Annotated in this window: 54 protein-coding genes and 1 other RNA gene (1 of these 55 cut by a window edge); 27 read left to right on the top strand and 28 right to left on the bottom strand. The window is 63.3% G+C overall.

Annotated elements, in window-relative coordinates:
- From Q1M07_RS18700 to Q1M07_RS03860, 3 genes are all read left to right on the top strand, one after another.
- A protein-coding gene (locus Q1M07_RS18700) for a two-component regulator propeller domain-containing protein (RefSeq protein ID WP_366983922.1) crosses the window boundary here: on the top strand, positions 1-173 show its final stretch. It extends 193 nt beyond the left edge of the window; only the last 173 of its 366 coding nucleotides appear in the window; its start codon lies off the left edge, out of view; it ends in the stop codon at positions 171-173.
- Positions 154-720 carry a dCTP deaminase gene (dcd, locus tag Q1M07_RS03865; protein WP_300450979.1) on the top strand — a complete coding sequence of 189 codons (567 nt, stop codon included), beginning with the start codon at positions 154-156 and terminating at the stop codon, positions 718-720. The genes Q1M07_RS18700 and dcd overlap by 20 nt, the downstream gene beginning before the upstream one ends.
- A gap of 124 nt (positions 721-844) precedes the next feature.
- Complete coding sequence (locus Q1M07_RS03860; RefSeq protein ID WP_300450976.1) at positions 845-3,082, top strand: arginine/lysine/ornithine decarboxylase; 2,238 nt, start codon at positions 845-847, stop codon at positions 3,080-3,082.
- A gap of 13 nt (positions 3,083-3,095) precedes the next feature.
- Here the strand turns inward: Q1M07_RS03860 and Q1M07_RS03855 are convergent, their stop codons facing one another.
- Positions 3,096-4,523 (bottom strand): hemolysin family protein, encoded by a 1,428-nt coding sequence (locus tag Q1M07_RS03855; RefSeq protein WP_300450973.1) that lies wholly within the window; start codon positions 4,521-4,523, stop codon positions 3,096-3,098.
- Positions 4,524-4,832: 309 nt separating this feature from the next.
- On the opposite strand from Q1M07_RS03855, the gene hisG reads away from it, so the two are divergent.
- A complete protein-coding gene (hisG, locus tag Q1M07_RS03850) occupies positions 4,833-5,477 on the top strand; it encodes an ATP phosphoribosyltransferase (protein WP_300450970.1) in 645 nt (214 codons plus the stop codon).
- On the top strand, positions 5,474-6,787 hold the full coding sequence (hisD, locus tag Q1M07_RS03845) for a histidinol dehydrogenase (protein WP_300450967.1): 1,314 nt from the start codon (positions 5,474-5,476) through the stop codon (positions 6,785-6,787). Before hisG ends, hisD begins: the two co-directional genes overlap by 4 nt.
- Before the next feature lie 79 nt (positions 6,788-6,866).
- Here hisD and Q1M07_RS03840 read toward each other — a convergent pair whose 3' ends face one another.
- The 16 genes from Q1M07_RS03840 to hisC all read right to left on the bottom strand — a co-directional run bounded on the left by Q1M07_RS03840 (position 6,867) and on the right by hisC (position 20,895).
- A complete protein-coding gene (locus tag Q1M07_RS03840) occupies positions 6,867-8,066 on the bottom strand; it encodes a cation:proton antiporter (protein WP_300450964.1) in 1,200 nt (399 codons plus the stop codon).
- A 23-nt stretch (positions 8,067-8,089) separates the two neighbouring features.
- On the bottom strand, positions 8,090-8,860 hold the full coding sequence (locus Q1M07_RS03835; protein WP_300450961.1) for a glycosyltransferase family 2 protein: 771 nt from the start codon (positions 8,858-8,860) through the stop codon (positions 8,090-8,092).
- A 20-nt stretch (positions 8,861-8,880) separates the two neighbouring features.
- Positions 8,881-9,678: a lysophospholipid acyltransferase family protein gene (locus tag Q1M07_RS03830; RefSeq protein WP_300450958.1), complete on the bottom strand. Its 798-nt coding sequence runs from the start codon at positions 9,676-9,678 to the stop codon at positions 8,881-8,883.
- Positions 9,671-10,522 (bottom strand): MipA/OmpV family protein, encoded by an 852-nt coding sequence (locus Q1M07_RS03825; RefSeq protein WP_300450955.1) that lies wholly within the window; start codon positions 10,520-10,522, stop codon positions 9,671-9,673. The genes Q1M07_RS03830 and Q1M07_RS03825 overlap by 8 nt, the downstream gene beginning before the upstream one ends.
- Positions 10,519-11,550: a hypothetical protein gene (locus Q1M07_RS03820; RefSeq protein WP_300450952.1), complete on the bottom strand. Its 1,032-nt coding sequence runs from the start codon at positions 11,548-11,550 to the stop codon at positions 10,519-10,521. Before Q1M07_RS03820 ends, Q1M07_RS03825 begins: the two co-directional genes overlap by 4 nt.
- Positions 11,547-12,884: an NAD(P)/FAD-dependent oxidoreductase gene (locus Q1M07_RS03815; RefSeq protein ID WP_300450949.1), complete on the bottom strand. Its 1,338-nt coding sequence runs from the start codon at positions 12,882-12,884 to the stop codon at positions 11,547-11,549. The genes Q1M07_RS03820 and Q1M07_RS03815 overlap by 4 nt, the downstream gene beginning before the upstream one ends.
- A gap of 78 nt (positions 12,885-12,962) precedes the next feature.
- The gene (locus tag Q1M07_RS03810; RefSeq protein ID WP_300450946.1) at positions 12,963-13,376 is read right to left on the bottom strand and encodes a ClpXP protease specificity-enhancing factor; all 414 of its coding nucleotides are present in this window, start codon (positions 13,374-13,376) and stop codon (positions 12,963-12,965) included.
- A gap of 81 nt (positions 13,377-13,457) precedes the next feature.
- Entirely contained in the window at positions 13,458-14,054 is a 597-nt protein-coding gene (locus Q1M07_RS03805; RefSeq protein WP_300450943.1) for a glutathione S-transferase N-terminal domain-containing protein, read from the bottom strand.
- A gap of 103 nt (positions 14,055-14,157) precedes the next feature.
- A complete protein-coding gene (locus Q1M07_RS03800) occupies positions 14,158-14,868 on the bottom strand; it encodes a cytochrome c1 (protein ID WP_300450941.1) in 711 nt (236 codons plus the stop codon).
- A 13-nt stretch (positions 14,869-14,881) separates the two neighbouring features.
- Positions 14,882-16,201 (bottom strand): cytochrome b N-terminal domain-containing protein, encoded by a 1,320-nt coding sequence (locus tag Q1M07_RS03795; RefSeq protein ID WP_300450938.1) that lies wholly within the window; start codon positions 16,199-16,201, stop codon positions 14,882-14,884.
- A gap of 3 nt (positions 16,202-16,204) precedes the next feature.
- A complete protein-coding gene (gene petA / locus Q1M07_RS03790) occupies positions 16,205-16,801 on the bottom strand; it encodes a ubiquinol-cytochrome c reductase iron-sulfur subunit (protein WP_300450935.1) in 597 nt (198 codons plus the stop codon).
- A 101-nt stretch (positions 16,802-16,902) separates the two neighbouring features.
- Positions 16,903-17,505: a recombination mediator RecR gene (recR, locus tag Q1M07_RS03785; protein ID WP_300450932.1), complete on the bottom strand. Its 603-nt coding sequence runs from the start codon at positions 17,503-17,505 to the stop codon at positions 16,903-16,905.
- Complete coding sequence (locus Q1M07_RS03780; protein WP_300450929.1) at positions 17,505-17,828, bottom strand: YbaB/EbfC family nucleoid-associated protein; 324 nt, start codon at positions 17,826-17,828, stop codon at positions 17,505-17,507. The genes recR and Q1M07_RS03780 overlap by 1 nt, the downstream gene beginning before the upstream one ends.
- A gap of 35 nt (positions 17,829-17,863) precedes the next feature.
- Positions 17,864-19,540 carry a DNA polymerase III subunit gamma/tau gene (dnaX, locus tag Q1M07_RS03775; protein ID WP_300450926.1) on the bottom strand — a complete coding sequence of 559 codons (1,677 nt, stop codon included), beginning with the start codon at positions 19,538-19,540 and terminating at the stop codon, positions 17,864-17,866.
- Between the two features lie 124 nt (positions 19,541-19,664).
- Positions 19,665-19,763: signal recognition particle sRNA small type (gene ffs, locus Q1M07_RS03770), an RNA gene on the bottom strand.
- Positions 19,764-19,818: 55 nt separating this feature from the next.
- Complete coding sequence (gene hisC / locus Q1M07_RS03765) at positions 19,819-20,895, bottom strand: histidinol-phosphate transaminase (protein WP_300450923.1); 1,077 nt, start codon at positions 20,893-20,895, stop codon at positions 19,819-19,821.
- 145 nt (positions 20,896-21,040) lie between these two features.
- On the opposite strand from hisC, the gene hisB reads away from it, so the two are divergent.
- The 10 genes from hisB (at position 21,041) to tatC (ending at position 26,726) form a co-directional block, all read left to right on the top strand.
- Positions 21,041-21,628: an imidazoleglycerol-phosphate dehydratase HisB gene (hisB, locus tag Q1M07_RS03760; RefSeq protein WP_300451010.1), complete on the top strand. Its 588-nt coding sequence runs from the start codon at positions 21,041-21,043 to the stop codon at positions 21,626-21,628.
- Positions 21,628-22,287: an imidazole glycerol phosphate synthase subunit HisH gene (gene hisH, locus Q1M07_RS03755; RefSeq protein ID WP_300450920.1), complete on the top strand. Its 660-nt coding sequence runs from the start codon at positions 21,628-21,630 to the stop codon at positions 22,285-22,287. Before hisB ends, hisH begins: the two co-directional genes overlap by 1 nt.
- Positions 22,288-22,336: 49 nt before the next feature.
- On the top strand, positions 22,337-23,080 hold the full coding sequence (gene hisA / locus Q1M07_RS03750; RefSeq protein ID WP_300450917.1) for a 1-(5-phosphoribosyl)-5-[(5-phosphoribosylamino)methylideneamino]imidazole-4-carboxamide isomerase: 744 nt from the start codon (positions 22,337-22,339) through the stop codon (positions 23,078-23,080).
- Positions 23,081-23,117: 37 nt separating this feature from the next.
- Positions 23,118-23,879 (top strand): imidazole glycerol phosphate synthase subunit HisF, encoded by a 762-nt coding sequence (hisF, locus tag Q1M07_RS03745; protein WP_300450914.1) that lies wholly within the window; start codon positions 23,118-23,120, stop codon positions 23,877-23,879.
- A complete protein-coding gene (hisI, locus tag Q1M07_RS03740; RefSeq protein WP_300450912.1) occupies positions 23,876-24,280 on the top strand; it encodes a phosphoribosyl-AMP cyclohydrolase in 405 nt (134 codons plus the stop codon). The genes hisF and hisI overlap by 4 nt, the downstream gene beginning before the upstream one ends.
- The gene (locus tag Q1M07_RS03735) at positions 24,277-24,633 is read left to right on the top strand and encodes a phosphoribosyl-ATP diphosphatase (RefSeq protein WP_300450910.1); all 357 of its coding nucleotides are present in this window, start codon (positions 24,277-24,279) and stop codon (positions 24,631-24,633) included. The genes hisI and Q1M07_RS03735 overlap by 4 nt, the downstream gene beginning before the upstream one ends.
- A gap of 2 nt (positions 24,634-24,635) precedes the next feature.
- Positions 24,636-24,986: a histidine triad nucleotide-binding protein gene (locus Q1M07_RS03730; RefSeq protein WP_300450908.1), complete on the top strand. Its 351-nt coding sequence runs from the start codon at positions 24,636-24,638 to the stop codon at positions 24,984-24,986.
- Positions 24,987-25,068: 82 nt separating this feature from the next.
- Positions 25,069-25,314, top strand: a complete 246-nt coding sequence (gene tatA, locus Q1M07_RS03725; RefSeq protein WP_300450905.1) for a Sec-independent protein translocase subunit TatA — start codon at positions 25,069-25,071, stop codon at positions 25,312-25,314.
- A 121-nt stretch (positions 25,315-25,435) separates the two neighbouring features.
- On the top strand, positions 25,436-25,852 hold the full coding sequence (gene tatB / locus Q1M07_RS03720) for a Sec-independent protein translocase protein TatB (RefSeq protein WP_300450902.1): 417 nt from the start codon (positions 25,436-25,438) through the stop codon (positions 25,850-25,852).
- A 7-nt stretch (positions 25,853-25,859) separates the two neighbouring features.
- Positions 25,860-26,726: a twin-arginine translocase subunit TatC gene (tatC, locus tag Q1M07_RS03715; RefSeq protein WP_300450899.1), complete on the top strand. Its 867-nt coding sequence runs from the start codon at positions 25,860-25,862 to the stop codon at positions 26,724-26,726.
- Positions 26,727-26,744: 18 nt separating this feature from the next.
- Here the strand turns inward: tatC and Q1M07_RS03710 are convergent, their stop codons facing one another.
- Positions 26,745-27,575: a class II glutamine amidotransferase gene (locus tag Q1M07_RS03710; RefSeq protein WP_300450896.1), complete on the bottom strand. Its 831-nt coding sequence runs from the start codon at positions 27,573-27,575 to the stop codon at positions 26,745-26,747.
- Positions 27,576-27,585: 10 nt separating this feature from the next.
- Positions 27,586-28,785: a trypsin-like peptidase domain-containing protein gene (locus Q1M07_RS03705; protein WP_300450893.1), complete on the bottom strand. Its 1,200-nt coding sequence runs from the start codon at positions 28,783-28,785 to the stop codon at positions 27,586-27,588.
- A gap of 21 nt (positions 28,786-28,806) precedes the next feature.
- On the opposite strand from Q1M07_RS03705, the gene Q1M07_RS03700 reads away from it, so the two are divergent.
- The 7 genes from Q1M07_RS03700 (at position 28,807) to Q1M07_RS03670 (ending at position 37,639) form a co-directional block, all read left to right on the top strand.
- A complete protein-coding gene (locus tag Q1M07_RS03700) occupies positions 28,807-29,553 on the top strand; it encodes a Nif3-like dinuclear metal center hexameric protein (protein WP_300450890.1) in 747 nt (248 codons plus the stop codon).
- Positions 29,554-29,572: 19 nt separating this feature from the next.
- Complete coding sequence (locus Q1M07_RS03695) at positions 29,573-30,256, top strand: fumarylacetoacetate hydrolase family protein (RefSeq protein WP_300450887.1); 684 nt, start codon at positions 29,573-29,575, stop codon at positions 30,254-30,256.
- Between the two features lie 108 nt (positions 30,257-30,364).
- Positions 30,365-30,892 carry a DUF3124 domain-containing protein gene (locus Q1M07_RS03690; RefSeq protein ID WP_300450885.1) on the top strand — a complete coding sequence of 176 codons (528 nt, stop codon included), beginning with the start codon at positions 30,365-30,367 and terminating at the stop codon, positions 30,890-30,892.
- A gap of 66 nt (positions 30,893-30,958) precedes the next feature.
- Entirely contained in the window at positions 30,959-31,519 is a 561-nt protein-coding gene (locus Q1M07_RS03685) for a Gx transporter family protein (RefSeq protein WP_300450883.1), read from the top strand.
- Positions 31,512-32,141, top strand: a complete 630-nt coding sequence (locus Q1M07_RS03680) for a flavin prenyltransferase UbiX (RefSeq protein ID WP_300450879.1) — start codon at positions 31,512-31,514, stop codon at positions 32,139-32,141. Before Q1M07_RS03685 ends, Q1M07_RS03680 begins: the two co-directional genes overlap by 8 nt.
- Positions 32,138-33,343 (top strand): nitrate/nitrite transporter, encoded by a 1,206-nt coding sequence (locus Q1M07_RS03675; RefSeq protein ID WP_300450877.1) that lies wholly within the window; start codon positions 32,138-32,140, stop codon positions 33,341-33,343. The genes Q1M07_RS03680 and Q1M07_RS03675 overlap by 4 nt, the downstream gene beginning before the upstream one ends.
- Positions 33,344-33,439: 96 nt before the next feature.
- On the top strand, positions 33,440-37,639 hold the full coding sequence (locus tag Q1M07_RS03670) for a PAS domain S-box protein (protein WP_300450874.1): 4,200 nt from the start codon (positions 33,440-33,442) through the stop codon (positions 37,637-37,639).
- Positions 37,640-37,666: 27 nt separating this feature from the next.
- Here Q1M07_RS03670 and mutY read toward each other — a convergent pair whose 3' ends face one another.
- Complete coding sequence (gene mutY, locus Q1M07_RS03665; protein WP_300450871.1) at positions 37,667-38,719, bottom strand: A/G-specific adenine glycosylase; 1,053 nt, start codon at positions 38,717-38,719, stop codon at positions 37,667-37,669.
- Between the two features lie 353 nt (positions 38,720-39,072).
- Here mutY and Q1M07_RS03660 point away from each other — a divergent pair, with 353 nt between their 5' ends.
- Entirely contained in the window at positions 39,073-39,663 is a 591-nt protein-coding gene (locus tag Q1M07_RS03660; protein WP_300450869.1) for a flavin reductase family protein, read from the top strand.
- Between the two features lie 101 nt (positions 39,664-39,764).
- On the opposite strand, the gene Q1M07_RS03655 is transcribed toward Q1M07_RS03660, so the two are convergent.
- Positions 39,765-39,968 carry a cold-shock protein gene (locus tag Q1M07_RS03655; protein WP_015768464.1) on the bottom strand — a complete coding sequence of 68 codons (204 nt, stop codon included), beginning with the start codon at positions 39,966-39,968 and terminating at the stop codon, positions 39,765-39,767.
- Positions 39,969-40,226: 258 nt separating this feature from the next.
- Here Q1M07_RS03655 and clpS point away from each other — a divergent pair, with 258 nt between their 5' ends.
- From clpS to Q1M07_RS03635, 4 genes are all read left to right on the top strand, one after another.
- Positions 40,227-40,535, top strand: coding sequence for an ATP-dependent Clp protease adapter ClpS (gene clpS, locus Q1M07_RS03650; protein WP_300450866.1), 309 nt, complete (start codon positions 40,227-40,229; stop codon positions 40,533-40,535).
- Positions 40,536-42,794 (top strand): ATP-dependent Clp protease ATP-binding subunit ClpA, encoded by a 2,259-nt coding sequence (clpA, locus tag Q1M07_RS03645; protein WP_300450862.1) that lies wholly within the window; start codon positions 40,536-40,538, stop codon positions 42,792-42,794.
- Between the two features lie 79 nt (positions 42,795-42,873).
- Entirely contained in the window at positions 42,874-43,368 is a 495-nt protein-coding gene (gene rraA, locus Q1M07_RS03640) for a ribonuclease E activity regulator RraA (RefSeq protein ID WP_300450859.1), read from the top strand.
- Positions 43,369-43,446: 78 nt separating this feature from the next.
- Positions 43,447-43,953: an ankyrin repeat domain-containing protein gene (locus Q1M07_RS03635; RefSeq protein ID WP_300450856.1), complete on the top strand. Its 507-nt coding sequence runs from the start codon at positions 43,447-43,449 to the stop codon at positions 43,951-43,953.
- Positions 43,954-43,970: 17 nt separating this feature from the next.
- Here Q1M07_RS03635 and Q1M07_RS03630 read toward each other — a convergent pair whose 3' ends face one another.
- The 7 genes from Q1M07_RS03630 to Q1M07_RS03600 form a co-directional block, all read right to left on the bottom strand.
- Positions 43,971-45,182, bottom strand: a complete 1,212-nt coding sequence (locus Q1M07_RS03630; protein WP_300450854.1) for a glycosyl hydrolase 108 family protein — start codon at positions 45,180-45,182, stop codon at positions 43,971-43,973.
- A 115-nt stretch (positions 45,183-45,297) separates the two neighbouring features.
- Positions 45,298-47,331 carry a fused MFS/spermidine synthase gene (locus Q1M07_RS03625; RefSeq protein WP_300450851.1) on the bottom strand — a complete coding sequence of 678 codons (2,034 nt, stop codon included), beginning with the start codon at positions 47,329-47,331 and terminating at the stop codon, positions 45,298-45,300.
- Positions 47,328-49,340, bottom strand: coding sequence for a fused MFS/spermidine synthase (locus Q1M07_RS03620; RefSeq protein ID WP_300450848.1), 2,013 nt, complete (start codon positions 49,338-49,340; stop codon positions 47,328-47,330). The genes Q1M07_RS03625 and Q1M07_RS03620 overlap by 4 nt, the downstream gene beginning before the upstream one ends.
- A 74-nt stretch (positions 49,341-49,414) precedes the next feature.
- On the bottom strand, positions 49,415-51,046 hold the full coding sequence (locus tag Q1M07_RS03615; protein ID WP_300450845.1) for a mechanosensitive ion channel domain-containing protein: 1,632 nt from the start codon (positions 51,044-51,046) through the stop codon (positions 49,415-49,417).
- A gap of 138 nt (positions 51,047-51,184) precedes the next feature.
- On the bottom strand, positions 51,185-53,395 hold the full coding sequence (locus Q1M07_RS03610) for a peptidase domain-containing ABC transporter (RefSeq protein WP_300450842.1): 2,211 nt from the start codon (positions 53,393-53,395) through the stop codon (positions 51,185-51,187).
- A gap of 120 nt (positions 53,396-53,515) precedes the next feature.
- A complete protein-coding gene (locus Q1M07_RS03605; protein ID WP_300450839.1) occupies positions 53,516-54,901 on the bottom strand; it encodes an HlyD family type I secretion periplasmic adaptor subunit in 1,386 nt (461 codons plus the stop codon).
- A gap of 311 nt (positions 54,902-55,212) precedes the next feature.
- Positions 55,213-56,815: putative Ig domain-containing protein (locus tag Q1M07_RS03600; protein WP_300450836.1), on the bottom strand; the 1,603-nt coding region annotated here is incomplete at its 5' end.

The raw sequence follows: 56,815 nt of genomic DNA, 5'->3' as shown, positions 1-56,815 counted from the left end.
TCGCGCAGCCGACAGCGATAGCGATTCTTGACTACTCGGACGGCAGTGTCTGGCGAAGACCGCCGGCGACCTGCTACGAGAGCAGTTTCTTCCCTTGCCCGGACACCGTAGAATGGGCATTTTTCCTGTCGATCTTGGCTCGAGTGACTAGAAATGTCTATCAAATCAGATAAGTGGATTCGACGCATGGCGGAACAGCACGGCATGATCGATCCTTTCGAAGCGCAGCAGGTGCGCGAGATCGACGGTCGACGGATCGTCTCCTACGGCACTTCGAGCTATGGCTACGACATCCGCTGCTCGAATGAATTCAAGTTGTTCACCAACCTCAACTCGACGATCGTCGATCCGAAGAACTTCGATCCCAACTCCTTCGTCGAGGTGAATAACGATTTTTGCATCATTCCGCCCAACTCGTTTGCCTTGGCGCGCACCGTCGAGTACTTCCGTATTCCGCGCAGCGTACTGACTGTCTGTCTCGGCAAGAGTACCTATGCGCGTTGCGGAATCATAGTCAATGTCACGCCTTTCGAGCCCGAGTGGGAAGGTCATGTCACTCTCGAGTTTTCGAACACTACACCGCTGCCGGCAAAAATCTACGCCAACGAAGGTATCGCCCAGGTCCTGTTCTTCGAATCGGACGAGGAGTGCGAAATCTCGTACAAGGACCGTGGCGGCAAGTACCAGGGCCAGCAGGGCGTCACTCTGCCGAAGATGTGATCCATGAGCGACGACGGGAGCCGCCGTTGCCGGCCGGCCGGGCATTCGCCACCGGGACTCAAGCCGGTGCTCCTTGCCGCCATCGTGTGTGACCTCTCACTCTTCACCTGATACTGGATTCCTCATGCATTTCGACTTCCCGGTAATCATCATCGACAAGGACTATCGTTCGGAAAACAGCGGCGGACTGGGTATCCGCGCGCTGGCCAAAGCCATCGAAAAGAAAGGTTTCGATGTCTTCGGCGTCACCAGCTACGGCGACCTGACGTCGTTTGCCCAGCAACAAAGCCGCGCTTCGACTTTCATCCTGTCGATCGATGACGAAGACTTCCGGCACGGCCGGTCCGAGCAGACGATTGCCGGCCTGCGCGCTTTCGTCAAGGAAATCCGCTGTCGCAACGAAGACATTCCGATCTTCCTTTACGGCGAGACGAGAACCTCGCGCCACATTCCGAACGACGTGCTGCGCGAGTTGCACGGGTTCATCCACATGTTCGAGGACACCGCCGAGTTCATCGGCCGCTATGTGATCCGCGAAGCCAAAGCCTATCTGGAAAGCCTGTCGCCGCCCTTTTTCCGCGCCCTGACGCACTACGCCGAAGACGGTTCGTATTCCTGGCATTGCCCCGGCCACTCGGGCGGCGTGGCTTTCCTGAAGAGCCCGGTCGGTCGCATGTTCCACCAGTTCTTCGGCGAGAACATGCTGCGCGCCGATGTCTGTAATGCGGTCGAGGAACTCGGCCAGTTGCTGGACCACACCGGTCCCGTCGCCGCGTCAGAGCGTAACGCGGCGCGCATCTTCAATGCCGACCACCTTTTTTTCGTCACCAACGGCACGTCCACCTCGAACAAGATCGTCTGGCACTCGACCGTGGCACCGGGAGACGTGGTAGTCGTCGATCGCAACTGCCACAAATCGGTTCTCCACTCGATCATCATGACCGGCGCCATCCCCGTGTTCTTGATGCCGACCCGCAACCACTACGGGATCATCGGGCCGATTCCGAAGGAGGAGTTCCGCTGGGAGAACATTCGCCAGAAGATCGAGTCGCATCCCTTCGCGCGCGCCGTGAAGGCCAAGCCGCGCGTTCTGACGATCACCCAAAGCACTTACGACGGGATTTTGTACAACGTCGAGGAAATCAAGGAGATGCTCGACGGGGCGATCGACACCCTGCACTTCGACGAAGCCTGGTTGCCGCACGCGGCCTTCCATGACTTTTATGGCGATTACCATGCCATCGGCGCCGATCGTCCGCGCTGTCGGGACACGATGATCTTCTCGACGCAATCGACGCACAAACTGCTGGCCGGACTCTCCCAGGCATCGCAGATTCTGGTGCAGGATTCGCAAGGACGGAAGCTCGATCGCCATGTCTTCAACGAGGCTTACCTGATGCATACCTCGACCTCACCGCAGTACGCGATCATCGCCTCTTGCGATGTCGCGGCGGCGATGATGGAAGCGCCGGGTGGCACGGCGCTGGTCGAGGAATCGATCGCCGAAGCGCTCAATTTCCGCCGCACGATGCACAAGGTCGACAAGGAGTGGGGCAGCGACTGGTGGTTCAAGGTCTGGGGACCGGACGATCTGTCAGGTGAGGGAATCGAGGATCGCGCGGCGTGGATTCTCAAACCGGGCGAGCGCTGGCACGGCTTCGGCATGCTCGCTGAAGGCTTCAACATGCTCGACCCGATCAAGGCGACGATCATCACGCCCGGGTTGGACGTCGACGGCGAGTTCTCCGATTGGGGAATTCCGGCCGCGGTGGTCACCAAGTACCTCGCCGAACACGGGATCATCGTCGAGAAATGCGGTCTTTATTCGTTTTTCATCATGTTTACCATCGGCATCACCAAGGGCCGCTGGAACACCATGGTTACCGAACTGCAGCAGTTCAAGGATGGCTACGACCAGAACCTGCCGCTGTGGAAGGTGATGCCCGAATTCCTGGCCAAGAACCCGCGTTACGAGGGCCTCGGGCTGAAGGATTTGTGCCAGCAGATTCACGGCGTTTACGCGGCCAATGACGTCGCCCACCTGACGACCCGCATGTACTTGTCCGACATGGAGCCGGCGATGAAACCGACCGACGCGTTCGCGCAGATGGCGCATCGCGAGATCGACCGCGTACCGATCGACGCGCTCGAGGGACGGATTACCAGTACCCTGCTGACACCTTATCCGCCAGGGATCCCGCTGCTCATTCCAGGCGAGCGCTTCAACGCGACGATCATCCGCTACCTGAAGGTGGCGCGCGATTTCAACGAGAGGTTTCCGGGCTTCGAAACCGACGTGCATGGCCTGGTGAAAGACATCGTCGACGGCAAGCCGGTCTATTCGGTGGACTGCGTTCGCTGAAACCGCGGCGACCTCAAGGCGCCTTTTCGACTTCGGCCTCGGCCGCCGAAGAGTTTTCGACCAAACGGATGACGCCATCCTCGCCGACGGCGGTGTCTTCGAACTTCAATAACGTGATGCGGTGGTTGTCCATTTCGAGCACCGTCAGTTGGCCGCCTTCCAGCTTGACGGTGTCGCCGACCTTCGGAACGCTGCCGAGCTTCTTGTAGAACAGTCCGGCCAGCGTGACGTAGTCGTCGTCGGTCGGGAACGGGAAGTCGATCAACGCCTCCAGGTCGGAGACTCGCATCGACGCGTCGATCTCGTACTGGCTGCCGACCAGTTTTCTGACTCGCCGCGCCTGGCGCGTGAACTCGTCTTCGTATTCGCCGACGATTTCCTCGAGAATGTCTTCGAGCGTAATGATTCCTTCGGTGCCGCCGTACTCGTCGATGACGATCGCCATCTGTTGCCGCGTATGCTTGAACTCCTTCAGCAGGTCGCTCAGCGACTTGCTGTTCGGAACGATGAACGGCGCCTGCGCAAACTCGCTGACCGGCCGCCGGCTGACTTCTTCCAGCGTCTGACCGCTGCTCTCGGCCATCACGGTCAGCAACTCCTTGATCGCTACGACGCCGGTGATCCGGTCCAGGCTCTTGTTGCAAACCGGAAAGCGGGCGTGTGGCACGTCGCGGAAAACCCGCAAGGCATCGGCCAGCGTGTCTTCCTGCGTCAGGGCGCGGATCCGGGTACGCGGGACCATCGCTTCGCGCACCGTGTGCTCGTCGAGCTTGAAAACCCCGCGGATCATCTGCGTCTCTTCCGGATCCAGCGTCCCGTCCTTCTCGCTCGCCGAGAGGATCATGCGGATTTCCTCGACCGACATCGTGAAGTGGCTCTCGCCATGGCCTTGCAGGTTGCGTTGCCCAAAGAGCCACAACAGGCCATTCGACGAGAGTTTCATGATGTAGATCAGCGGCCTGAAAGTGAGGTACATGACGTTGATGATCCAGCCGACGGCCATGCTCAGCTGCTCGGCCTTGTGGAACGCAAGGACCTTCGGTGCCAGTTCGCCGGCCACCACGTGCAAGAAGGAAATCACGATGAAGGCGAAGACATAGGACATGGTGTGCGCCGCCTTGGTCAAGGCGGCGCTGTCGCCGAACAGCCCAAAGATCGTGACGAAGGTCGGATCGGTCAGCGTGCTGATCGTTTCCATGCCGACCGCACCGAGACCGAGGGAGACCAGTGTGATGCCGACCTGGGTGACCGAGTAGAAGCGCTCCGGTTCGTTGTGCAGCATCTCGACTCTCGCCGCGCGCCTGTCTCCCTCCTCCGCCAACTGCCTGATCCGGCTTCGCCTGGCCGACGATATGGCGATCTCCGAACCGACGAAAAAAGCGTTCCCGGCCACGAAGACCAGAATCAGGACGAGATTGAGATAAAGCGTTACTTGTTCCATATTTTTGCTCCTCCGGTGTCTTCGGCGGTTACAGGAGGCAAGGAAGTCCTGCCCTACCGCTCAGCGCAATCGCCTGGACGCGAGGCCAAGCCGGCCGTTCGCCCAGCATACTTCTTGCTGTTCTGCGAGTCTTCGCCCCCCTTTACGCTGTTGCGCGCGAATGATACGCCATTTATGCCCAAACTCTAGTTTCTCGATGACGCAGGAGGCAAGCCGAAAACGACGACTGGCCGGTGCCGGGCACGCGCCCGAGGCCCGGTCGCCGGCGTTGCGGTAGAATGCTTCTTTCGCCAGCCAGGAAAGAATCTCGTGAACGGCATCACCATCGCGCTCTCGAAGGGCCGCATTTTTTCGGAAACCATGCCGCTGCTGGCGGCGGCCGGAATCGAACCGCTCGAGGATCCCGAGGCCTCGCGTCGGCTGATCATCCCGACCACGCGGGCCGACGTGCGCCTGGTCATTGTCCGTGCCACCGACGCGCCGACCTATGTGCAGTACGGCGCCGCCGATCTCGGTGTCGCGGGCAAGGACATTCTGCTTGAGCACGGCAGCGCCGGTCTGTATCAGCCGATCGATCTGAAGATCGCCAAATGCCGGATGATGGTCGCGGTGCCCGACGGTTTCGACTACGCCAGCGCGGTGCGCCAGGGAGCCCGCCTGAAAGTGGCCAGCAAGTATGTCAATATCGCCCGCGAGCACTTCGCCGCCAAGGGAGTGCATGTCGACCTGATCAAGCTCTACGGGTCGATGGAACTGGCGCCGCTGGCCGGTCTCGCCGACGCCATCGTCGATCTGGTATCCACTGGCAGCACCCTGAAGGCGAACCATCTGGTCGCCGTCGAGCACGTCATGGACATTTCGTCGCGCCTGATTGTCAATCAGGCCGCCCTCAAGCTGAAACGCAAACTACTGGCGCCGATCCTCGACGCCATTGCCGAACTGGTGCACCAATGATCCGGATCTCGCGACTTTCCACAACCGACGCCGATTTCGAGCCGCGGCTCGACTCGCTGCTGGCTTTCGAGGCGACGCAGGACGAGGCGGTGGAGCGCACGGTTGCCGCCATTCTGGCCGACGTCAAGGCACGCGGCGACGCCGCGCTGATCGAGTACACACGCCGCTTCGACGGTCTCTCTCCCAGTTCGATGGCCGACTTGGAAATTGCGCCACCGGCGCTGCACGCGGCGCTGACGGCTTTGCCCACGGATCAGCGCCGGGCGCTCGAAGCGGCGGCCAGCCGGGTGCGACGCTATCACGAGCGACAGACGCTGCAAAGCTGGCACTATCAGGACGACGGTGACGACGGCTGCGGAACGATGCTCGGCCAGCAAGTGACGGCGCTCGACCGCGTCGGACTCTACGTCCCCGGCGGCAAGGCTTCCTATCCTTCGTCCGTGCTGATGAACGCCATTCCGGCAGGTGTCGCCGGAGTCGGGGAATTGATCATGGTCGTGCCGACGCCGGCCGGCGAGCACAACCCATTGGTTCTTGCCGCGGCGGCCTTGGCCGGCGTCGACCGCGTGTTCACCGTCGGGGGCGCGCAGGCGATCGCCGCCCTGGCTTATGGCACGCAGACGATTCCGCAGGTAGACAAGATCGTCGGTCCCGGCAACGCCTACGTCGCCGCCGCGAAGCGCCGTGTCTTCGGTGTCGTGGGCATCGACATGGTCGCCGGACCGTCCGAGATCCTGGTGATCTGCGACGGACAAACGGACCCCGAGTGGGTGGCAATGGATCTGTTCTCGCAGGCCGAGCACGACGAACTCGCCCAGTCCATTCTGATCTGCCCCGACGCCGCCTATATCGAGCGCGTCGCCGCTTGCCTCGACAGTCTCCTGCCAACGATGCCACGCCGGCAAGTCATCCGTACTGCGCTGGAAAACCGCGGTGCGCTTATTGAAGTCCGCGATCTCGACGAGGCCTGCCGTATCGCCAACCGCATCGCTCCCGAACACCTGGAACTCTCGCTGGTCGATGCCGAAGACTGGGTGACGAAAATCCGCCATGCTGGCGCGATCTTCATCGGACGCCATACTTCGGAGTCGCTCGGTGACTATTGTGCGGGGCCGAACCACGTCCTGCCGACTTCCGGCAGCGCCCGTTTTTCTTCACCGCTCGGGGTCTACGATTTCCAGAAGCGGACCAGCCTGATCCGCGTCTCGCAGGCGGGGGCCAAGACTCTTGGTCGGATCGCGGCGACGCTGGCGCGTGGCGAAGGACTGTCAGCGCACGCCCGCTCGGCAGAGTATCGCGTCGACGGCTGAACCGTACAGGGCGGAGCCACCGCCGGCCCAAGGCTGACATGCCTCAGGTCGTAACCGAGTGGACGCCGACGCGGTGCGATTACCGGTGGCGGCCGACGAGTTCCTGCCAACGTTTAAGCTTGGGGGCGACGACCGGCACGGTGAGCATGGTGCTGACCACGGCCATCAACAGCAGCGCGGTGAAGGTTTCGCTGCTGATGAGATCCTTGTCGAGCAGAATGTTGGCAAAGATGATCATGATCAGCGCCTTGGTCTGCAGTAGCCAGCCGATCAGGCTGGCCTCGCCGGGAGGCCAGCCGAGCAGTTGACCGGCAATCCGCGTGCCGAGCAACTTGCCGCCGACCGCCGCGATGAGCAGCAGGCCGGCGGCGGTGAAGACGGCTTCGCCGCCGAGCGTCCAGGTCGTCCGCAAGCCCGTGCTGAGAAAAAAAACCGGCATCGCGACCAGCAGAACATGATGACGTAGCAAATCCATGCGCCGTTGATCGAACCACTCGGTGTCGATGATCGCTCCGGCCAGGAAGGCGCCGACCATGAAGTGCAGGCCCGCCCAGTCGGCGCCGAACGAACAGACGGCCAGCCAGATCAGCGCCACATGCCAGCGGTCGCGATCCGTCAGGCGCCGCATCAAGGCCCGGAAAGCGTAGCCGAGCAAGGCGAAAACCAGCAGGAAAGCGAGTTGTTTGCCAACCCGGCCCCAGTCCATCAGGATCAGCGCCAGGACACCCCAGATTGCGATGTCGTCGAGGCTGGCGTAGCGCAGGATGCGCTGGCCGATCGGCTGACGCAGGATGGCCAGCTTCTCCATGAGCAGAATCAGGATCGGCAGCGCAGTTACCGAACAGGCCATGCCGACGCCGAGAACGAATTGCCAGGTCAGCGCGCGTCGCCCGATCCACCCGTCGTGAAACAACAGCAGACTGGCAGCCAGGCAGCCGAAAAGAAGCGGCGTGCCGAGTGCCAGCCCGGCGGTGATGCTGCTTTCGCGACGATGCACCCAGGCCTGTCGGAGATCCAGTTCAATGCCGGCAATCATGACGAACAGCATGACCGCCCACCAGGCGATGCCGTTGAGCGACTGAACCACCGCGGGGGTGAACACGAACGCGTAGTAATCGGGGTAGAAACGCCCGAGAACGCCGGGTCCAAGGGCAATCCCGGTAAGGATCTGGACGACCACCAGCGGCGCGTAGTAGTCGGTGCGGCCGGCTCGCCAGATCAGCCAAGGCAGCGAGAAGATGATCGCCATGGCGATCAGGAAGATCTCGGTCGTGTTCATCGTCATCGCGGCTGGCACAGGGACTAGACGGGAGAGCGGGCGGCCAGCCGCTTGGTGAGCAGAACGGGTAAGCGAAGCAGGAAACCGATAAACAGCCGAGCGTGCATCCAGGTCAACAGAGTGTTGTCGCGCAGGTAGCGGAAATGCGAGACGCCACCCTCTTCGGGCCGCAGGTAGCGCACCGGCGCGGCGCGGTTGAGCGGCGGTACGCCCGCCCAGCACAGGCGAACCACCGCTTCGGGATCGAAATCGAAGCGCCGCATCCAGCGGTTGGCGCGCATGACGCGCTGCAGCGGTTCGATCGGGTAGACACGAAAACCGTACAGCGAATCGCCGATCCCCATCCACAGCGTTTCGAGATTCGCCCAGCCGTTCGAAATCCTGCGGCCGTTGACGCGCAGCGCCGGGGCGTCGGCCGCGAAAACCGGCTTGCCGAGGATCATGGCATCGGGGCGCGCCAGCGATTCGGCCATGAAGGCGGGGATCAGGTCGGCCGGATGCTGGCCATCGGAATCCATCGTCAGCGCATGCGTGAAGCCAAGCGCCCGTGCCTGACTGATTCCCTCGAGCACCGCGGCGCCTTTGCCACGGTTTTCGGGCAACTCGATGACGCGCAATCCGTCATTGGTCTGGGCGAGATCCCGCAAGCTGGCGACGCTGTCGTCCGTACTGCCGTCGACGACCACCCATACCGGCGCCCAGCAAGCCAATGCGGCGCGAACCGTGTCGACGACCTGGGCACCCGGGTTGTAGCTCGGGATGATGACCAGGTGGGTGGACGAAGCAGGCGGCATGGCGCGGACTTGGCGGATCGTCAGTGCACGCGGTGGGCGTGCGGCAGGCCCAGGCCGGAAACAGGTAAGGGCTGGCCGAGTTGGGCGCGAAAGTAGCTTTCGAGTTCGGTGCTGAAGGCGATCACGTCGTCTGGTGGAGGAAAGCGGCGCCCCAGGCGAACGCGGCAGTGCAAGGGCAGGACCGGCCGCCTGAACAAGGGCCATTGCTTGCCGAGATAGGGGGTCGAGAACTCGATCAGCAGGGTCTGTACCGCCACCTGGCTGCGGCGGGCGATCAGGCCTGCGGTCGGCAGGCAGGGCGCGATCGGGAAAACGGGTGTCCGGGTGCCCTCGGGAAAAATCAGCAGGTGGGCACCGCGCGCGAGTTCATCGCCGGCGTCGAGGATCATGGCCAGCGCTGTGTCGTTACGGATGAAGCCCGCCAGACGCGCGGCGGCGCCGAACAACAGATTGTCCATCAGGTCCGCCTTCATCACGCAGGCCGTATCGGGGACGCGCGAGAGAACGAGCAGCGCGTCGAGCAGCGAAGGATGGTTGGCGGCCAGCACCAAGGGCTCATCATGGCGCAGCCGATCGAGTTCGGCGAGGTCGAAACGGCAGGCACACAATAGGCTGAGGAAGCCGAGGTAGCCGCGGAAACCAAGACGCGCCACGTAACGCCCGAGTGGCCGGCCAAGGCGCCGTGGCAACAAGGGATTGAGCAGCAGCGCAAACGGCCACCAGGCCAGACAGCACAACGCCAGCGCGCCCAGCCCGAGCGTCATGGCGAAACGTTCGTAGGCTGTCCATAGGAGCTTGCCGACCGGCGAGTCAGTCATCGACCCGCACGCGGGTGGACGATTCCCCGAGAATCCAGCTCACCGACAGCCCGGCGGCAAAATAGTCCTTTTGCCTGAGCAGAGGGCTATCGTCGAACGTGGCGCCACCGAGATTGTCGTAGCGCGCGAAACCGCCGAGCCAGAAATTCGGAAAGCGTTTCGAAATAGCCACCAAATACTGGGTTCCGGCATAGCCGCCACCGGCCTGATAGGCGGGACGTGCCGCCGTCGCGTACTGTGGCGCCACCGTGTAGTAGTAGGCATTCTGTCGCTGGTCGCCGAAAACCACGCCGGCCAACAGGCCGAGCTGCCAGCCTGGCAGCCCCGGCAGGTCGGTGATATCCATATTCAGTTTCGGGTGAAAAACCCAGCCGATATCCCTGGGCGAACTCTCGACCGTGAAGGCGGCACGCAATGGCAAGAGCAGCTTGAGAAAGCGGGAACGGTTTTCGGAGCGCCAGAAGGTGAGGTCCAACTGCGGGCCGATTTCGAAACTCGCGTCGAGGTTGGGCATGCCGGAGCGCGCCCGGATGTCGTCGCTGCTGCCAGGTGGCGACAGCGCCAGGCTGACGCTGAAGTCGATACGGTCGGAATCGAAAAAGCTGCCGCGAATGCCGTGCCGGTCCGCCTTGAAGAAATCCCCGTGATAAGCGAAGTACGGCACAGGCATGACGAAGTTGTTGCTTTGATCGGAGCCGCGATAGTACGGGAAACTCAGCGCGGCCACCCCGGCTCCCAGTTCCCACAGCGGTTTTTCCTCGGCCGCCATGGCGGCCGGCGAGGCACAGGCGATCGCCACGCTTGCCGTCAGGCCGCCGATGCGGCGCCAATGCGCTACAGTCATCGACAATCCTCCAGAGGATGCGAGGCCATCGCCTCGATTTCGACCAGCAGGTCAGGCCGGCAAATGTCCGCTTCGATGAAAACCGCCTCGGCAGTCTCGCCCAAGCGCTCCATCAAAATGCTTCTTACGGCCGGGTAATCGACGGCCCGGCGGACGTAGACCCGATACGACAGTTCCGACAGAGTAAAGGCGGTCGAACGGCAGAGGTGCCCGGACTCGTCGAGCAGCGCCTCGACGTTGGCCAGTGCTTCCCGGCATTGCGCTTCCACATCTCCAGCGTGAACGGTCCGGTAGCCGACGATGCTCGCCGTTCCGGAAATGAACAGACTCTCCTGCTCCGGCAGGGTAACCAGTACGGCGCGCGAAAAAGTCGGGCTGCGCGGCCCGTACTCGACCGGATAGCGGTAAGCACTGACTTGTCGTGGATTCTCGATGGGTCTCGCCGGCGTCCGTCCGGCAATGAAGGCGATGCTTAAGGGGCCATGTTGCAGGCCGATTGCACAGGCAGCCGGAACATCGTCGGCGGCGCCCGGCGCGAAGCTCAGAAAAGCATCGTAACGCCCGACGTTGAACTGCCGATAACGTTCCAGCCCCCCGGTCTCGCGATTGATATCGGCCAGATAGTTCCAGACACGCCAGAGCTGCGGCAGGCCCTGTGTGGCGAGCAGCCGAAAGATGCGGCCGTAGGCTTCCGCGGTTGCTCTCTGCAGCGCAGTCCCGGCGGCGGAATCCGGAAAGGTACGTTCGTCGATTTCGATGACGCCGTACAGAACGTCGCTGCTGCGTCGGTAGAAGATACCCTCGAACTCGCCGGACAGACATTCGCCATCGGTAAGCCAGTGTTCTTCGACGAAATCCGCGTCATGGCCCAGCAGTGGCGCATTGAGTGTCTGTCGCGGCCAGCGGGGCCGCGGTTCGGCAATCGTTGGACAGCCGATCAGGCTGCCCCCGAGGACCGTTTCATCCGCCGGATCGATACCCGCCACGGCTCGCAGCCGACAGACGTCCGAATGGAAACGGAGTCTCACGGCGCGGACTTCAACGCCGCATCTTCGACCTGGCGAATGTTGAAGCGCCGGCGTTGCCAGCCCCGAAAGGCACGCCGAGGCTGGACGGCATTGGCCAGGTAGTAGATCAGTTTGAAGATGCGGATCGAACGCCAGATCGGCGTCGTGCCGAAAATGTCGCCGGCGAGCACCGAAAGCAGCGCTTCCTTGACGCGAAAGACGTTTTTCGGACCCATGAAAAAGTCGCGCATGATCGGATTGGTCACCCGGTAGATAAACCAAGAGAACTGCTTGGGGCCGTGCTTCATCAGTTCGTCGAAGCGTTTCAGTGCGCTGGCTGCTGCCGCCGGTGTGCGCAGGCAACGGTCGATGGTTTCCGCGCCGAGTAGCCCGCTGTTCATGGCCAGCAACACGCCGGAGGAAAAAACCGGGTCGATGAAGGCATAGGCGTCGCCGAGCAGAAGATAGTTCGCTCCGTGGTTGCGTTGCGCGACATACGAGAAGTTTCCGGTTGCCTCGACCCGGTTGATCAATTTGGCGCCTTCGAGCCGCGCGGCAAGCGTCGGGCAACTGGCGATGCCGTCCATCAGGAAGCGTTCGACACTGCGCTGGCCTCGGGTTTTCATGAAGTAGGGCCAGGTCACCATGCCGATGCTGGTTACGTCGTCGAGCAGCGGGATAAACCAGAACCAGCCGTGCTCGAACCAGAAGATCGTGATGTGGCCTTCGGCCTGTCCTTCGTTTCGTCGGGCACCGGCGAAATGGCCATAGACCGCCGAACTGTTGTGTTTCGGATTGCGTTTCTTGATCTGGAAGCGATTGGCGAGAAAGGTGTCACGGCCGGAGGCATCGACGACGAAGCGGGCCACCCATTCGACCGCACGGCCGTCCTCGTAGCGCGCGCCGACCGCGACGCTGCCGTCGGGCCGGAAGTCGATGGTGCTTGCCTTGCATCCCTCATGGACCTCGACGCCCCGGCGCTCGGCATTGCGGATCAGGAGGCTGTCGAACTCCGCACGTTTCACCTGATAGGCGTAGGGCATCGACTTGTCCCAGGCCTCCGCGAAGTGGAAAGTCTGCGGCTGGGGGTGTTGTGGCGAAACAAACTCGGCGCCCCGTTTCTCCATGCCGATCGCCTTGACGTCGGCGGCGATGCCGAGCCGTTCGAAAAGCGGCAGATTGGCCGGCAACAGCGACTCGCCGATATGAAAGCGCGGATGGCGCGCTTTCTCGAGCAGCACAACGCGGTAGGCTTTCTCGGCCAGCAAAGGCGCGACTGTCGAACCGGCAGGCCCGCCGCCGATCACCAGGACATCGCACTCCCGTCGATCAACGACCCCAGCCTTCCCTTCCATTTCTTGAACACCTCGTCGCTTCCATCGCTTCGCCAGGCCTAAACGGTCGATCGCTCCAGCCGGCAGTACACAGCGTCGTCACTTGATGCGCTGCAGTTTCGGTCGGCCCGCTGGCGGCGGCTCCGGCCCGTCGTCGTGATCGGCTTCGGGATCCGCCTCCTCCGGCGTGACGGCGGAATCGTCACCCGCTTCGAAAGCCATTCCCGCACCGTTCTCGCGGGCGTAGATCGCGGCGACGCTGCCGATCGGGATGGATATGTCGCGTGCCACACCACCGAAGCGCGCCTGAAAAGTGATCACGTCGTTGCCGATCGTCAAATGGCCTGTCGCTTCGTAACCGACGTTGAGGATAATTCGACCATCACGGACGTGCTCTTTGGGCACGCGCGTTTTGGCATCGACCACCACGGCCAGATGTGGGGTGAAACCGTTGTCACTGCACCATTGGTGAATGGCGCGTATCAGATAAGGCTTGGTCGACGGCAAATCCACATAATTTCCTCAGGAGGAGGGCACGGTGGCCCGGCTTCCAGCGACAGGGCGGCAGGTCTTGGCCGCCCCGAGAGGCCCTGCTTACTTGCGCATGGCCTTCTCGGACGGGGTCAGCGCGTCGATAAAGCCCTGCCGGCTGAAAATCCGTTCACCGTACTTCATCAACGGCGCGGCCAACCTAGACAGTTCGATACCGTAATGGTCGAGCCGCCAGAGCAGCGGCGCGATGGCCACGTCGAGCATCGAGAAATCCTCGCCAAGCATGTGCTTCTGCTTGACGAATACCGGCGCCATTTCGGTGAGACGGTCGCGAATCTGCTGGCGAGACTTGTCGGCCGCCTTGCTGTTCCTTTCCAGCGGCTCGATGTAGGCAAAAACCTCGCGCTCCATGGTGATCAGGAGTTGCCTGGCACGCGCGCGCATGATTGGATCGGCCGGCATCAACTGCGGATGTGGAAAGCGCTCGTCAATGTATTCGTTGATGATGTTCGGTTCGTAGAGGATCAGATCGCGTTCGACGAGGACCGGGACACGACCGTAGGGGTTGATGATCGCGATATCTTCCGGTTTGGCGAACAGGTCGACGTCGATCACCTGAAAATCCATGCCTTTTTCGTAGAGTACGATGCGGCAACGGTGGCTGAACGGGCAGGTGGTTCCCGAATAGAGATTCATCATGATCAATACCCTCAAAAACGAATCGGCATCGCAACGGGCACGGGCGCCTGTCGCGCCCTTGCCGGCGATGCCGCGGCCCGATGACCGGCGCTTGTAACGCAGCTTACTTGACGTCTTTCCAGTAGGCCTTCTTGAGCGGGTAGGCAACACCGAAGAGGACGACAAGGAAGCCGAGAACGCCGAAACCGAGCTGTTTGCGGAAACCGGCATCCGGTTCCGCCATCCAGACCAGGAAGCCGACCAGATCGGCGACCTGTTTGTCGTACTCGGCCGGCGACAGTTTACCCGGCGCCTGCAACTCGAGGCGGTGATCCTTGTTCATCACTTGCGTCCCCTGCGACTCCCAGAGGACATGCGGCATGCCGACATTCGGGAACAGCGTGTTGTTCCAGCCCGTGGGCCGCTTTTCGTCGACATAGAACGAGCGCAGGTAGGTATAGAGCCAGTCGGCACCGCTACCGTCGGACGAGGCGCGAGCACGCGCCACCAGAGTCAGGTCAGGCGGCGCCGCGCCAAACCACACCTTCTGTTCTTCCGGACGTGCCGCGACGCGCATCGGCTCGCCCGTCTTGACGGCGGTGAACATCAGATTGTCCTTGACCTGCTGTTCGCTCAGGCCGAGTTCCATCAGGCGGTTGTAGCGCAGGAAGCTGGCACCATGGCAGTTCAGGCAGTAGTTGACAAAAGTTCTCGCGCCGCTTTGCAGAGCCGCTTTGTCGCCTTGCACGTCGGGCGCCTTGTCAAGGTGGACAGCCGCGCCGGCGGCCAGCGTAACAGCCGGGGCAAAGAGCAGTGCGGTAAGCAGTTTTTTCATTTTTGGCAGTCCTTTACATCGTCACGCGGTCGGGTTCCGGCTGGTACTTGTCGATCCTCGACCACCAGGGCATGGTCAGAAAATAGAGGAAGTAGTAAGCACTGAGAACCTGCGCCACCGGGGCGCTCGGAATGACGCCGAAGAAAGCGTACGACGGCGGCTGCGTGCCGAGGAAACCAAGCAGGACGAAAGCGATGACGAAAATCGTCAGTAGCGTCTTGAAAATCGGGCCACGGTAACGGATTGACTTCACCGGGCTACGGTCCAGCCACGGCAGGAAGGCAAGAATGACCACGCCGGCACCCATCGCGACGACGCCCCAAAACTTGGCGTCGATTCCGAACAGCGGCCAGACCATGGCGCGCAGCAGCGAGTAGTAGGGCGTGAAGTACCAGACCGGCGCGATGTGCAGCGGCGTCTTCAGCGGATCCGCGGGCAAAAAGTTGTTGTACTCGAGAAAGTAGCCGCCGCCCTCGGGGGCGAAGAAGACGATGATCGAGAAGACCATCAGGAACACGACCACGCCGACGATGTCCTTTACCGTGTAGTAGGGGTGGAAGGGAATGCCGTCCAGCGGGTTGCCGTGCACGTCCTTGCGTTTCTTGATCTCAACGCCGTCCGGATTGTTCGATCCGACTTCGTGCAAGGCCAGGATGTGCGCGGCGACCAGACCGAGCAGTACGAGTGGCACGGCGATGACGTGGAACGAGAAGAAACGGTTGAGTGTCGCATCGCCGACGACGAAGTCGCCGCGGATCCAGATCGACAGCGGCTCGCCGATCAGCGGGATGGCCGAGAACAGATTGACGATCACCTGCGCGCCCCAGAAGGACATCTGCCCCCAGGGCAGGAGATAGCCCATGAATGCCTCGGCCATCAGGCACAGGAAAATCAGCGTGCCGAAGATCCAGATCAGCTCGCGCGGTTGCCGGTAGGAACCGTAGAGCATGCCGCGGAACATGTGCAGATAAACGACGACAAAGAAGGCTGAGGCACCGGTCGAGTGCATGTAGCGGATCAGCCAGCCCCAGTTCACATCGCGCATGATGTACTCGACGCTGGCAAAAGCGACGGGAATGCCGTTCGCGTTGAGCGAGGCGTCCGGCTTGTAGTGCATGACGAGGAAGATGCCGGTCACAATCTGGATGACCAGGACCAGCATCGCCAGCGAGCCGAAGAAGTACCAGAAGTTGAAGTTCTTCGGCGCATAGTACTCGGACAGGTGCCCACGCCACATCGAGGTCGCAGGAAAGCGGGCGTCAAGCCACTCGAGCAGATTGCCTTGCAGCGAACCGTCAGATTTGTACTTTTCGTAATCCGTATGCGACGCCATGGCTTAAGCCCCCTTCTTGTCTTCGCCGATGAGAATGCGCTTGTCCGACAGGTACATGTGCGGCGGCACCTCGAGGTTGTCGGGCGCCGGCTTGTTCTTGAAGACGCGGCCGGCGAAGTCGAAGGTGGAGCCGTGACACGGGCAAAGGAAGCCGCCCAGCCAGGCGCCTTCCATCCCTTCTTCGCTACCCTTCTTGAACTTGGCCGAGGGCGAACAACCCAGATGGGTGCAGATTCCCACGACGACCATGATCTCCGGTTTGATCGAGCGCGCCTCGTTCTTGCAATAAGCCGGCTGCATCGGCTTCTCGGACTTCGGATCCGCCACCGCCTCATCGAGTTTGGACAGACTCTCGAGCATCGACGGGCTGCGGTTGATGATCCACACCGGCTTGCCGCGCCATTCGACGGTCATCATCTGGCCGGGCTCGAGGTTGCCGAGGTCGACTTCGACCGGCGCGCCGGCCGCTTTGGCCCGTTCGGACGGCAACATGCTGGAGATGAAAGGCACCACCGCCGCCAGCGCCCCCACCCCACCGATCGCAGCGGTTGCGACGACCAGCCGCCGCCTGCCGCCGTCCACTTTGCACTCATTGCTCATAGCGCTGTTTCCCAGGACGTAATGAAAGGTTGGTACGAATTTAACCGAAGGATTATACGCCAATCCGGCGCCTGATTGAATTCGCGAAGCGTGCCAAACGCTTAGCCGGCAAGCGGTCGACGTTCGCGCAAGGCCTGCGCCAGGGTTCCCGAATCGACGTACTCGAGTTCGCCGCCCACTGGCACGCCGCGCGCGATACGCGATACGCCGACAGCGCGGCTCTTGAGCATTTCCGACAGGAAATGCGCCGTGGCCTCGCCTTCGTTGGTGTAGTTGGTGGCGATGATCACTTCGCGCACCTGACCATCATCACAACGGGCAAGCAAGCGGTCGAGGTGCAAGTCGGCCGGGCCGATACCGTCGAGCGGCGAAACGCGGCCCATCAGCACGTAGTACAGTCCCGAATAGGCGTGCGTCTGCTCCATCATGTTCATGTCGACCGGAGTCTCGACGATACAGAGCAAGCTGGCGTCGCGTTTCGGCGACAGGCAGCGGGCGCAGATGTCGGCTTCGGTGAAGGTGTTGCAACGCTGGCAATGCCGTAGCGCGGCGAGCGCCAGTTGCAAGGCGTCGGCCAGGCGCCGCGCGCCCGCCCGCTCGTGCTGCAGCAAATGGTAGGCCATGCGCTGTGCCGACTTCGGCCCAACGCCGGGCAGACAGCGTAAAGCCTCGATTAGCGACTCGAGGCTCGACGGCGTGGTCATCAGAACGGCATCTTGAATCCGGGCGGCAGGTTGAGACCGGCAGAGAAACCGGCCATGCGTTCCTGCGAAGCCTGCTCGACGCGCCGCATGGCGTCGTTAAGTGCGGCGGCCACGAGGTCTTCGAGCATTTCCCGGTCGTCCATCACCGACGGATCGATCGTCACCCGGCGCACGTCGTGGCCGCAGGTCATCAACACCTTGACCATGCCGGCTCCCGACTGTCCTTCGACTTCGAGTTGCGCCAACTGCTCCTGCGCCTTCTTCATGTTTTCCTGCATCTGCTGGGCCTGTTTCATCAGGCCGGCGATTCCGCCTTTCATCATCTTGCTTGCCTCGCGGTGGACTACCAGAAAAGTTGCTAAACGGGTTTGATCGACGATTCGATCAGGGTGGCGTCGAACATTTCGATGACCTCGCGTACGAAGCCATCCTGCTCGACCGATGCGATCGCACGATCCATTCGCTCGCGGCGCTCGCGTTGCGCGGTCGCGGCCGGCGTATCGCCCGACACCTGGTCGATTTCGATCGCCAGCCGCAGTGGTTGGCCGAAATGTTCGGCCAGCGCCTGTTGCAGCTTGTCCTGCGCCGCTTTGATCAAGAGATGGCGATGCCTGGGCGCCAAGCGCAAGACCATGCGCGAGCCGTCCAGATCGCGCAACTCGCAGTGCTGACCGAGTTCGCGCGCCATGCCGCTGACCTTGATCTGCGCCAGAATGAGGTGCCAGTCGTCGGCCGGTCGTTCGGCAGCGACCGGCGCCGCCGCGGCGGCCGCCGCCGCGGCCGCCGTGTCTAACCTCGCTTCGGCCAGCGGCGCTACGACAGAAGCGCCTTCCGTGTGACGACCGGACGGCGCGGTTGACGATAAAGGCGCTGCCTGTCGTGCGTGCGTTGCCGCGCCCGGTCCGACCGTTGGTGCGACAGATGGCGGTTGGCCGCCAGACGCCTCGTCGAGGACCGGCCGAAAGGCGTACAAACGCAGTAGCGTCATGATGAAACCGGCCTCTTCGTCAGGTGCGAGAGGCAGTTCCTGTCGGCCGTGAACGGCTATCTGGTAGGCCAGTTGAACGAACTCGGGATCGAGTTCGGCCGCCAAATCGAGAATCCGCTGGCGCTCCGGCATCTCGTCGGCAATCGCCTGTGGTGCGAGCTGGGCGATCTGCAGGCGGGTGAACAGGCTGGCCATTTCCTGTAGCGCGGCGTCGAAGGACAGACTGCGCTCGGCCATTTCGTCGCTCACCCGCAACAGTGCGACGGGGTCGCCGGCCAGCAAGGCGTCGAGTATCGAGAAAATCTGGTCAAGGTCTACCGAGCCCAGCATTTCGCGCACCTGCGCTTCCTCGACCTTGCCCGAGCCATGGGCGATCGCCTGGTCGAGAAGTGACAGCGCATCGCGCATGCTGCCTGCTGCCGAACGGGCCAGCAAGTGCAGTGCTCCGGGTTCGGCGCTGATCGCCTCGACTTCGAGGATGTGCTTGAGGTGGTCGGCAATCAGCGGTTGCGTCATCTGTTTGAGGTTGAACTGCAAACAGCGTGACAGTACGGTAACCGGAATCTTTTGCGGATCGGTGGTCGCCAGGATGAATTTGACGTGCTCCGGGGGCTCTTCGAGGGTCTTCAACATGGCGTTGAAAGCCGAGGTCGACAGCATGTGCACTTCGTCTATCACGTAGACCTTGAAACGGCCGCGCGTCGGGGCATAAACGGCGTTCTCCAGCAACTGCCGCATTTCATCGACCCGGGTGTTGGTCGCCGCATCGACCTCGAGCAGGTCGACGAAACGCCCGGAGTCGATTTCCAGGCACGCCGAACAGCGGCCGCAGGGCGTCGCGGTGACCCCCGCTTCGCAATTGAGTGCCTTGGCGAGAATGCGCGCCAGCGTCGTCTTGCCGACCCCGCGGGTACCGGTAAACAGATAGGCATGATGCAGGCGCTGCACTGTCAGCGCGTGCGTCAGCGCCCGCACGACGTGTTCTTGTCCGACCAGGCTGGCAAACGTTCGCGGGCGCCATTTGCGGGCCAGGACTTGGTAACTCATGTGCCAGATTCTAGCAGATGGCAGCGGCCGCCCAGCCGGAGATTTCGGCCGCCGAACGCGTGCCATCGGCGTCGGGGCCAACCGCAGCGCAGTCGATTGGCGGCCTTGGCTAGGTGGCGGAAAGGGTGGCGAGCCTTACCCCCGGCACTCACGTGAGACGGCTGTGGCTGCTTCCTTCCGGACCTGACCAGGTTCACCGTCCTGCGATGCGGGGAGACCCGCCACGTAGAATCCTACCACATCATCGGCCCGCGCGTTGGCGCACGGCGGCTTTGTGCTCAGTGCATGATCGCGCGCAGCGCGTCAAGCAAAGCGGCGCATTGAACCTCGTTGCCAATCGTGATGCGCAGATACTGATCGATGCGCGGCAGCGGGAAATGGCGAACGATAACGCCGTGTTCACGCAAGGCGGCCGCCAGTTGGCCGGCGTCATGCCGCGAGTGACGGGCAAAAACAAAGTTGGCGGCCGACGGCAAGACATCGAAATCAAGCGCCAGCAGTGCGCTGCGCAGCGCTTCACGGCTCCTGATGACCGCCTGGCGCGTCGTTTCGAAGTGCTCTTCGTCGGTCAGCGCGGCGACCGCTCCGGCGATCGCGAGTCGATCCAGCGGGTATGAGTTGAAGCTGTCCTTGACGCGCTCGAGCGCCTCGATCAGGTCGCGCTGGGCGACCGCGAAACCAATCCGCAGGCCGGCCAGCGAACGCGACTTGGAGAACGTCTGCACGACCAGCAGATTGGGGTGGCGATTGACCAGGGCAATCGCCGACTCGCCACCGAAATCGACGTAGGCTTCGTCGACCACGACGACCGACCGGCTTTGGGTGACGAGCAGGCGCTCGATCGAAGCCAGCGGCAGTAGGCAGCCGGTCGGTGCATTGGGATTCGCGAAGATTATGCCGCCGTTTGGGCGTGCATAATCTTCGATCCGGATCGCGAAACGGTCGTCCAGCGGCACGCTTTCCCAGGCCACATCGTACAAACGACAATACACCGGGTAGAAGCTGTAGGTGATGTCCGGAAAGAGAACCGGCAGATCGTGTTTGAGCAGCGCAGCGAACACATGCGCCAGCACCTCGTCGGAACCGTTGCCGACGAAGACCTGTCGGGCGCCGATGCCGAACCCGGCGTGGCGGGCGGCAATTGCTTCCTTCAGGCGCTCGGCATTGGGGTCCGGGTAAAGCCGCAAGGCCTGGCCGCCATTCGCCAGTTCATCGGCGATCGCCGCGGCGACGCGCGGTGAAGGTGGGTAAGGGTTTTCGTTGGTATTCAGCTTGACGAGATTCACCAGTTTGGGCTGCTCGCCGGGAACGTAGGGCTTCAGTCGGTGAACGAGGGAACTCCAGTACTGGCTCATGAAAGGCGGCTCGCTTCGGCTCCATGGAAAGCACGAAATGGTATCATGCGCCTTTCCTGGTCCGCGCATCGACGATCTTCGCCACTCACCGACGCCGGCTGACGTCTTTTCCGGACTCGACATCTCACCCAGCGATGGACACTCGATGCGGCAAGCAGTAGTTTCCAGAAACACGCTAGAAACCCGGATCACCGTTCGTCTCGACCTCGACGGTAGCGGTTGCAGCCGTCTGGCCACCGGTGTACCCTTCCTCGATCACATGCTGGATCAGGTGTCGCGCCACGGACTGCTCGACCTCGACATCGAAGCCGCTGGCGATCTGCACATCGACGCGCACCATACGGTCGAAGATATCGGCATCACCGTCGGCCAGGCGCTCGCGCAGGCCCTGGGCGATAAACAGGGTCTGCGGCGCTACGGGTACGCCTACGTTCCTCTCGACGAGGCGCTGTCACGCGTCGTCGTCGATCTGTCGGGTCGTCCGGGTCTCGAGTTCCACGTCGATTTCAGACGAGCGACGATCGGCGCCTTCGATGTCGATCTGGTACACGAGTTTTTCCAGGGCTTTGCCAACCATGCGCGGCTGACGTTGCACATCGACAATCTGCGCGGCATGAATGCGCATCACCAGGCGGAAACGATTTTCAAGGCCTTCGGTCGCGCGCTGCGCATGGCAGTCGAGGCGGATCCCCGCACCGCCGGCAGTATTCCCTCGACCAAGGGCGCGCTCTGATGGCCCCCGCCGCGGCCGCGCCGGGGGCCGTCGTCGTCGTCGATTACGGCATGGGCAATCTGCGTTCGGTCTGGCAGGCGCTGGTACGCGTTGCCGCCGACCGGCAGGTACTGGTATCGGCCGACCCGGAGGTGGTCGTCGGTGCGGAACGCGTGGTCTTCCCCGGCCAAGGAGCGATGCCCGACTGCATGCGTGAGATCGAGTTGCGAGGATTGCGCTCCGCTGTGCTCGAGGCCGCGACGACCAAGCCGTTTCTCGGTATCTGTATCGGCCAGCAAATGCTTTTCGAACACAGCGAGGAAGGCGATGTGGCCGGCCTCGGCCTGCTCCGCGGTACGGTCCGGCGCTTTCCGGCAGAGCGCATGTTCGACGCGGCGGGTAAGCGGCTCAAGGTGCCTCACATGGGCTGGAACGAGGTTCGGCACAAGCGCGCCCACCCTTTGTGGAAGGGTATTGCCGACGACGCCCGTTTCTATTTCGTGCATAGCTATTTTGTGGACCCGGTCGACTCGGCCTGTGTCGTCGGCACTACCGACTATGGTCTGCCCTTTACCAGTGCGGTGGCACGGGATAATATCTTCGCCATTCAGTGCCACCCGGAAAAGAGCGCCGTAACGGGGCTCACCCTGCTCGGAAACTTTGTTGCCTGGAAGCCCTGATCGACGGCCAGCGCTTGGCTAGTTTCAACTTTTCACGTCTGCTTTCAACATGCTGATCATTCCCGCGATTGACCTCAAACAGGGGCAGTGTGTCCGCCTCAAACAAGGCCTGATGGATCAGGTGACCGTCTTCTCGACCTCGCCCGGAGATCAGGCTCGCCACTGGTTGGCACAGGGAGCGCGTCGCCTGCATATCGTAGACCTCGACGGGGCTTTTGCCGGCAAACCGAAAAACGAGAAAGCCATCAAGGAGATCGTCGAAGCCGTCGGGGACGACATCCCGGTGCAACTGGGGGGCGGCATTCGCGACCTCGACACCATCGAACGCTGCCTCGACGACGGCGTCAGTTATGTCATCATCGGCACCGCTGCGGTCAAGAACCCCGGCTTTCTGCATGACGCCTGCGGTGCCTTTCCCGGCCACATCATCGTCGGTCTCGACGCCCGGGATGGCAAGGTGGCGGTCGACGGCTGGTCGAAAATGACTGGCCACGACGTCGTCGATCTGGCGCGCAAATACGAAGACTACGGTGTCGAAGCCATCGTCTATACCGACATCGGACGCGACGGCATGCTGTCGGGAATCAACGTCGAGGCCACGGTGAAGCTGGCGCAGGCGCTGTTGATTCCGGTCATCGCCAGTGGCGGCCTGTCGAGCCTGGACGATATCCGGCAACTCTGTGCGGTCGAAGAAGAAGGCATCAGCGCTGCCATCGCTGGCCGGGCGATCTACGATGGCTCGCTCGATTTTGCCCTGGCGCAGGCGGAAGCCGACCGGGCAACGAATCGATGACCCGAGCCAAACGGCGCGAACCGGGCGGTCATTGACCTTGGGTCTGGCGAAGCGGATCATCCCCTGCCTGGACGTGACTGCGGGTCGCGTCGTCAAGGGCACCAATTTCATCGACTTGCGCGATGCCGGTGACCCCGTAGAAATTGCTCGCCGCTACGACGAGCAAGGCGCCGACGAAGTGACTTTCCTCGACATCACGGCGTCATCGGATCAACGGGACATCATCCTGCACATCGTCGAGGCCTGTGCCGCACAGGTCTTTATTCCGCTGACGGTGGGCGGCGGCGTGCGTTCGGTCACCGACGTGCGGCGCCTGCTCAACGCCGGAGCCGACAAGGTGAGCATGAACACGGCGGCGGTCGAGAACCCGGATCTCGTGGCCGAAGCGTCGGCCAAGGTCGGCAACCAGTGCATCGTCGTGGCGATCGATGCGAAGCAGGTGGCGGCCGATCGCTGGCAGGTGTTTACGCACGGCGGGCGCCGCCCGACCGGCCTCGACGCGATCGACTGGGCGCGCCGCGTGCAGCAACTCGGCGCCGGCGAGATTCTGCTCACCAGCATGGATCGCGACGGCACCCGTAACGGCTTCGATCTGCCGTTGACGCGTGCGGTGGCCGACGCGGTTGGTATTCCGGTGATTGCCAGCGGCGGCGTCGGCAATCTGCGGCATCTGGCCGAGGGCGTCTCGGAAGGCCACGCCGACGCGGTTCTGGCGGCGAGCATCTTCCATTTTTCCGAACATACCGTACGCGAAGCCAAGGAATACATGCGTGGATGTGGTATCGAGGTCCGCCTGTGAGCGATCTCGATTCTACGGAGCGGTGGATAGACGCTCTCCGGTGGGACGAGAACGGCATGATTCCCGCCATCGCACAGGACGCCGCCAGCGGCCGGGTGCTGATGTTTGCCTTCATGAACCGGCAAGCGATTCGAGCGACGGTTGACAGCGGGACCGCAGTATACTGGTCGCGTTCGCGCCGTCGGCTGTGGCGCAAGGGCGAGGAATCCGGCCATGTGCAGCGGGTAAGGGCGATCCGTACCGACTGTGACGGTGATGTCCTGCTGCTGTTGGTCGATCAGGCAGGTGGTATCGCCTGCCACACCGGCCGCGAAAGCTGCTTCTTTTATCAACTGGATGGGGACTTCTGGGTTGCCGCCGACCCGGTGCTCAAAGAACCCAAGGATATCTACGGCAAATGAACATGGACATGCTGCACCGGATCTCGGAAACTCTGCTTTCCAGGCGCAAGGCTGACCCGGAAACTTCCTACACGGCACAGCTGATGGCCAAGGGACCGGACGCGATCCTGAAAAAGATCGGCGAGGAGACAGCGGAACTGATCATGGCCGGCAAGGAGGGCAACCGCCTGCATGTCGTCTGGGAATCGGCCGATGTCCTTTACCACACTATGGTCCTGCTCGCTTTCTACGGCCTGTCGATCGAGGATGTGTTGCAGGAAATGCGGCGGCGAGAAGGCATCTCCGGCATCGACGAGAAGAAGTCACGCGAGGACAAGACAGCGCGCGACGAGAAGACATCACGGAAGAACTGAGGATGGACGACTGCCTTTTCTGCAAGATCGCGCGCGGACAGATTCCGTCGCGCAAGGTCTACGAGGACGACGAAGTCCTGGTTTTTCACGACATCAACCCGGCACGGCCGGTACACCTGCTGGTAATTCCCAAGCATCACATCACTTCCCTGGCAACGGTCAGCGAGGCCGACATCCCTGTTCTCGGCCGCATGCTTGCCATCGCCAATCGGCTGGCAAGCGAACAAGGCAGCCCGGATGGCTTCCGGGTGATCATCAACACTGGCCGCATTGGCCATCAGGAGGTACCGCACCTGCACGCCCACATCGTCGGCGGATCGGAGCCGGTAGGGCCGATGCTCAAACGAATCTGACGCCGCGCCGCCAGCCACGGGCGGTGCCCGGCCTTAGCCGGCGCCACGCGCGCCCCGACTTTCACCTTAATGGAGGCCTGATATGGGCTCTTTGAGTATCTGGCATTGGTTGATCGTTCTGATCATCATCCTGTTGATTTTCGGTACCAAGAAGCTGCGCAATCTGGGGTCGGATCTGGGTGGTGCCGTCAAGGGCTTCAAGGACGGCATGCGCGATGCGACGGCCGAGGACAAGCCGGCCGAGGGAGCGCCCGCTGCGGCCCCCACGCCACAGGTCAACGCTGGCCACACCATCGAGGGCGAGATCAGGGAAAAGACCAAGAGCTAGGCCAGGCGCGCGTCGGACATGGGTTCGGCGATTGGTTTCCGGTCGGTTTCGCTATGCCGCCCATCGATTGCCGATCGCGCTCCCTCCAGTTCATCCCCCTTACTTCATCAAGCGGTCGTCCATGTTCGATATCGGCTTTTCCGAGATGATCGTCATTGCCATCGTGGCGCTGGTGGTCATCGGTCCCGAGCGATTGCCCAAAGTGGCCCGCACGGCCGGACACCTGCTCGGCCGCCTGCAGCGCTACGTCAGCGACGTGAAGTCGGACATCAACCGCGAGATCCAGCTCGACGAGTTGAAGAAGTTGCAGGCCGAGATCCAGGATTCTGCGCGCCGCGTCGAACAGAGCCTGACGAGCGAGATCGAGGCGGTGCGTCAGACCGCGCAGGCAGCCGGCGAAGCGTTGACACCACCAGTTGCCTCGGACGCCGTCATCGTTTCGGCGACTTCCCCATCGGCCACGGCAGGCGACCCGGCCCGACCCACCTTGGTGGCGCCGGCGGCCTCGCCAGCCGAGCCTCCGACCCGGCCGGCCTGAGTGCTCGATGACGCTGCCCGAAGACTCTTTTCTCTCGCACCTCGTCGAACTGCGCGATCGCTTGATCCGGTCGCTGGTGGCCATCGGCATCGTCTTCGTCTGCCTTTTCCCGTGGGCCAAGGAGCTCTATGCGCTGCTCGCGCAACCCCTGCTGGCAACGCTGCCGCAAGGTGGGCAAATGATCGCTACGGATGTCGTCGGCGTCTTCCTGGTACCGATGAAAGTGGCTTTGATGGTCGCTTTCCTGATCGCCCTGCCGTACGTTCTTTACCAGGTCTGGGCGTTTGTCGCGCCGGGCCTTTATGCGCACGAAAAGCGGCTGGCGCTGCCGCTCGTTGGGGCGAGCGTTTTGCTCTTCTTCGTCGGTATGTCCTTCGCGTACTTCCTGGTCTTCCCGACCGTCTTCGGCTTCATGGCCAACGTGGCGCCGGCGGGCGTTGCGTGGATGACGGACATCGAGAAGTATCTTTCCTTCGTGATGACGACCTTCATCGCTTTCGGGGTGACCTTCGAAGTGCCGGTACTGGTCGTCGTTCTCGTTCAGGTCGGTATCGTCGACCTCGCCAAGCTCAAGGAATGGCGGCCCTACGTGATCGTCGGCGCATTCGTCGTTGCCGCCATCTTCACGCCACCCGACGTGATTTCCCAACTGATGATGGCCATTCCGCTGTGCCTGCTATTCGAACTAGGGATGTTTCTTGCCCGTTTCGTCCACCGGCGGCCGGGCGCTGTCGCCGGGCCGACCGAGTCCGCCGCCGTGCCGGGCACGGACACCCCGGCGAGCGACTGGAGGCCGATGTCGGCCGAGGAAATGGGAAAGGCGATCGCCGATCTCGGCAAACCGCGGGACGACGACCGCAAGCCGGATGCCTGAGTTCTCCGCCAGCGTGTCTTAGGCCAGAGTCGACGCACAGTCTGCCGGAGAGGGTTGCTGAGGTCCGGCAACGGTTGTCTGGTGTCTGACCGGCGCTCCCTCCTCGAAAAGCCACAGGCTGCCGCTGTCCATCACGGTCCACGTCTCGTTGTCGGTCAGCGGCACGGTGGCGATTACGGCGACACGATCGGCGACCGTCGTCACGGCACTGAAATCGATACTCAGATCCTGATCGCGCAAATGGGCAACGGCAAACGGCGCCTGGCGTACGATATAGGTGAGCTGGGTCGAGCAGTGGGCAAACAGGCAATCGCCATTCGACAGCAAGTAGTTGAACGCACCGCGCTGGCCGACCTCGACCGTCAGTTGATGTAGCAGTTCGAACAGCCTGGGCTGGGTAGGCGGTCGGCTACCGAAGCGCTGCCGCAGCGTCTGCAGCAGCCAGCAGAACGCACGTTCGCTGTCGGTCTGTCCGACTGGGGTGAAGCTGCCGTCAAGTTCGGGTGAGAAGTCGGGTAAATTGCCATTGTGCGCGAAGATCCAGTAGCGACCCCAAAGTTCGCGCATGAAGGGATGGGTGTTCTCGAGCGCCACAACCCCCTGCGTCGCCTTGCGGATGTGCGCCACGACGTTCATCGAATGAATCGGATAGTTGCGTACCAGTTCGGCGACAGGGGAAACGCTGGACGGCTGCGGGTCGAGGAAGACCCGTGTGCCGCGACCCTCGAAAAAGGCGATTCCCCAGCCGTCGGCATGCACGTCGGTGACACCGCCGCGTGCTTGAAAACCGGCGAAGGAAAAGCAAATGTCGGTCGGCACATTGCAGTTCATGCCGAGCAGTTGACACATGGGCCTGGCCCTATTCGCGCTCGCGCTCGCGCTCGCGCTCGCGCTCGCGTCGCTGCGGCGCGCGCTTGCCGATCCTCACCGTCGTCTCGAGAATGTTGTTCTGACGGCGCAATTTGAAACTTACCGTATCGCCCGGCTTCTGGCCGGCGATCAGATCGAGCATGCCTTGCGGATCCTTGACCGGCCGACCGTCGACGGCGAGCAGGATATCGCCCGGCTTGATCCCGCCGGCATCGGCCGGACTGCCGCGCAAGACGCCGGCGATCAGCGCCCCGGCCGTGTCCGGCAGGCCGAAGGACTCGGCCAGATCCACCGAGATCTCCTGCGCCTCGACACCGATCCAGCCGCGCGTCACGCTGCCGGTCTGGATGATCTGCTCCATGACGTTCCTGGCGATCGAGATCGGAATTGCAAAACCGATCCCGAGCGAGCCACCCGAGCGCGAGTAGATCGCGGTATTGATGCCGATCAGGTTGCCTTGGCTGTCGACCAACGCGCCGCCCGAATTGCCCGGGTTGATCGCCGCGTCGGTCTGAATGAAGTTCTCGAAGGCATTGATTCCCAGATGCGAACGACCGAGTGCTGAAATGATACCCATCGTCACCGTCTGCCCGACACCGAAGGGGTTGCCAATGGCCAGCGCCACGTCGCCGACGACGACGCCCTCCATGCGGCCCAGGGTGATCGCCGGCAGGACGAGTTCCTTGCCGTTCTGCTCGCTGATCTGCAGCACGGCAAGATCGGACTCGGGATCGCTACCGACCAGGCGGGCGTTAAGGTTGCGACCGTCGCTGAGGGCGATCTCGATCTGGTCCGCGGCTTCGACAACGTGGAAGTTCGTGAGAATATAGCCGCTGGGGCTGACGATGACTCCCGAGCCGAGGCCGGAAGTGCGTGGGCCGTCGCCGTCGGCGCCGTCGCCAAAAAAGTGGCGAAAAACCGGGTCGTCGAGCAGCGGATGCCGGCGCGTCTTGATTTTCTGCGAGGTAAAGATGTGCACGACCGACGGCAGAGCTTTTTTGGCGGCCTCACGAAACGATGTCGCGACGAGCGCCGGCGCGGCGGGGCTTGCCGATTCCTGCAAGGCCACGACGCTGGCGCCGCTGAGCGGCCGCTTGCCCAGCCATTCCGGCTTCAGCGTGCTGACCACGAAAAGCAGGGCCAGACCTATCGTGACCGTTTGTGCAAAAATCAGCCAGAGCCTACGCATGGGCAAAACCGGAGCCAGTGAATGAAACGCGAGGAATTGACACGCTACCTGGACAATCTGCTGGAGGCAGGGCGTTTTCGGGATTATTGCCCAAACGGCCTGCAAGTGGAAGGACGGCCTGAAGTCGGGCGCCTGGTCGCTGGTGTCACGGCCAGCCAGGCACTGCTCGAAGCCGCCGTCGAGTCGGGCGCCGACGCCATCCTGGTCCATCATGGCTGGTTCTGGCGTGGCGAAGACGGTCGCGTCACCGGCATCCGCAAAGCTCGTCTGCAGACACTGCTCAAACACGACATCAATCTCATCGCCTACCACCTGCCGCTCGATGCGCATCCCGAACTCGGCAACAACGCGCAACTGGCCAAGAAGTTCGGTTGGCTGGCGGAGACACGTTTTGGCGAACAGGACATTGGCTGGCTGGGGCGGCTGACAACCCCGGCCACGCTGTCCAGTGTCGCGCAGCAGGTGGCGAATGAACTGGGACGCGTACCCTTGCTGATCGGCGATGGCGGCCGCCCGGTGAGCCGCGTCGCCTGGTGTTCGGGCGCGGCGCAGAGCCTGTTCGAACAGGCCATCGGGCTCGGCGTGGACCTCTACCTGAGCGGCGAGATCTCCGAGCAGACCGTTCACCTCGCGCGCGAATCCGGCGTCGCCTTCATCGCCGCCGGACACCATGCCAGCGAACGCTACGGTGTGCAGGCGCTGACCGCGCATCTGGCCGAGCGCTGCGGTCTGGAGTGCCGGTTCGTCGACATCGACAACCCGATCTGAACCACCACGAGGAGTCACCATGAGCTACGTTATTCCACCGCCCGCCCGCATCGCTGTTCAGGTTGCCGAGGGCAACGACCTTTTTCCGGTACGTCGCGTCTACTGCGTCGGTCGCAATTACGCGGACCATGCCGCCGAGATGGGCGCCGACACGCGCGAGCCGCCCTTCTTCTTCAGCAAACCGGCCGACGCGCTGGTGCCGGGCGGTGGCGATGTCGCTTATCCGACGCTGACTGGAAAACTTCAGCACGAGGTCGAGCTGGTCGTCGCGCTTGCCGCCGGTGGCGCCGGCATTCCGGCGGCACGCGCCCTCGACTGCGTCTATGGTTACGCCGTCGGAGTGGATTTGACGCGACGTGACCTGCAGCAGGTCGCGAAGGATAAGGGACATCCCTGGGACATGGCCAAAGGTTTCGACCAGAGCGCGCCGATCGGCACCATCCATCCGGTTGCGGCCGTCGGCCATCCGGCACGCGGCGCGATCTGGCTGACGGTCAATGGCCAAGCGCGGCAGACCGGCGATCTCGAACAGATGGCCTGGAAGGTCGGCGAAGTGATCGCCAATCTGTCCACCTATGTCGCTCTCGCGCCGGGAGACCTCATCTTCACCGGTACGCCGGCCGGCGTGTCGACCGTGTTGCGTGGCGACCTGCTCGTCGCGGGCGTCGCTGGCGTCGGCGAACTGACGGTCAGGCTCGTCTGATCTGCGAAAGCTTCCGGCCGGCACCCGGCAAGCCGGCGGCCGATGTCCGCCGCCGGTGTACTGAGCGATAATCGCCGAGTTCAACCATTCCCACGAAAGGAGCAGACCATGCACACCCTCTGCATACCGTTCCGATTCCACTCGGACTTCTCCGCTTTCAGCGGCCGACTGGCCGCCACGTTGGCCTTGCTTGGCGCGCTGCCCACGGCACTTGCCGAGGGTATCGAACCGCCGACCCGTGGCCAGACGGTCTATGTACCCATCTACTCGGCGATTCGGCACGGCAACCTGGGCTCCTCGGGCGCTCCCGAGAGCACGCTGATGTCGGTCCTGGTCAGCGTGCGCAACACCGACCCGAGCAACTCGATCCGCATCGTTGCCGCGCCCTATTACAACACCGATGGTGCACTGATCCGCAACTCCGTGCCGGTACCGAAAATCGTTCCGCCCTTCGGCACCTTTGAGCTGTTTGTCGAACTGCGCGAGAACGCCGGTGGGTCGGGTGCTAACTATGCGATCAAGTGGGACGCCGCCACGCCGGTATCGCCGCCTACCATCGAGGCGCTGCACTCGAGATTCCAGGCCGGTTACTCGATGGCCTTCATTTCGCGCGGCCGAGCGATTTCGGAACCATGAGCGTTGCGGCTCGACCCGATCGCCAGCGGCCATCCGGCGCCCCATGCCAGACGCTGGTGACGCCGGATGGCCGCTAGCCGCTTGGCGGTCCGCCTGACAGCGACGCCGGAGGACCAGCGCATCGCGCGGCTGGCGGCCGCGGCGATCGGCCTGTCGCTGGTCGATATGGCGATCCCTCTGCCGCTGCCGGGTGTCAAGCCCGGCCTGGCCAACATCGTCACCCTGCTCGTTCTGGCACGCTACGGCTGGGGCGCCGCGGCCTGGGTCAGCGGCCTGCGCGTCTTTGCTGGCAGCCTCCTGTTGGGCCATTTCCTGTCGCCCGGTTTTTTCATGAGCCTGACCGGTGCGCTGTTCAGTCTGCTCGTCCTGGCCGCTGCCCAACACTTGCCCAAGCGCTGGTTTGGACCACTGAGCTGGAGCGTTCTGGCGGCTTTTGCCCATATCGGTGGACAGCTTTGGCTGGCCAGGCTGTGGTTGATTCCGCACGACGGACTGTTTCTGTTGCTGCCTTTGTTTGCCGCCGCCGCGCTCGCTTTCGGCATCATCAACGGCCTGCTGGCCGCTCGATTGCTTGAAGAGTGGTCGAGCGACGCCGCCGCCGCGCCACCGGATCTGGAAAATGCCTGAAACCATCTGCCTCGCCTTGACCGGCGCTTCCGGGATGCCCTACGGCGTTCGCCTGCTGGAGTGCCTGCTGGCGGCTGGTTGTCGCGTTCAACTTCTCTACTCGCAGGTGGCGCCGATCGTCGCCCGGCAGGAAATGGGCTTCGAACTACCGGCGCGTGCTGCCGAGGCGCGCGCCAGTCTCCGGGAACGCTACCGGGCGTTGGCCGGCCGGCTCGACGTATACGGTCGCGACGAATGGTTCGCGCCGGTCGCCAGCGGCTCCAACCCACCGGATGCGATGGTCGTCTGCCCATGTTCCATGGGAACCCTGGCGGCCATCGCGCAGGGCTTGGCGGACAAGCTGATCGAGCGCGCGGCCGATGTGGTCCTCAAAGAAGGCCGCAAGCTGATCCTGGTGCCGCGCGAAACGCCGTTGTCGACGATTCACCTCGAGAACATGTTGCGCCTGGCGCGTGCCGGAGCCGTGATTCTGCCGCCCAACCCGGGTTTCTACCACCATCCGCAAAGCGTCGACGAAGTTGTGGATTTCGTCGTGGCACGCATCCTGGACCAATTGCAGGTAGCTCACTCGCTGCTGCCCCGCTGGGGAGCGGCCACGCGGAACGACGGCTCGCCAGGATGAAGCGGGCGCGCTCGCCACGAGCGTTGATCGCCGTCTTCTGCGGCGCCGAAGCCGTTTCGATGGCCGGTTTTGCGCTGGTGCCATCGCTGCTGCCACGACTTTCGCAGCAGTGGTCGCTGTCGGCGACCGAAGGTGGCTGGCTCGGCGGGGTTTTTTTCTTCGGCTACATCGTCGCCGTCCCCATCCTGGTCAGCTTGACCGATCGCGTCGACGCGCGACGCATCCACCTCGCCTGCGCCACGCTCAGCGGTCTTGCCATGGCCGGTTTTGCCGGTTTCGCCGACGGTTTGCCTGCCGCTCTGGCCTGGTGGTGGCTGGCCGGTCTCGGTCTCGCCGGCACCTATATGCCGGGCCTCAAGGCATTGACCGATCGTTTGCCAGCCGCCGCGCAGTCGCGCGGCACCGCGTTCTACACCGCCACTTTCGGAATCGGTGCGGGCCTGTCGTATCTCTGGATCGAACTGGCGCAGACGATTCTGCCATGGCCCTGCGTCTTCGCCCTCGGCGCCGCAGGCGCGGCCTTGTCGGTGCTGCTGGTGTGGCAGGGCGTTTGCCCGATCGAGCCGCCGCGACGGACGGCGAGCCGCGACGGACACTGGCCGATCGTCCTGCGCGACCGCCGTATCCTGGCCTACTGCGGCGGCTATTTTGGTCATAATTGGGAACTCTTCGGCTTTCGTGCCTGGCTGGTTGCCTACCTCACCTGGGCTCATGCGGACATGCCGCACGCATGGACGGGCAGGCCGGGCTTGATTGCCGCTCTCGCCACCTTTCTAGCGGTTCCGGCGAGCTTCCTTGGCAACGAAGGAGCGCATCGCTGGGGACGCCTCCGCTGGCTGCGTGGCGTGATGCCTTTGTCGTGCGTGCTGGCGCTTGCCGTCGGCTTGTCGGGCGACCTGTCGCGCCATTTGCTGATCCCGCTGATCCTGCTCTACGCGGCAAGCATGAATCTCGACTCGGCGGCGCTGACGGCGGGAGTGCTCACCGAAACGCCCAGCGAGATACGTGGCACCGCTCTCGCGCTGTACTCGACCATCGGATTTGCCGGAGGCTTTGTCGGGCCGGTAGCGTTCGGCGTCGCGCTCGACACCTTTGGCCGCGGTGCTCACGCCGGCTGGCTGGCCGCTTTCGTGACGCTGGCCGCCGGGGTTGGCTTTGGGCGTTGGGCGATCGGTCGGACAAAGACAGCGCCGGCTGGCTGAACTGGCACTGTGCGGACCCGCAAAGCGTCGCTTGCGGCCGGCGCTGGCGCACACCGCCACCTTGCCTTCGCCGGTGAAGTCTTGCAGTATGGAGTGATGAATGCCATCAACTCCCTTTCCGGCAACCATAGGCAACGTCGCAAGTTGCTGATCGGTCTTGGCTTGCTCGTTCTGGTGGTATTGCAACTGCTTGCCTGGCAGGTATGGCTGAACTACCAGGAACAGATTGCCGAAGCCGAGATGAGGACGCGCAACTACTCGACCATTTTCGCGACCCGCCTCGACGCGACCCTGCGGCGAACCGACGCTGTTCTGGAGGAACTGGCCCGTCACCTTTCGGCTCGCTGGCCGGTGCGTCAGCCGGCCGACCGCCTGGCCGGCGAAGTGGCGAGCGAACTGGACTCGCGACTGCTCAATTTCGAAGAAGTTATCGCTTTGCGAGTGTTCGACGAAAAGGGTGACCTGCTGTACAGCTCGGACGCGGCCAACACGCCACGGATCAACGTCGTCGACCGCGATTACTTTCGCGTCCTGCATCAGGATCCGCGCGCTGACCTCGTCTTTTCAGAGGTTCTGGTTTCTCGTGCCACCGGCCGGCCGAGCCTGATCGTCGGCCGGGCCCTGCGCGGCGGCGACGGATCCTTTCTCGGCGCCGTCACCGCGGTACTCGATCTCGAACGCTATCAAGCACTCTTGAGGGAGGTCGATCTCGGCCGCAATGGATCGATGGTCCTGCGCCGCAGCGACGATCATCGATTGGTTGTCGGCTGGCCACATCTGGCGAAGCCAGTAAACAAGCCGCTTGATTCTCCACACCCGATTCGCCAGCGACTCGACGCTGGCGACCGGACGGGGACGCTGAATTACACGGCACCGGACGGCATCCGCCGCATCGATAGCTTTCGGCGTCTCGAACGTTATCCGTTTTACTTCATCACCGGCGCCAGTCGAGACGACGTCCTGAGCGGCTGGCGAACCCACGCGCTCGTCGTGGGTTTCAGCGGCCTCACGCTACTCGCACTGCTGAGCAGCCTGCTGTGGCAACTGTGGCGCAGCGAACGAGACGAAGCGAAGGTCGTCGCCGATCTGGTGGACAGCGGCCGACAGCTACGCGCCAACAGCGAACGACTGGAAATCTTTCAGCGCCTGGTCGAGGCGGCCGGACAGGGAATCGGTATGGCGCGACTCGACGGGACCATTCTCTATGCCAACCCCGCGCTGCGCCGGATGCTGGACATGCCGCCGGAAGCCGACTGCGGTGATTACTCGTTCGAGCAGTTCTACAGTCAGGAGGATGCGCACAGGCTGCAGCGTGAAGTGTTGCCTCAGGTGGTGCCGGCAGGCCAATGGACCGGCGAGATCGAATTGCGTGCGCTCTCCGGGCGTACCGTGCCGACCATCCATACCTTGTTCGTCATACACAGCTCGCCAGGCGAAGCGCCGCTGATTGCCAACGTCCTGGCCGACATCAGCGAGCGCCGACGGATGGAAGAGCGCAACCGCCAGTTGCTGGCCGAAATGGAGACCTTGCTTGGCAACGCGTTGGTCGGCATCGTACACCTCAAACACCGCCGCGTCGTCTCGTGCAATCGGCGTCTCGAGGAACTTTTCGGCTATTCGCCTGGCGAACTGATCGGCCAGTCCTCGCGCCTCTTCTACCCTTCCCAGGAGACCTTCGAAAGGATCGGCCAGCGCGCCTATTCGGTGGTCGCCGAGAATCGCGACTTCGGCGCCGAACTGATGTTCAAGCGCAAGGACGGCAGCGTCTTCTGGGGCGCTCTGACGGGCCGGGCGATCGATCCCGGTCGGCCGCAGGAAGGCAGCATCTGGGTTTTTGCCGATATCTCCGAGCGACGCGAGGCGGAGGAGGAATCCCGCAACCTGTTGCAAGCCGTCGAGCAGAGTCCGGTCGCCATCGTCATCACGAACCGCGATGCGGAAATCGAGTACGTCAACCCGAGTTTCACCCGTGTTACCGGTTATTCGCGGCTCGAGGCCATCGGCCAAAACCCACGCCTGCTGCAATCTGGCGAAGCGCCTCCTGACACCTATCGAAACCTGTGGCAGACCCTGCTCGCGGGCAAGGTGTGGACCGGGCTGTTCCACAACCGGCGCAAGAACGGCGAACTGTTCTGGGAAAAGGCTTCGATCGCGCCGATCTTCGGCGACCACGGCGAAGTGACGCATTATCTGGCCGTCAAGGAAGACGTCACGGAGCGCCTGCGGGCCGACAAACTGCTGCGTGAAAGCGAGGAGGCTTTCCGCCGTCTTTTCGAAGACGCCAAGGATCCCCTGCTGCTGCTCAAGGACGGCAGCATCGTCGATTGCAACAAGGCGGCACTGGAACTGCTGGGTTACGTCGCCAAGGCGGACTTGCTCGGCCACGACCCGGCGGCGATCTCGCCGCCCTATCAACCCGACGGCCAGTCCTCGCGGGAGAAGGGCGCGGCGATGATTGCTGCCGCGCATCGCTTCGGCTACCACCGCTTCGAGTGGTCGCATCAGCGTACGGATGGATCCACGGTGCCGGTCGAGGTCACGTTAACACCGATCACCCTGCGCGGCGAAGTGATTCTGCACACGCTGTGCCGCGACGTCAGCGAGCGTCGCGTCACCGAGACGCGTTTACGCTTGTTGGCGGCCGTCTTCGAGCACAGCGCGGAGGGAATCATGGTCAGCGATCGGCAAAACCGCGTCCTCGAGGTCAACCACGCCTTCTGCCGTCTGACCGGCTATACCGCGGACGAGGTGCGCGGCAGGGATCCGCGCCTGCTCTCCTCGGGGCGGACGAGCGTCGAGGAATACCGCGCGATGTGGCAGGCGATCAACGCCACGGGGCATTGGCAGGGAGAAATCTGGGATCGGCGCAAGGACGGCAGCGTTTATCCGAAATGGCTTTCGATCTCGACGATTCGCGGTGGCTCGGGGAACATCGAGTACTACATCGGCAGCTTCGTGGATATCTCCGAACGCAAGGCGGCCGAAGAACGGATCAGTCATCTTGCGCATTTCGATACGCTTACCGATCTGCCCAACCGTTCGAACCTGCAGGGCCGGCTTGATCAGGCGCTGGCGTCGGCGCGCCGCGACGGCAGCAGTTCGCCGGTGGTGGTGATGTTCCTCGACCTCGATCGCTTCAAGACCATCAACGACACCCTCGGTCACCATGTCGGCGATGCGCTGTTGCTGGAAGTGTCGTCACGACTGAGAGGCGCCGTGCGTGAAAGCGATGTCGTCGCCCGCCTGGGAGGCGACGAGTTCGTCGTCGTCCTCACGGGTGCGGACGCTGTCGCTGCTGAACGGGTGGCCGGCAAGATCCTCAAAGCGTTGTCGCTGCCCTATCAGATCCACGGTCACACCTTGCATTCGACATCGAGCATCGGCATCGCCGTTTTCCCGGCCGATGGCGAAAGCGTGGAGAGTCTGATGCAGAATGCCGACGCGGCGATGTACCATGCTAAATCGGCCGGGCGCAATACAGTGCAATTCTTCACGGCGAGCATGAACCAGGCGGCCAGCGACCGGCGTCAACTTGAAGAAGACCTGCACCTGGCGCTGCAACAGAAGCAATTCGTGCTGCATTATCAGCCGCAGGTCGATGCCGAACAACGCGTCTTCGCGGTCGAAGCACTTCTGCGCTGGCAGCATCCGCGCCATGGTCTCGTTTCGCCAGGCAAGTTCGTGCCCTTGGCCGAGGATACCGGGCTGATCGTTCCGATCGGCCACTGGGTGCTCACGACCGCCTGTGCGCAACTCAAGGCCTGGGCCGGCATGGCGCACACGCGTGAACTGCAGATCGCGGTCAATGTCAGTGCACGCCAGTTTCGGCAGGCGGATTTCGTCGAAGTGCTAAAGCAGGTGCTGGCTACTAGCGGTGCCGAGCCGCGACGCCTGAAGCTCGAACTGACGGAAAGCTTGGTGCTCGACAACGTCGCCGACACGATCGCCAAGATGAACGCCATCAAGCTGCTCGGCGTCACCTTCGCGATGGACGATTTCGGCACCGGCTACTCTTCGCTGTCCTACCTGACGCGCCTGCCGGTCGACCAGCTCAAGATTGACCGTGCGTTCGTCAGCCGGCTGCCCGATAACCAGAGCGACGCCGTGATCGCACAAACGATTGTCACCATGGGTCGCAGCCTGGGGTTGAAAGTGGTTGCCGAGGGAGTCGAGAACGAAGAGCAACGGCGGTTTCTCGGCAGTCAAGGTTGTCACGGCTACCAGGGATTCCTGTTCAGCCGTCCGCTGACCATCGAGGCCTTCGAAGCCTTCCTTGCCTCGTCCGCGTGCCAATGACCGGGATCTGGCGAACAGTGCGGCCGCTCAGGCGGTCAGAGCGCGCAGCAGTTTCTTGATCGGTGCCGGTAAAGCGGCCTGATCGACATCGACAAGAGGCAGCCATTGCCGACCGTCTTCCGCGACGCCGGGGCCGATCACGTCGACGTCGGCGCGCAGCACATTGAGCGTCAGGCGGAAATGGCTAAAGCCGTGTCGCACCGGCGCCAGCTTCCGGCTGCCCAGCAGACGACAACCATGACGCAAGGCAAGCGTGTCGACCGACTCGCCGCTCAACTCGGGCAGGGTCAACAAGCCGCTCCACAGACCGATCGCTGGCTGCCGTTCGAGCAATACTCGCCGACCGTCGGTCAACAGCAAGACGTCTCTCGTACGTTCCGGCAGCGTCTTACGCGCCCCTCGCTTCGGCAGTTCGGCTTGCCGGCCGTCGCGCCGGGCCATGCAAATGTCGTGCAACGGACAGGCCTCGCAGGCCGGCTTGGCACGCCGGCAAACGGCAGCACCCAAGTCCATCAGCCCTTGCGTGTAGCCTTCGATACCGCTAGCGGGTAGCAGCACTTCGGCCAGCGCCCACAGATCGCGTTCCGCCGAAGCCGTGGCAACGGGGTCTTCGACTGCGAAGCAGCGCGCCAGCACGCGTTTGACGTTGCCGTCGAGGATCGCGGCCCGGCGAGCAAAGGCAAAGACGCTGATCGCGGCGGCGGTCGAGCGTCCGATTCCTGGCAGGCCGGCGTTTTCCCGAGGATCGGCCGAGAAACTGCGCCGTTCGGCGACGAGGGTTTGTGCGCAGCGATGCAGGTTACGGGCCCGCGCGTAGTAGCCCAGGCCCGACCACATCTCGAGGATAGTGGCGAGCGGTGCCGCGGCAAGTGATTCGAGCGTCGGAAAACGGGCGACAAAGCGCGCATAGTAGGGGATTACGGTCTGCACTTGCGTTTGTTGCAGCATGACTTCGGACAACCAGATACGATAGGCGTCGCGCGTTTGCTGCCATGGCAGATCATGGCGGCCATGCGCAGCTTGCCAGGCGATGACACGGCCAGCGAAGCCTGGAGTTACGAAACGCGCGGCGGAACTCACCGGCCGTACTCGGTGACCACGGCACTTTGCCGGAGAGTCCGTGCGGCTGTGACCGGCAAGCGGGAGTAGGCGCTTACTCTTGCCGTGCGCGCGGGTATCTGCCACTGACCAGTCCATCGACGGGCACCGGCACGAATCGTCTCGACACCGCAACGCGCTGCGACGATAATCGCACAGTTGGTGCAGGCCGTTGCGCCGCTCGAAGTGCGGACGAGGGCGGCAAGCCATCCGTAATCGCTGCCGAAACTGGCGGTCGCGGCCCGCGACCGTAGTCTGACCGCAGCGCACCCGTCGAGAACCCGTCTGTCGATAGCCGACCCCCTCATGTGCGAACAACGCTTTCGCAACGCCTGATGCGCTTATCTGTCGCTTGTCCGGAGTACCCGGAAACCGCCTCGGCGTTGACCGATCCGCCGTGTACAACCGGAGATGCGGACGCCGTGCCGGTTAACCCGGATGCCCTCTGCCGCGACTTCCGCGATGCCCTGGGCAGTTTTCCGACCGGTGTCACGGTCGTTACGGCACTGGCGCCGGACGGCAGAGCCATCGGCGTGACGATCAGTTCCTTCAACTCCGTCTCGCTGGAGCCGCCCCTGATTCTTTGGAGCCTATCGCGCACTTCGCCTAGCCTCGCGGCTTTCGCGCAAGCCAGCTATTACGCCGTCAACGTGCTGGCCGCCGATCAGCAATGGATTTCGGAATCCTTCGCCAGCCCCGACGGTGACCGTTTCAACGGTGTTGAAGTCAACCGGGGACTCGGCGGCGCACCGCTGATCGCCGGCTGCGCCGCTTGGTTGGTGTGTAGCAACGAGGCGCACTACCCGGGTGGCGACCATCTTATTCTGGTCGGCCGCGTCCACAGCTTCGCCCGGGAAAGTGCTGCCGAGCCGCTGGTTTTCCATGCCGGGCGTTATCGGGCGCTCTGCCCCGACGCGGAAGGCTAGTCCGGCAGGTGATCCGCGGATCTGGGCGGGTCGTTCGCGGAGCGGGCGCGAGCGAAAAAAAACCCGCCGGAGGCGGGTCCCTGTGGCACACCCGAAAATAATCAAGCGCGCGAGATGTTCGATGCTTGCTTGCCCTTTGGGCCCTGCGTCACGTCGAAGGAAACCTTTTCGCCCTCTTTGAGGGTCTTGAATCCACCCATGGTGATCGCGGAGAAATGAGCGAAGAGATCTTCACTACCATCATCCGGAGTAATGAAGCCGAAACCCTTGGCGTCATTGAACCACTTCACTGTACCAGTTGCCATATTGCCACTTCCTTGAAAAAAGACTGAACCCGGGCGTCGCCCGACTTGCATGCTTCCAAATCAATCCACCGATAAACAGAGCTGCGACTATAAAACAGCCTGTCCGACGGTTTGACCAAAAACATTCGGCCTTTTTACGCTAAGTCTGCCAGACGAGTCAAGCATTTTAAGTTCCCGTCGCTCGCCAGGCCGCCTGTCAGGCAAAAAATTGGCGGCAAGCGGTATTGCGCATCCGGAAAGACTGGTTAGAATTGAACCATGGCGACAAAGCATCAGGATGGCACACTGCTCGAAACAAGGCGCGCGCAGATCAAGCCGCCACCCATGTTCAAGGTCCTGCTGCTGAACGACGACTTCACACCGATGGACTTCGTGATCATTGTTCTGCAGAGGTTTTTTCGGATGGATCGAGAACACGCGACGCGCATCATGCTCAAAGTTCACAACGAGGGCAAAGGCGTGTGTGGGGTTTTCCCGCGTGACGTCGCCGCGACGAAAGTCGAACAGGTCACGACCTTCGCTCGAAGCAACCAGCACCCGCTGGCTTGCGTAATGGAGGAAAACTGAATGATTGCGCAGGAACTGGAAGTCAGCTTGCACATGGCATTTGTCGAGGCCCGGCAGAAACGCCATGAGTTCATCACCGTCGAACATCTGCTTCTCGCCTTGGTCGACAACCCTTCCGCAGCCGAAGCGCTGCGCGCGTGCGGCGCCAGTGTCGAGCAACTGCGCAAGGATTTGGCGAGGTTCATCGGCGAGCACACGCCAACCGTGTCCGGCGAGGATGAAATCGATACGCAACCCACGCTGGGTTTTCAGCGCGTCATCCAGCGTGCCATCCTGCATGTGCAATCCTCCGGCCGCAAGGAGGTCAACGGTGCCAACGTCCTTGTGGCGATCTTCGGCGAGAAGGATTCGCACGCGGTCTACTATCTGCAGAAGCAGGGCGTCACCCGCTTGGACGTGGTCAATTTCATTTCGCATGGCATCAGCAAGGTGCCGCAGAGCGCGCCGCGTAATGATCAGGAGGCGGAGCCGGAAAGCGAGCAGCAAGGTGCTGCTGGCCCCCTCGAAAGCTACACCATCAACCTCAATGGCTTGGCTTTACAGGGCAAGATCGATCCTTTGATCGGTCGTGACCGGGAACTCGAGCGTGTCATCCAGACGCTCTGCCGAAGGCGCAAGAACAACCCGTTGCTGGTCGGCGAAGCCGGCGTCGGCAAGACCGCGATCGCCGAAGGATTGGCGCGGCGAATCGTCGAATGCGACATTCCCGAGATTCTCGCCAAAGCCAACGTCTATTGCCTCGACATGGGCTCGCTGCTGGCCGGAACGAAATATCGGGGCGACTTCGAGCAACGCCTGAAGGGCGTTCTCAAGCAACTGAGCGAAAACCCGCAGGCAATTCTGTTCATCGACGAGATCCACACCCTGATCGGCGCCGGCTCGGCGTCGGGCGGTACGCTCGACGCCTCCAACCTGCTCAAGCCGGCGCTGTCCACCGGCCAGCTGAAGTGCATCGGTGCGACGACCTACAACGAGTACCGCGGCATCTTCGAGAAGGATCATGCGTTGTCGCGGCGTTTCCAGAAAATCGACGTCAACGAGCCGTCGAGCGCGGAAGCGGTGGAAATCCTCAAGGGCTTGAAGTCGCGTTTCGAGTCGCACCACGGGATCAAGTACTCGGCGGCCGCGCTGACCACGGCGGTCGATCTTTCGGTACGCTTCATCACCGACCGCCACCTGCCGGACAAAGCGATCGACGTCATCGACGAAGCGGGTGCCGCGCAACGCATACTGCCGAAGTCCAGGCAGAAGAAGCTGATCGGCAAGATCGACATTGAAGAGATCGTCGCCAAGATCGCGCGCATCCCTTCGACGCACGTATCGACGGACGATCGCGCCAGCCTGCGCAACCTCGACCGCGATCTGAAGGCCGTGGTCTTTGGCCAGGAAGCGGCGATCGATGCCTTGGCGAGAGCCATCAAGATGGCACGCTCCGGCCTCGGCAACCCGACCAAGCCGATCGGGAGTTTCCTGTTTTCGGGTCCGACCGGCGTCGGCAAGACCGAGGTCGCCAAACAGCTGGCGTATTGCCTGGGCAATGAACTGATCCGCTTCGACATGTCGGAGTACATGGAACGTCATGCCGTATCGAGACTGATTGGCGCACCGCCCGGCTATGTCGGTTTCGACCAGGGCGGTTTGTTGACCGAAGCGATCACCAAGAAACCGTACAGCGTCCTGCTGCTCGACGAAATCGAGAAGGCACATCCGGACGTCTACAACATTCTGCTGCAGGTCATGGATCACGGCACGCTGACCGACAACAACGGGCGCAAGGCGGACTTCCGCAACGTCGTCATCATCATGACCACCAACGCCGGACAGGAAGCGATTCAGAAGACCACGATGGGCTTCACCCCGTCGCGGCAGGCGGGCGATGAAATGGTCGAGATCAAGCGAATCTTCACTCCCGAGTTCCGCAACCGGCTGGATGCCACGATCTCGTTCAAGGCGCTCGACCACGACGTGATCCTGCGCGTGGTGGACAAGTTCCTGATGCAACTGGAAGTGCAACTGCACGAGAAGAAGGTGGACGCCGTGTTCACCGCCGCATTGAAAGAGCACCTCGCGGCGCGCGGTTTCGATCCCTTGCTCGGTGCCCGGCCGATGGCCCGACTGATCCAGGACACGATTCGCTCTTCGTTGGCCGACGAGCTTCTGTTTGGCCGGCTGGCCAATGGCGGTCACGTCACGGTCGATCTCGACGCCGACAAGAAGGTCAAGCTGATCTTCGAGGAGGAGCCGGAGACGGTCACCTGAAAGCAGCGCGCGTTTCGTGCCGCATCAACACGCTTTCTCCCTTTGACTTTTTTGCCGCCGAGCAAACCAGGGTAGTGCGATGACCATCAAGACCGCCGACCTTCTCGACCAGCACGAAAACGGCCTGCGCGATGGCAGCGTGCGCGTCGTCGCGCCGATGTTCCGGCCCTACGGCGGGCGGATGGCCTTCTGTGGGCAGATCGTCACGCTCAAGCTGTTCGAGGACAACTCGCTGGTCCGCGAAGCCCTCGCCGGCGACGGCCGGGGCCGGGTACTGGTGGTCGATGGCGGTGGTTCGCTGCGCTGCGCACTGGTCGGCGACCAGCTGGCGATTCTGGCGCAGGGGAACGGCTGGGAAGGCATGGTCGTCTACGGCTGCATCCGGGATTCGGCCGATATCGGCCGCCTTGACATCGGCGTACGGGCGCTCGACACCCATCCGCTGAAGAGCATCAAGAAGGGTGCTGGCGACCGCGATCTGGCGGTAAGTTTCGGCGGCGTCACTTTCCGGCCCGGGGAGTGGATTTATGTTGACGACGACGGAATCGTCGTCAGCAGCCAACCGCTCGGCTGACGGGCGAGGGCGGAGCGCTTACTCCAGCCTGAACGATCACGCTCGCTGCCTTGGACCTGCCTATTTCGGAGATTGATCGTGAGTTCTGCCATTGACCTGATCAAAGCAATACGCAGCGGCCGTCTTCAGGATGTGCGCGCGGTACTGGACGCCGGCGCCAAGGCTGAGCTGGACGACGGCCAGGGCGATCCGGGTCTGCCGCTCGGCGTCGCCTGCTTCATGGGCTTCCCGGACATCGTGCGGGAACTGGTGAGCCGCGGGGCCAAAGTCAATTTGCCTGACAATTCCCGGCCGACGTCGCCTTTGTCGATGGCCATCCGCGGTGGTCGGCATGAAGTGGTCAAGGTTCTCGTCGAACTCGGCGCGGAGATTCCGCCCGGCATGAAGACCGGGCTGACCGAACAGGAGATCATGATCGCCCGCTGGCGCGGGCACCAGTACGGCGCCACGACGACCCCGTTCGGCGGACGTGGCGCGGAGATCCCGGTCGTCGAAGAAATCGAAATGACCCGTTGCTACGGAACGGATACCGCCGTCCTCGATGCCGACATGATCCGGGCCGCTCGGGAAATGGACAAGAAGTAGCCGCCGGTCTCCGCCGGTCAGTTGACCATCGCCCGCGCCAAGGCACTGACCTGCTGCGTGCGGTTGGTCCAGCCGGCACCGAAGACATCGAAATTTTCCAGCGAGCGGTAGTAGGCGAGCCGGTTTTCCGACATTTCGCCGATCATCGCCAGTTGGTCGGCAGCCATTACGGCGGCCAGCGTCTTGGGCCCGACCGAACCGTCGTCGGTCACCCCGGCGGCGCGTTGCAGGAGTTTCACCGAGCGGCGCGGACCGGCATTGACGCCGAAATCGAAGACCATCAGATCGACTCCCGCTGGCAGATCGCCGCAACGCATCGGCAACCAATAGTTGGCGCGGTAGATTTCGGCCGCTTCGCGGCGGGTCAGCGCCTTCAGGTCGGCGATCAGTTTTTCTTTGGCATCGTCCGCCAGTTCATCGAGCTTCAGGCCCTGCCAATCGGCGAGCGTGCGCAGAGTGATGCCCAGGTTGGTCGGACCGCCCGGATCGCGTGCGTGGTCGCTGAAGCCGCCCTCGTGGTCGAGAACGACGGCCAGGCACTTGTCGAACTTTGCATCGCTCGTCGGCGCCGCCGGCGCAGCCGGTCTGGCGCCCCCGGCGGCGATCGCCTGCACCACACGTTCGGTGCGATCGGCCGTGGACGCCGTGAGGTTGAGCGCTACTTCCTGCAGCGAGCGATTGGTCGCATCCTTGTCACGCGAGCTCTGCGACGACCCCAGCCAGAAATTCACCACCGTCGCGAAGGCCGCCGCCAGCGCGCCGACGGTGATGTTGATGGCGTTGGCGACGAGCGGGTTGTCTTCCAGCCGGGTATTGATCAGGACGATCAGGAAGAGGAAGAAACCCGCCGTCACGATCACCGAAACGACAGGCGCGCCCCAGGCGATTGCGCTGCCCGATTGCACCAAATCCACCATGGTGCTGCGTGCGCCCTGGGTGTTTTCCAGCGCTTTTTGGATTGCCGACAGTTCGGCCTGACGCTGCTGCTCGGCTGCCAAATCGATCGCCTTCTGCGTTTCCAGCGCGATTTCGGCCAGACGCACGCGCAACTGAACCGCCAACGCCGGGTCAGCGGCCAGCTTGCGCTGCGCTTCCAGCGCGTCGGGCGTCCCCGTAACCTCCTGTACGACGTTCGCGACCGTGCTGGCGACGACACCTGCCTTGTCGCCGGCCACCATCTTGATCAGTTCGGGAACGATGGACAAAGCCAAAGGAATCAGCGGCAGCATGGACGTTCCTTCCGGAAAGTGATGGTCGGTCAGCGAAGATCGGCGGTTTCAGTATAGGTTGCCCTGGCGAACCCAGTCAATGCGGCGGCAGGTCGCTGACCGATACCCGCCGACCTCAGCGGAGAATTCCGAAGAGATTCGAGAAGGCGTCGGTCCAGGCCGCGAAACCGGGGCGCGGCACGAGTACTTCCGCTTGCTGCAGATCGGCGGGCAGACTCGCCAGCCGCTCGCGGTCCACGATCAGCACCCAGACCGAATAGAGGCAGAAGCGGTCGCCGGGGTCGGGCTGGGCGGTGATGATCAAGGCCGTCCGCCCGAGTGCCTCGGCGGCGGCCGCGACCACCGGCCGCAGGTCGAGGTAGCGGTTGCTGATATTGATGGCCAGCAGGCCGTCAGGCTTCAAATGGCGGAAATAGACCTGCATCGCCTCGCGGGTCAGCAGATGGGTCGGCACCGAATCGCCGGAAAAAGCGTCCATGACCAGCAGATCGAAGTTCTGGGGCGGCTCGCGTTCGAGTACCAGGCGAGCGTCACCGAGCACCGGAACGATGCGCGCCCGGCTGTCGGCGAGGTAGCTGAACTCGCTGCGCGCCAGCTCGAGAACCTGATCGTTGATTTCGTAGATCCGCATCTCGTCGCCCGCGCGGCCGTAGCTGGCCAGGGTCCCGACACCCAGCCCGAGAATGCCGATCCGCCGTGCTTCGTTGCCCGCCAGGCCAAGCATTGCGCGGCCAATGCCGGAGGTTTCGCAGAAATACGCCGTAGGCTGCCGGCGCAGCGCTTCGGCGAGAAACTGTTCGCCATGGTAGATCACGCCATGCACCATCTTGCGCTTGACGCCCAGTTCGTCGTCGACTACGTCGACGACGCGCAACTGGCCGTAGAAGTTGCGTAACACGCGGCGGTAGTCCTTGACGTAGTCGACCGAGATCGCACCCAGCCGCAAACCGTGTGCCAGCAGAAGGGCGAGCAGCAGCCAGCGCCATCGTGGCCGCAGATCGCGCCAGAGGACAACGATGACCAGCACAGCGCACAGGAACAGACCGATCGGCAATTCGAAATAGGCGTTGAACGCTGCCGGGGCGACGAGGCCGACGAGGACCCCGCCGAGCGCGCCTCCGATCGACAGCATCAGATAGAACAGCGTTAGATGGCGGACGGACGGCCGGCGCCGCACCAGCTCGCCGTGACAGATCATGCAGAAGACGAACAGCGCGAACGACAGCAGCCCGATCAGGATAGGCACCGGGAGGCTGCTGCCGGTAAGCACCCGATCGACGGCCAGCAGGGCGATCGGCAGGGCGGCCAGAAATCCGGGCCGGTAGTAGTAGCGCGGCGCGTCGAAGCAAAGGATGAAGCTCAACAGGTAGATGCTGAGCGGCAGCACCCACAGAAAAGGGACCGGGGCGATGTCCTGCGTCAATTGGCGTGTCAGCGCCAGCAGCAGGATCGACGCGGTCATCGCCAGGCCCACCCAGAGCAGGCACTCGTTCCAGGCAGGCGCCGGTGCCGGCGTTGCTTCGGCGCTGACCGTCGCCGCTTCTGACTCGTTCGCCGACCGCCGCCACGACTGCCAGGCGCTGGCCAGGCAAACACCGACGAAGACCACGTAAGCCACCGACCAGCCGATGGCCTGCTCGTGCACCGCGAAATAGGGCTCGACGAACACCGGATAGCTCAGCAGGGCGAGCATCGAAGCCAGATTCGAGAGTGCGTAAAGCCGGTAAGGCATCGCGCTCGAAAAGGCGCGCGCGTACCAGGCCTGCATCAGCGGACCGGTGGTCGACAGCAGCAGATACGGAGCGCCGACGGCCACCGCGAGCACCGCGAGAACACTCCACGTCGGGTTGTCGATCGAGCTGCCCGGCCAGCCCGGCTGGGCGACCACCGGCAGCGTGGCGAGGCTGAGCAACAGCAGGCCGGCATGTACCAGATTCTGGCGACGCGGTGAAAACCACTCGTTCAGCAAATGAACGTAAAGGTAACCGAGGAGCAGCTCGGCCTGGAAAAAAACGAGGCAGACGCTCCAGACCGACGACGACCCGCCGAACCAGGGCAGGATCATCTTGCCGACGATCGGCTGGATCTGGAAAAGCAGGAAAGCCGACAGGAAGACCGTGCAGGCAAAACCGGCGACCGCGAGGCTCACTTCAGGATACTCAGCAGATTCGAGAAATCATCGGTCCATACCTTGAAACCAGGGCGGGGAGCAAGTTTTTCGGCGTTCTTCAAACCCTGTGCCAGCGTCGCCGCCCGTTCCGGACGGGTAATCAGCGCCCACAGCGAATGGCGGCAGAAGCGGTCGCCGTCTTCCGGCTCGAGGTCGAGCAGAAGGGCGCTGCCGCCCAGTTGCGCGGCAGCGCCGGCAACCACCGGGCGCAGATCGAGGTAACGGTTGGTGATGTGGATCGCCAGCACGCCGTCGTCCTTCAGTTGGCGCAGATAGACCTGCATCGCCTCCAGGGTCAGCAGATGAGTCGGGATCGAATCGCCCGAAAAGGCGTCGATGGCCAGCAAGTCGTAGTTCTGCGCCGGCTCGCGCTCGAGCATCAGACGGCCGTCGCCGAGCACGGGGACGATCCGCGCCGCGCTGTCGCCGAGATAGCTGAACTCGTTACGCGCCAGGTCGACCACCTGTTCGTTGATCTCGTAAATGCGCATCTCGTCGCCGGCTCGGCCATAAGTCGCCAGAGTGCCGGTACCCAGGCCGAGGATGCCGATCTTCAGCGGTCCCTGGCCGGCCAGGTGGCGAATCGTCTGGCCGATGCCCGACTTCTCGCAGTAGTAGGCCGTCGGCCGCCGGCGATGCTCGGCCGCCAGGAACTGTTCGCCATGATTGATCCGCCCGTGGTAGATCGCGCGCTTGACCCCCAGGTCGTCGTAGCTCACGTCGGCGACCCGCAACTGGCCGTAGAAGTTGCGCAGCACGCGTCGATACTCGGCCACGTAGTCGACCGAGATCTCGCCGAGACGATAGGTGTAGGCCAGCAGGGCGAGCAGCAGCAGCCAGCGCCAGCCAGGCTTGAGATCACGCCAGAGAACGACGATCGCCAGCCCGGCACAAAGGAACAGGCCGATCGGCAGTTCGAAATAGGCGTTGAACAGCGCCGGAGCGACCAGCCCGACAAAGGAACCGCCGAGCGCACCGCCGATCGACAGCATCAGATAGAACAGCGTCAGGTGGCGAACCGGCGGCCGGCGCCTGACCAGTTCGCCGTGACAGACCATGCAGAAGACGAACAGCGCCAGCGAGAGCAGGGCGACGAGTGCCGGCACCGGCATGCCGCCGCCGTCGACCACGCGATCGAGGGCGAGCAGGGCGATCGGCAGCGCGACGAGGAATCCCGGCCGGTAATAGTAGCGTGGCGCGTCGAAGCAGAGAATGAAGCTCAACAGGTAGATGCTCAGCGGCAGCACCCACAGGAAGGGAACCGGCGCCACATCCTGCGTCAGATGCCGGGTGATGGCCAGCAGCAGGATCGACGCTGTCATCGCCAGGCCGATCCACAGGAGGCACTCGCTCCAGGCCGGGCGCGGCGTTGCCTCGCTGGCGGCAGCGCTTCGCTCGCTTTCCCGTGGGACTCCCTGCCATGACTGCCAGGCGCTTGCCAGGCAGGCGACGACGAAGAAAACATAGGCGATCGACCAGCCCCAGGCTTGGTCGCGCACCGGAAAATACGGCTCGACGAGCAGCGGATAGCTCAACAGCGCGAGCATCGACGCCAGGTTGGACAGCGCATACAGGCGATAGGGCATCAAGCTGTTGAACGAGCGCGCGTACCAGGCCTGCATCAGCGGACCGGTGGTCGACAGCAGCAGATAGGGCAGGCCGACGGCCGCCGCGAGAACGACCAGGACACTCCAGGTGGGGTTGTCGAATCCGCTGCCGAGCGCCGGGTTGGCGATCACCGGCAGCGTCGCCAGACTGAGCAGCAGCAGCACGCCATGCAGAAGGTTCTGACGGCGTGGCGAGAACGACTCGTGCAGCAGATGGACGTAGAGATAACCCAGCAGCAGTTCGGCCTGAAAGAAGACCAGGCAGATGCTCCAGACCGACGACGAACCGCCGAACCAGGGGAGGATCATCTTGGCGACCATCGGCTGGATCTGGAAAAGCAGGAAGGCGGATAGGAAAACGGTCGTGGCGAAGCTGATCATCGAAGAATCCTGGGAGAACGCGAAACGGTGGGTTTCCGGCGGCCGGGCCGACCTTGGTCGCGCTGATTGAACGGTCAGCTTTCGCTGTGTGGCGTTTCTGCCGCCGCCGGCGCCGCGTGCCATCTGCCGGGCGGCACGACGACGTTGCCGGCTGGCTGGACGACGAAGTGCGGCGACATGATCTGCACGCCGTAGGTGTTGAACTGATCCTGGATGTTGGCGTGCAGCGCCGACAGCACGGCGACGCGATCGAGCGGCTTGTCCATGTGTGCGAACAATTCGTACTCGACGTACCAGTCGGCCAGGCTGCGCTGAAAGACGAACGGGCGTGGCGCGGCACGCAAACCGGGGGTCTGCTCGGCGGCCGCGATCAGCATCGCGTGCACCTGCCGCCACGGCGTGTCGTAGCCGATGGTCACCTTGGTCGACACCAGCGTGCCGCGTGCTCCCGCCAGGCGCGAGTAGTTCTTGATCGGGCTGCCGACGAGGACTGCGTTGGGAATCGTCACCTCCTCGTTACGCATGTTGATGATCTTGGTCGACAGCGCACCGACCTCGCTCACCACGCCGACGGTTTCGCCCAGGTCGACGAAGTCGCCGACTGACAGCGCGCGCGAGTACACCAGCACCAGGCCGCTCATGAGCTGATTGACGATTCCCGCCGAGCCCAGCGTCAGCATGAAGCCGAACATTACCGACAAGCCCTTGAAAGCGTCGCTGTCGGACATGGGAATGAAGGGGTAGGCGATCGCGATGCCCAGCCCCCAGATCAGGATCGAGACGATGCGGTGCGTCGCGGTGACGGTTTCCGGATGCAGGCCCGGCACCTGCACCCGACCCTCCTTCGCCGCCTTGAAGAAGTTGCCGACGGCGTCGTTGAACGCCTTGGTGAGGAACAGGATGATGAGCGCCGTGGTGAGCGCGGGCATGGCATGCAGTAACCCCATGCCGAAAGTGTTCAGCAGGCCGAACAGAAAATCCGACAGGCGGTCGCCAAGCGCCTCGGTAAGCGGGAAGCGCGCCAGCACGAAAGTCAGCCAGAGATAGGCGACGCTCAACCAAAGGAAACCCATCAGCAGTTGCGCCACCCGTTGCACCAGCAGCCAGCCGTGCTTCGCCCAGCGCAAGCTGGTCGAAGCGTTCTCGGCTTCGATCACCTTCTGCAGGCGCCCGACCAGCAGGGCGGTTGCCCGCCTGATCAGCCAGAGCACGACGAGCGCGATCAGCGTGGCCAGCAGCGACAGGCCGAGACCTTTCAAGAGCACCATCGGCCGGCTCTGCTCGGCTGCCGCCCGCAGAGCGGCGGTCAATTGCTGCGCCGCTCGCCGCGCTGCCGCGTCGAGCGTCATGCCCTCTTCCGGGTCGAGATCGCCGGCCAGCACGTTGAACAGAACTGCCTCACCGATATGCAGGCTGATGCCGTTCCGGCCGTCGATGGTGAAAGGCGTCAGCGCGATCGGCTGCTCCATCGCCGCCGGTGGCAGTGCTTCGATGCGGTTCAGCGCCCGGCGCACGCGCGCCTCCGGAGTCGCGCCGACGAAGTTGGTCCGGAAAGTGAAGACCGGTCGAAAATGGTATTGCAAGGTCGCTTCCTGGCTGTGCTTCTCGTCCGCTGCCAGTACGTCTGGACTGGCGCCGGAGACGAGCAGGAGACAGGTCAGCAGCACGACGGACAGCTTCGAGCAGAGCAACGAGAGGGAGGTCATGGGGAAATCCGGGCGGCAGCGACGATAGCGGCGAATTATAGCCGCCGCGACGGGCGGCGACCCCATTCCCAGATGGGCGACTCTGCGCGCCGCCGAGAATCACCCTCCAAGCATGACTGGCGCGAGCAGCGAAATCTCCTACGGGGGGGAGCGGGATGGCGTGCTGCCCAAACTGAAAACCTCATCGACCTGCAAGCCCCGCGGGATGTAATGCGTGATCAGGATCATCGTCGCCTTGCCCTTGAGCCGATTGATCGTCTTGGCCAGGTGTTCCGCCGTTTGCTGATCGAGATTGGAAACCGCCTCATCGAAAATCAGAATCCTCGGCCGCTTGAGCAGCGCCCGGGCGATGGCGATGCGCTGTCGCTGCCCACCCGACAGGCCGCTGCCCCGTTCTCCGATCTCGGTCTGGTAAGCCTTGGGCAGCTTCTCGATCACTTCGTGGATCTCGGCGGCCTTGCAGGCGGCGATCACGTCCTCGAAGCTCGCATGCGGATGGGCCATCACCAGATTGTCGTAGAGCGTTCCGGCGAAAAGCACCGTCTCCTGCGGCACGACGCCGAAAGTCGCGCGCAGCTCGTTGGCGGCGAGATACCGGATGTCCTTGCCGTCGAGAGCGATGTGGCCGGCCACCGGCTGGTAGAAACCGAGCATCAGCTTGGCCAGCGTGCTCTTGCCGCAGCCCGAAGGCCCGGTGACCACGGTAAGCCGGCCGGGCTGGAAAGCGAATGTGAGTTGCTGATAGAGCCAAGGATGATGATCGGAATAGCGGAAAGCCAGATCGACGATGGTCAGCCGCCCCTGGCCGGCTTTTTCGTTGTTCGGTGTCAGCGTGTGCGGCTCCAACGGCATGTCGAGGATGTCGCCGAGGCGCTTGACGGCGATGCTGGCTTGCTGGAATTCCTGCCACAGGCCGACGATTCTCAGCAACGGCTGGCTCATCCGCCCGGCGAACATCTGGAAGGCGACGAGCATGCCGACCGTAAAGCCGGTCCGGGGCTCCGTCGCAGAACCGTCGTTCTGCATCACCAGCAGCGCCCCGGTGATGAGGATGGCCAGCGTCATCACCTGTTCCAGTCCATTGGCGACGACGTGGTAGGTATTGCCGACCTGTTTCGTGGCGAAGCCGGCGGCCAGGACCTGGGCGAGGTAGTCGCCATATTTGCGGTCGATGTCCGGCTCCATTTGCAGCGCTTTCACCGTTGCCATGCCGGCAATGTATTCGGTCAGAAACGCCTGATTGCGGGCGCCGAGCAGGAACTGCCGGTTGAGCTTGTCGCGCAGCAGGGGCGCCACGAGAAAGCTGACGCCGGCGATGGCGCCGAGCAGTGAAACGGCAATCAGCGAGAGCTGCCAACTGTAGGCAAACATCACGACCAGGAAGACGAGCAGGAACGGCAAATCGAGAATCAGCGACACGGCCGCGCCGGAAACGAACTCGCGGATCGTTTCGACGCCCTGCAGGCGGGCAACCAGCGTCCCGGTGGGGCGATGTTCGAAGTACGGCAGCGGCAACCGGAGAAGATGCGCGAAGACCTGGCTGCCGAGCACGGCGTCGATGCGGTTGCCGGTATGCAGGACGAGGTATTGGCGCAACCAGGTCATGCCGGCGCTAAACAGCATGAACATGACAAGCGCCATGCCGAGCACGACCAGCGTGCTTTGGCTGTGGTGCACGATGACCTTGTCGATGATGACTTGCGTGAACAGCGGTGTCGCCAGACCGACGAGCTGGATGGCCAGGCTCGCGGTAAGCACGTCACGCCAGATGGCTTTGTATTTGAGCAGTTCGGGGATGAACCAGCGAAAACCGAAGCGTTCATTCTCCGCCGGGAATCCGGCGATCTCTTCCCCTTCGCCGGCCGCCGCCGCCTCCCTGGCGACGACGATGATCCGAGAGGCAAGGTATTCGGCAGCCGTGGCAAGAGGGACGATGTCCGGCGTCTGCTCGCCGGGGCGGCAGTAGAGCAGCCGTTCGCCGTCCACCCGGAGGACGAGGATCGGGGTGCACCCGGCTTCCCGCGAGGAGGATTCGTCCGTCGACGGAGCCGGCACCAGCGAAGGCGGAGCAAGGTTGGCGGGTTGCGGTGCCGCTGGCGCGCGGCGCAGGAAGGCGATCGCCGGCAGTGGCAGTTTCTGCCAGTCGACGCCGGCGAGGGCCAAATCCCCGGTTCTAAACCCGAGTGCGCGGGCGGCGGTGTGAAGAGTGGCCAGAGTGTAGGGCGGCGGGAATTCCTGCGCGATCAGCGCGGCGTCGAACGGCAAGCGATGGAGCGCGCTGAGGCTGCCGAGCAGCCAGAGGACTTCCTGGCACCCGATTTCCTCGAGGAGTGAGATGGGTTGGTGCATGGTCTCTGCTTCTGGAAACTGCGGCTCGTCCGCGAAGCCCTGTCGTTTACGACCACGACTCGTGTGGCCTGGATGAAGGCAAGAAAAAACGATCCGGTCGGCGCCGGCGAGGAGCCGCGCCTACCGTTCCCGCGCCGCTTCATGCCAGGCCTTGCGCACGGGCGAAAGCAGATACTCCGCGACCGTGCGCGTACCGAGCATGATCTCGGCGCTCGTCTGCATGCCGGGACTGAGCGGGAACCTCTCCCCATCCATCTCCAGCCACATCACCTGCAGCGCCACCAGCGCCTTGAAGGCCAGCGGCTGCCCATTGGCCGCCGCCCGGTCGTTAGGCGAACTGCCCGCCCCGATGCTGCCGTCCGTCGCGTCGGCGCTGACATGCTCGACCGTGCCGGCGACCAGGCCGTACTTCTGAAACGGGTAGGCGGCAAACTTGAGTTTCACCGGCAGGTTCCGACGAACGAAGCCGATATCCTCGTTACTCACCCAGACCTCGGCGCGCAGCCTTTCTTCCGTCGGCACCAGCGTCAGCAGCACGGTACCGGGCTGAACGACCGTGCCAGCGGTGTGCGTGGCCAAATCCTTGACGACGCTTTCCTGCGTCGCCCTCAGTTCGAGCAGATTCCTGCGGTGGGACTGCTTGGCCATTTCCTGGGTCAGCTTGTCGTAGGCGCCCTGCGCCTCGTGGCGCTCGTTGTGCAGGTTTCGCCGGTAGTCGGATGCGAGCTGGGCAAGCTTGTTCTCGGACTGCGAGATGCTGGCTTTTGCCGAGGCGATGAGGTGTACCTGGGTCTTCAGTTCCTGTTCCTTCTCGATGCGCTCGCGTTTCTTGTCGCTGGCCATCAGCGCGCCAGCAAAGCCATCCTGCACCAGTTTTTCGTAAGCCTTGTCCTGCTCGCGATAGTGCGGCAGCACCTCGTCGAGTTTGGCTTGCACCTGTTGGGCGGAAGCCAGTTCGGCGCGCGCCTTGAGCAGGCGGCTGCGCTCTTCGGCCTGGGCCGCTTCGAAAGCGTGGCGGTTGGCAAGATAGTGGGCTTCGGCCTCGGCGGCGAGCGTCGGCGGGTCGCCGACTTCGCCCATCCAAGGCGTGCCGCCCAGTTCGGCGTCGATACGGCGCAAGGCCAGACGTTTGCGCTGCCAGTCCGCCTCGATCGCTCTGGCGTCGGCTTCGGTAATCAAGGTATCCATGCGCATCAGCACCTGGCCGGGCGCTACGGTCTCGCCTTCGCGCACGAGGATTTCCTTGACGATACCGGCATCGGCCGGCTGCACGATCTTGACGTAGCTGTGCGGGATGAGCTTGCCTTCGGCGACGGCGACGATGTCGAGCCGGCCGACCAGCGCCCACAGGAGGAGAAAGCCGAGCATGCCGGCCAGCACGTGCAGCACGCGGAGCCCGAGCGGGTTGGGTGGCGTTTCTTGCAGGCGCAGGAGTGGCGGCGAGAAGAGGTGATAGTCGGGAGTGGCCGGCACGGCGCGTGCGGGCAGTCTGAAGGAGAGCTTCATCCGGGAAACCTCCCTTGGAGGCTCCCGGCGGCGTGCTTGGGCGGGCCGTCCGGCGGCGCCGGCGGAGGCGTCGCGGATTCACCCTGCGGGCGAACCGTCGCCAGAAAAAAACGGTCGGTGGGCATGAGAGCTGGCAAGTAATGGCGAGCGGTCACTGGCGGATTCCAGTGGCAAAGGCGGCGGCTTTTCTCTCCGTGGGGTGTCAGCATGGTTGTGCGGCGGGTGCTGGCGGCGCCGGCCAAGGCAGGCGCCAGCCGCGGCCCATTCCGGCCAGAGCCGGAATGGGCGCCGCCGGCAGCGACCCGGCCGGATCAAACGATCCGGTCGACACCTTCCTGCAACCCACGGAAACTTCTCAGGAAGGGTTCGCCGGAACCGGGGAGCGAGACGGGATCGACGCCGCCGCGCATCGGATTGGCGCCACTCTGCGCCAGCCCGGCGAAGCGAAGCGCCTCGCCGGCATGCCCGGCATCGGGCCACGATCCGGCACGATCGCTTTCCTGCAGCAAACGGTTGAGCGTCCTGTCCATTGCCGTCCAGCGCTCGAAGAAGTCATCCTGCACGCGGCTGCCGCTCGGCTGGCGATCGTCGTTGCCGCCGGCGCGCGAGGAATCGACGAACGAACGGAGGCTGTCGCGGTCGAGGTAGGCCAGCCCGCGCCGCTGGCCGCCATCGTCACCCGCCCAGGCTCCGACGCCCCAGGCTCTTTCCCAGTCGCTCTGGCGATCGTCGCCCTGGCGGCCGCCGCGGCTGTCCGGGTGGTCGTCGGAATTCCCCGCCCCTTGATGGTGGCGCGGCCCCGGTGGCGGCATGGCGCAAGCGTTGCCGCCTCCCCCGTGAGAGTGGCCGGCCGCGTTCGTGAAGCGGATGTTGAAGGTGTCCGCGACGCTCGAATTGGCGCCGTGACCGTCGCTGGCGGTAACGACGATGGCGAGATCGCCTTGGGCATTTGCGGGCACGTACCCACTGAAGGTTCGCGTCGCGGCGTCGAATCTCAGCCAGCTTGGCAATGCCGTGCCATTGACCTGGCTGGCCGAGAAAGCGAGCGTGTCGCTCGCATCCCGGTCGGCAAAGCTGTCCGCCGGTATCTGCCAACGGACACGGCTGTTTCTCGCCAGGCTGAGATCTGGCAGCGGGTTTTGCAGCGACGGCACATCATTCGTTCCGCTCACCGTCACCGACAGCTCGCCGACGGAGAAGTCCTGACCGTCGCTCGACCGGTAACTGAAACGATCGACCGCGCGCTCGCCGGCGCCGAGCGCCTGAACCCGTGACGAGAGGTTGTCGAGCAGGTAGCGATAGACGCCGTTGTCCAACAACATCAACATTCCATAGGTGCCGCGACGTGTACCCGCATCGCTCACGCGCAGCGGCGTACGGCCATCGTCATCACGATCGTTGGCGAGCACGTTGCCGAAGGCCGAGGGCCGGCGGTCTTCGATCACCGCCGCCGTATCGGGATTGGCCACGGGGATGGCGTTCCCACCGCTGACGCTGAGCGCAAAGCGCTGGCTCGACGTCGCACCGGCCAAGTCGCTGGCGGTGACGCTGATGTCGTAGTTCGCCGCACCCCCGCTCGGCGTGCCGGAGAACGTCGCCGTCGGGGCGTCGAAGCGCAGCCAGCCCGGCAGTGCTCCGCCACCGTCGAGCGACGCCGACAGAAGCAGGCGGTCGCCAGCGTCCACATCGATAAACGCCGCCGCTGGCAGCTGATACCTGAACGCGCTGCCGCTGCGCGCCGACTGGCTGGCCAGCGGTGTGGACGCCAGCGGTGCATCGTTGACGTTATCGACCGCGAGCGTGAAATCCGCCGCCACGGTTGCGCCGGCACGGTCGGTGGCGCGTACCCGGATGGCCAGCGAACCGACGTCGCCGTTCTGCGGCGTTCCCGAGAAGACGCCGCGCGCGGCGTCG

The sequence above is a fragment of the Accumulibacter sp. genome (assembly GCF_029255285.1).
Lineage (GTDB): Bacteria > Pseudomonadota > Gammaproteobacteria > Burkholderiales > Rhodocyclaceae > Accumulibacter.
Note: the sequence above shows the minus strand (reverse complement) of the source record. Positions and strands in the feature narration are given on the sequence as shown.

Coding starts and splice junctions, on each gene's coding strand:
- dnaX (WP_300450926.1), bottom strand. CDS start 19,540: ATGAGTTACCAAGTCCTGGCCCGCAAATGGCGCCCGCGAACGTTTGCC.
- Q1M07_RS03805 (WP_300450943.1), bottom strand. CDS start 14,054: ATGATGAATCTCTATTCGGGAACCACCTGCCCGTTCAGCCACCGTTGC.
- Q1M07_RS03680 (WP_300450879.1), top strand. CDS start 31,512: ATGCCTGAAACCATCTGCCTCGCCTTGACCGGCGCTTCCGGGATGCCC.
- clpS (WP_300450866.1), top strand. CDS start 40,227: ATGGCGACAAAGCATCAGGATGGCACACTGCTCGAAACAAGGCGCGCG.
- Q1M07_RS03730 (WP_300450908.1), top strand. CDS start 24,636: ATGGACGACTGCCTTTTCTGCAAGATCGCGCGCGGACAGATTCCGTCG.
- dcd (WP_300450979.1), top strand. CDS start 154: ATGTCTATCAAATCAGATAAGTGGATTCGACGCATGGCGGAACAGCAC.
- Q1M07_RS03815 (WP_300450949.1), bottom strand. CDS start 12,884: ATGGAAGGGAAGGCTGGGGTCGTTGATCGACGGGAGTGCGATGTCCTG.
- Q1M07_RS03860 (WP_300450976.1), top strand. CDS start 845: ATGCATTTCGACTTCCCGGTAATCATCATCGACAAGGACTATCGTTCG.
- Q1M07_RS03690 (WP_300450885.1), top strand. CDS start 30,365: ATGCACACCCTCTGCATACCGTTCCGATTCCACTCGGACTTCTCCGCT.
- Q1M07_RS03700 (WP_300450890.1), top strand. CDS start 28,807: ATGAAACGCGAGGAATTGACACGCTACCTGGACAATCTGCTGGAGGCA.
- Q1M07_RS03605 (WP_300450839.1), bottom strand. CDS start 54,901: ATGAAGCTCTCCTTCAGACTGCCCGCACGCGCCGTGCCGGCCACTCCC.
- Q1M07_RS03710 (WP_300450896.1), bottom strand. CDS start 27,575: ATGTGTCAACTGCTCGGCATGAACTGCAATGTGCCGACCGACATTTGC.
- Q1M07_RS03835 (WP_300450961.1), bottom strand. CDS start 8,860: ATGCCGCCTGCTTCGTCCACCCACCTGGTCATCATCCCGAGCTACAAC.
- hisD (WP_300450967.1), top strand. CDS start 5,474: ATGATCCGGATCTCGCGACTTTCCACAACCGACGCCGATTTCGAGCCG.
- Q1M07_RS03615 (WP_300450845.1), bottom strand. CDS start 51,046: ATGACCTCCCTCTCGTTGCTCTGCTCGAAGCTGTCCGTCGTGCTGCTG.
- Q1M07_RS03655 (WP_015768464.1), bottom strand. CDS start 39,968: ATGGCAACTGGTACAGTGAAGTGGTTCAATGACGCCAAGGGTTTCGGC.
- Q1M07_RS03610 (WP_300450842.1), bottom strand. CDS start 53,395: ATGCACCAACCCATCTCACTCCTCGAGGAAATCGGGTGCCAGGAAGTC.
- Q1M07_RS03695 (WP_300450887.1), top strand. CDS start 29,573: ATGAGCTACGTTATTCCACCGCCCGCCCGCATCGCTGTTCAGGTTGCC.
- Q1M07_RS03825 (WP_300450955.1), bottom strand. CDS start 10,522: ATGACTGTAGCGCATTGGCGCCGCATCGGCGGCCTGACGGCAAGCGTG.
- Q1M07_RS03795 (WP_300450938.1), bottom strand. CDS start 16,201: ATGGCGTCGCATACGGATTACGAAAAGTACAAATCTGACGGTTCGCTG.
- hisA (WP_300450917.1), top strand. CDS start 22,337: ATGCTGATCATTCCCGCGATTGACCTCAAACAGGGGCAGTGTGTCCGC.
- hisC (WP_300450923.1), bottom strand. CDS start 20,895: ATGAGCCAGTACTGGAGTTCCCTCGTTCACCGACTGAAGCCCTACGTT.
- tatC (WP_300450899.1), top strand. CDS start 25,860: ATGACGCTGCCCGAAGACTCTTTTCTCTCGCACCTCGTCGAACTGCGC.
- Q1M07_RS03670 (WP_300450874.1), top strand. CDS start 33,440: ATGAATGCCATCAACTCCCTTTCCGGCAACCATAGGCAACGTCGCAAG.
- tatA (WP_300450905.1), top strand. CDS start 25,069: ATGGGCTCTTTGAGTATCTGGCATTGGTTGATCGTTCTGATCATCATC.
- Q1M07_RS03705 (WP_300450893.1), bottom strand. CDS start 28,785: ATGCGTAGGCTCTGGCTGATTTTTGCACAAACGGTCACGATAGGTCTG.
- rraA (WP_300450859.1), top strand. CDS start 42,874: ATGACCATCAAGACCGCCGACCTTCTCGACCAGCACGAAAACGGCCTG.
- Q1M07_RS03630 (WP_300450854.1), bottom strand. CDS start 45,182: ATGCTGCCGCTGATTCCTTTGGCTTTGTCCATCGTTCCCGAACTGATC.
- clpA (WP_300450862.1), top strand. CDS start 40,536: ATGATTGCGCAGGAACTGGAAGTCAGCTTGCACATGGCATTTGTCGAG.
- hisH (WP_300450920.1), top strand. CDS start 21,628: ATGGCCCCCGCCGCGGCCGCGCCGGGGGCCGTCGTCGTCGTCGATTAC.
- hisB (WP_300451010.1), top strand. CDS start 21,041: ATGCGGCAAGCAGTAGTTTCCAGAAACACGCTAGAAACCCGGATCACC.
- Q1M07_RS03620 (WP_300450848.1), bottom strand. CDS start 49,340: ATGATCAGCTTCGCCACGACCGTTTTCCTATCCGCCTTCCTGCTTTTC.
- Q1M07_RS03660 (WP_300450869.1), top strand. CDS start 39,073: ATGCGCTTATCTGTCGCTTGTCCGGAGTACCCGGAAACCGCCTCGGCG.
- Q1M07_RS03855 (WP_300450973.1), bottom strand. CDS start 4,523: ATGGAACAAGTAACGCTTTATCTCAATCTCGTCCTGATTCTGGTCTTC.
- recR (WP_300450932.1), bottom strand. CDS start 17,505: ATGACCACGCCGTCGAGCCTCGAGTCGCTAATCGAGGCTTTACGCTGT.
- Q1M07_RS03685 (WP_300450883.1), top strand. CDS start 30,959: ATGGCCGCTAGCCGCTTGGCGGTCCGCCTGACAGCGACGCCGGAGGAC.
- Q1M07_RS03675 (WP_300450877.1), top strand. CDS start 32,138: ATGAAGCGGGCGCGCTCGCCACGAGCGTTGATCGCCGTCTTCTGCGGC.
- Q1M07_RS03780 (WP_300450929.1), bottom strand. CDS start 17,828: ATGATGAAAGGCGGAATCGCCGGCCTGATGAAACAGGCCCAGCAGATG.
- Q1M07_RS03735 (WP_300450910.1), top strand. CDS start 24,277: ATGAACATGGACATGCTGCACCGGATCTCGGAAACTCTGCTTTCCAGG.
- Q1M07_RS03830 (WP_300450958.1), bottom strand. CDS start 9,678: ATGACTGACTCGCCGGTCGGCAAGCTCCTATGGACAGCCTACGAACGT.
- Q1M07_RS03800 (WP_300450941.1), bottom strand. CDS start 14,868: ATGAAAAAACTGCTTACCGCACTGCTCTTTGCCCCGGCTGTTACGCTG.
- tatB (WP_300450902.1), top strand. CDS start 25,436: ATGTTCGATATCGGCTTTTCCGAGATGATCGTCATTGCCATCGTGGCG.
- petA (WP_300450935.1), bottom strand. CDS start 16,801: ATGAGCAATGAGTGCAAAGTGGACGGCGGCAGGCGGCGGCTGGTCGTC.
- Q1M07_RS03840 (WP_300450964.1), bottom strand. CDS start 8,066: ATGAACACGACCGAGATCTTCCTGATCGCCATGGCGATCATCTTCTCG.